Raw genomic sequence first — 57,177 nt, 5'->3', positions numbered from 1 at the left:
CCGACAAGGATCGAACGTAGGTCCCGGTCGCGGCATGGTCAAAGAATCTCTTGTGCCCGGTCGGTTCTGTTATCGATTAGAAACGCTCAACCGCGCGCAGTTTTCCGCGAAACACTCAAATGATCATTCGGAAAACCGCGCCAGACCAGGGAATCTTCCCGCGCGCGGTCGTCCACAAAGGATGAGAAAACCGAATTCCGCAGACTTCACGGTCCGGTAACGATGACTGGCTCGCCGTGCGAAAACAAGCAATTCGGGATCGCTCGAAAATGCGGCATTGTTAGTCAATTTCCAGCGCCGCCGCACCGCCGGGAGCCTGCCGCCGGCCACCGTGACCTGCGTCACAGCTGCCAGCAACCCCTGGTGATCGCCGCACTACACCCTCATCACGAGGATGTGGGTTACTCACCACCAAGCAGGCAGACCACGTCAAGCTCCGACACTGCTTCGGGCCGGCAGCGCGAAACCTATCCCTCGGCCAGCCCGTGCCGCTCGCGGACCAGTTCCACGATGCCCGCCATGATGTCGGTCAGCTCGTAATCCTTGGGCGTGAACACCCGCGCGATGCCGCGTTCGGTCAGCAGCGCCGCGTCGTCCGGCGGGATGATGCCGCCGACGATCACCGGGATGTCGCCCGCCCCGGCGGCGCGCAGGCCGTCGACCACCAGCGGCACGACCTCCAGATGCGACCCGGACAGCACGGACAGCCCGACCACGTGCACGCCCTCCTGCACCGCGGCCGCGACGATCTGGTCCGGGGTCAGCCGGATGCCCTGGTAGATCACCTCGAACCCGACGTCCCTGGCCCGCACCGCGACCTGTTCGGCGCCGTTGGAGTGCCCGTCCAGACCGGGTTTGCCGACGAGGATGCGCAGCCGCTCCCCCATTTCGGACTCGGTCCGGCGGACCAGTTCGCGGACGCGCTCCAGCGCCGGATCGCCCTGCCCGGCGGCCGACGCCGCGGAAACCCCGGTCGGCGCCCGGTATTCGCCGAACACCTCGCGCAACGCGCCCGCCCATTCGCCGGTCGTCACGCCCGCCCGCGCACAGTCCACAGTGGCCTCGAACAGATTGTCCGAAGTGGACGCTTTGGCTTTCAGCGCGGCGATCGCCTCAGCCACCGCGGCGTTGTCCCGCTCCTCGCGCCACTTCTCCACCGCGGCGACCGCGGCCTTCTCCACCGCCGGGTCGATCGTCTCGATCGCCTTCGCGCCCTCCGCCTGCAACGGCGACGGCTCAGTGGTCTCGAACTTGTTGACCCCCACCAGGATCCGCTCGCCGTTCTCCATCCCCCGCCGGTACTCCGCGAGCGACGAAACCAGCTGCGACTTCATGTAGCCGCTCTCGACCGCGGCCACCGCACCGCCGAGATCCTGGACCCGCGCGATCTCCTCGCGCGCCCCGGCGACGATCTCGTCCACTTTGGCCTGAATGACGTGCGAACCGTCGAAAATGTCCTCGTATTCCAGCAAATCCGTCTCGAACGCGAGCACCTGCTGCATCCGCAACGCCCACTGCTGGTCCCACGGCCGCGGCAACCCGAGCGCCTCGTTCCACGCGGGCAGCTGGATCGCCCGCGCCCGCGAACCGCGCGACAGCGACACCGCCAGCATCTCCAGCACGATCCGCTGGACGTTGTTCTCCGGCTGCGCTTCGGTGAGCCCGAGCGAGTTCACCTGCACGCCGTACCGCAGCCGGCGCGCCTTCGGGTTCTCGACGCCGTAGCGGTCGCGCGTCAGCTCGTCCCACAGCTGCGTGAACGCACGCATCTTGCACATCTCTTCGACGAACCGGACGCCCGCGTTGACGAAGAACGAGATCCGCGCGACGACCTTCTCCATGTCGGCCTGGTCGACCTGGCCGGAGTCGCGCACCGCGTCCAGCACGGCGATCGCGGTGCACAGCGCGTACGCGACCTCCTGCGTCGGCGTCGCGCCCGCTTCCTGCAGGTGGTAGCTGCAGATGTTGATCGGGTTCCACTTCGGCACGTGGTGCACGGTCCACGCGATCATGTCGGTGATCAGCCGGAGGCTCGGCCCGGGCGGGAAAATGTAGGTGCCGCGGGACAGGTACTCCTTGATGATGTCGTTCTGCGTGGTGCCGGTGAGCTTGGCCAGCACCTCGTCGACGTCGCGCCCCTCGGCTTCGGCCTGCTCGCGAGCCACCGAGACGTACAGCGCCAGCAGCCACATCGCGGGCGCGTTGATGGTCATCGAGGTGTTCGCCTCGGCGAGCGGGATGCCGTCGAAGAGCTGCCGCATGTCGCCGATGTGCGACACCGGCACGCCGACCTTGCCGACCTCGCCGCGCGCGAGCACGTGGTCCGGGTCGTAGCCGGTCTGCGTCGGCAGGTCGAAGGCGACCGACAGCCCGGTCTGCCCCTTGGCGAGATTGCGCCGGTACAGCTCGTTGGACGCGGCGGCGGACGAATGACCCGCATAGGTGCGCATCACCCAGGGCCGGTCGCGCTCGTGGTCGGTGGGGTACGGCACGGTGCACCTCTCTTCGCCGAGACGACCGCCCGAGTGTACCCGCCGGTAACTTAATCGGCGGAGTGGATTCGGCCACGCCCGGGTGACGTTCCGGGCCGGACGACCACCACCCCGCGGTCGAGGTCGACGGTACCCAGCGGCGGCGCTCCCTGCGCGTCTTCTTCGAGAGTCATCTCCGCCGAATCCCGGTGCTCCAACTCGTTGCGCTTGGTGCCGTAGAGGAACGCGGTGACCTCGTCGAGGTACGTCGAGGACAGCCGCGCCTTGAGCCGGGACGGCTTCCTCTTCCGCCGCAGCTCCCACCCGCCGACCATCAGCAGCACGATGGCGGCGATCGGCAGCGAGAGACCGAGCCAGGTCATCAACATGTCCTACCCAACGGCCGGAGTGCGCCGAGCGTTCCGGGCGATCAGGTCGGCGACCCGGGCGGCGTCTCGGACGGCCATCAGCTCCGGCAACATCGGATACCAGGCAGGCCGGGAGCGAAAACCCTGGTCGCGCAGGCACTCTCGGACGGTGGGGTGGAAGTCGATCGTCCCGGTGCCGTCGCCGTGGTCGCGCACTCGCGGCGGTCGGAGATCGGAGAGCTGGACCCAGCGGAATTCGATGCCGGGCGGCGAGTCCGACACGAAAATCAGCCTGCGGTCGGTGACGAGATAGGTCGTCACGGCGATGAAGCCGCGACGTTCTCGATTGCGCTCGTGCCCGCTGCCGAGAACCATGCTGAGCACGACACTCCAGCCGAGTATGACCCCGTAACTCAGGTTGAGAGTCGCGGTCAGCCCCGAAGCAGCGACGATCACGATCGCCACCACGACGTAGTAGTGGTAATCGCGATAGCGCCGCACATACCGCTGCGGCCGTCCGGACCAGAGAAGTTGTTCGTCTTCGGCCAATGGATACACGGCACCCTCCTCGCTCCCGAGAAGTGCACGCCGCCCGTTTCGCCGGGGTTGCCCGACTGGCCGGAATTATTCGGCACCGCAGACGAACGCGACAGGTGCTACCCCACGGCCGAGGCACGCCGGAAGATCAGGTCGGCGACCTGGGCGGCGTCTCGGACGGCCATCAGTTCCGGCAGGATCGGGTACCACACGGGCCGCGACCGGTAGCGCTGGTCGCGCAGCCACTCGCTGACCGTGGGGTGGAAGTCGATCGTCCCGGTGCCGTCACCGTGGTCGCGCACTCGCGGCGGTCGGAGAACCGCGAGCTGGACCCAGCGGACCTCGACACCGGGCGGCCACTGCGAAACGAAGATCAGCCTGCGGTCGGTAACCAGGTAAGTGGTCCCGGCGATGAAGCCGCGGCGCTCGCGGTTGCGTTCGACGGCAAAGCCGATCATCACGCCGGCGACGGCATTGCACCCGACCATGCCGCCGTAATCCAGGCCCGACGTCGCTGCGAGCGCCAAGCCGCCGACGATCACGATCGCCACCACGACGTAGTAGTGGTAATCGCGGTAGCGCCGCACATACCGCTGCGGCCGCCCGGACCAGAGCAACTGTTCGCCTTCGGCCAATGGATACACGGCACCCTCCTCGCTCCCGAGAAGTGCACGCCGCCCGTTTCGCCGGGGTTGCCCGACTGGCCGGAATTATTCGGTGCCGCAGACGAACGCGGCAGGTGCTACCCCACGGCCGGAGCACGCCCGGAGATCAGGTCGGCGACGTGCTCTGGATCGTCGATCGCGATCAGCTCGGGCACCATCGTCACGAGCGGCGACTCCGCCCGGAACTGCAGGTCGCGCATCCGAAGGCCCAGCGGAGCCCCGAATCCGACGGTGCCGGTGCCGTCGCCGTGGTCACGCACCCGCGGCTTCCCCAGGTCGGGAAGCAATACCCAGCGGAACTCGATGCCGCCCGGGCGGTCGGCGACGAAGACGACGCGGCGATCGGTCACCAGGTAAGTCAGGCCCCGGAGCAGCGCCTTCCGCCGCCGGTTCCGCTCGGAACCCAGCCCGAGCGTCATGCCGAACAAGACCGGCCACACTGCGAAGACGGCGGGATCCACGTCGAACCGCACGACAGCGATGACGCCGAGCGCGGCCATCGCTCCGAAGCCCACCGCCGTGACGACGTAAATGTGATAGTCCGCGTATCGGCGGGGAAACCGTTGAGGTCGCCCGGACCAGAGCAGTTGTTCGTCTTCCGCCAGTGGATACACGGCGCCCTCCTCGCTCCCGAAGAGGGAACGCCGTCCGGTTCGCCCGGGTTGCCTGACCGGACGGAAGCATTGTGACGGAAATCCGCGAGACGGCGGCCGATCCGGGATCTACCGTGGTCAGACGTGACGTGGAGCGGGTACGGCAGTTATCTGGTGATCGTGGTCCTCATCGTGCTGGCGCCGGGGCCGGACACGATGGTCATGCTGAAGAACGCGCTGTCCGGCGGAGCGCGGGGCGGTTTGCTGGCCACGGCGGGCATCTTCGCCGGCAACGCGGTGCAGGGCACCGCCGCGGCGCTCGGGCTCGGTGTCGTCATCGCTCGCTCGCAGCCGGTGTTCCTCACGCTCAAGTGGCTCGGCGCGGCATACCTCCTGTTCCTCGGCTTCCAGGCGCTGCGCGGCGCCTGGCGCGGCAACTACGACGCGGTCGCCGACACCCAGCGCAAGCGCGCCAGCGGCTTCCGGCGGTGGCGCGAGGGGTTCCTGTCGAACATCACGAATCCCAAGGTCCTGGTGCTCTACCTGTCGGTGCTGCCGCAGTTCCTCGACCCGGTGCGCACGACGACCTGGGACGCGCTGGTGCTCGCATACACGGTCGCCGTGCTGGGCACCATCTGGCTGCTGGTCCTGCTGTTCTTCGTGCACCGGGTCCGCGAGTGGCTCAACCGCCGCAAGGTCCGCCGCGCGCTGGACGGGGTGACCGGCACCGCGCTCGTCGGGTTCGGCGCGGCGCTGGCCCTCGAGTCCTGAGCCGGGTTCAGAGCACGTCGTCCAGCCAGTCGTAGATGCGGCCGTTCGCGAGCCGCATCGCGCCGATGTGGCAGTGCGCCTCCGCGCCTTCCTCCGAGGTGAAGTTCAGCAGCTTCTTCGGGCCGCTGATCCGGTCGTACAGCTGCTGCGGCTGACCGGTGAAGAACAAGTCCTCCGGAGCGTCGCAGATCAGCGCCGGGCACGTGATGCGCTCGGCTACGCCGTCGTCCAGGTGGTATTCGAGGTACTTCGCGAGGAACTCCCGGTCGGTCGCACCGCCCATCACGTAGCGGCCGTGGCTCAGCGCCCAGCGGACGGTCGGGTTCTGCTCCTTCGCGGCAGCCAGAACGGCGTCCAATTCGGCGTCCTCAGGAGCGTTGGCCCGGCGGATCGTCTCCGCACGGTCCCACGGCAACTGCTCCAGGAAGGCCGCACCGGCGTCGAAGAGCCCGTCCACCGCGACGACGGCCGACAGCCGCGGCTCGAACGCGGCGGCGCGCGGCGCGAGCATTCCGCCGAGACTCCAGCCGATCAGGGCGACCTTCTCCGGAACCACGTCCGGGAGCGCGAGGGCGTAGTCGAGCACCTGGCTGACGACGTGTTCCCAATCCGGGCGGAACTTCAGCCCGTCGCGATGGACGGCGCTGGGCTGGCCGGGGCCGTCGAAGGTCAGCACGTGGTAACCGCGTTCCTGGCCCGCTGTCGCGCCCATGAAATGCAGGTCCTCGGCGCTGCCGTCGAAACCGTTGTGCACCACCAGAAGCGGCTTCGGGCCGTCACCGGGAGCGCGGTAGAAGTAGCCGCGCAGGACGTGGCCGTCGTAGGGGATTTCGATCGGCTCGACGTGATCGATCGTCTCCACGGCACGCTGGAAAGACTCGACGTTGCGCTCGTAGGCGTAGTTGATCCGCGGGTCGTCCGGGTTGCCGTGCAAGAAAAACTCGGCGCGGCGGTAGTACGTCGAGGCGCGCAGGTACGCGTCTCGCGCGCTGATCGGGTGCATGGTGGCGGCTTCGGCGTAGAGCCGCTCGGCACCGGCGAGCCAAGCGTCGTGCCAGCTGTCGTAGTCACCGGACTTGATGTTCGACGCGATCGAGACGACCTCGCCGAAATCCGCGCCTCCGTAGGCGATCTGGCCCAGCGCGATCAGCGTTTCGAACCAGAATTGCGGGTCGTCCTCGAACAGCAGCGGCTTCATCGGATCTCCTCTTTCGCGAAGGTGCGGAAGTCACGGGCGGGTCGTCCGGTGACCCGCTCGACGGTGTCGGTCACGCGGTCCTCGGCGCCGCCGCGGATCGCCTCGTCCAGCAAGGCGAGCATTTCGGCGTACGACTCGGGCAGGCCGTCGCGGACCAGGAAGTGCTGGTACTCGCTGGTGGAAACCGGTGCGTGCACGACTGGATGGCCGAGCTGTTCGCCGACGATCTCGGCGGCCTCGCCGTAGCTGAGCGCGCGCGGGCCGGTGATGAGGTGGTCGGTGTTGTGCGGTTCCGAGTCGAGCAGCGCGCGAACGGCTACCGAGGCGATGTCGCCGGCATCGACGAAAGCGACCCGGGCGTCGCCGGTCGCGGTGACGATCCGGCCCGCGCGGGCGCTGTCGCCGACCGGGTGCCCGGGCAAGAAGTTCTGCATGAACCACGACGGGCGCAGCACCGCCCAGCCCGGCTGACGGCGGACCAGGCCGGGCAGCCCGCCCACCACCGGGGTGCGCTCGTCCACGGCGGACGAACTGAGCAGGACCACCCGGACGTCCGGCGCGTGCTTGAGGAACTCCTCGACGAGCGGTCGCGGATCGGCCGCGACCGGGGCGATCAGGTAGACCGCCGAGACCCCGTCGAGCGCCGGACCGTACGTCGCGGGTTCGTCCCAGTCGAACCGGATCTGGCCTGGCCGAACCGGATTCCGGGTCGCCGCGCGCGGCCGCACGCCGGCGGCTTCGAGACCGCGCACGACGCGGCTGCCGGTGGTGCCGGTCGAGCCGAGCACGAGAACGTCAGACACCCGGCACCCCGAGAACGTCGGCCACCGCGAGCGGGCTCCAGTAGTCGCGGTAGCGGCGGATGAGGCCGTCGCGGACGGTCAGCACCACGATGTAGCGCAAGCGGTACGGCTTCTGCGTGGCGACCGCGACGCCGGCCAGCTCGAACTCCGCGATCGAGACCTCCGGGTCGGTCGTCTGGTGCACGGTCTTGGCGGCGACCTCGCGGATGTCGAGCAGGTTCGGATAGTCGCGCAGGTAGTCGGCGAGGGCGGCGCGGCCTTCGAGGCGCTCGGGCCGCCCGGGCGCGGCGAACGGGAATTCGGCGACGGCGTCCTCGGCGAACAACTGCACGAACCCGGCCATGTCGTGCCGGATCAGCAGGTCGAGCGCGTGATCGATGAGTGGCATGAAGCTCTCCTCAGGAATGGACGAGACGGTATCGTCTCGACCACAACGTACACGGGACGGGACCGTCCCGTCCACCCGCTAGACTGACCGGCATGACGACCCGCCGGACGCCGACCGGAGCTGCCGTGCTGCAGCCCGAGGTCACCAACGCCATCACCGAGGCCGTGCTCGACGAACTCGCCGAGGTCGGTTTCGGGAGACTGTCGATGGAAGCGGTCGCGAAACGCGCGGGGGTCGGGAAAAGCGCGCTGTACCGGCGCTGGCCGTCGAAAGACGAAATGATCGGCGCGGTCGTCGCGGAATTCAGCGTGGCGCGCGCGGTGGACCCGGACACCGGGAGCCTGCGCGGCGACCTCCGGGCGACGCTGGACGCGCTCTACGAATGGATCACGCACCCGCGGTTCTCGCGAATCCTGCCCGGGCTGATCGCGGAAGCCAGCCGGAATCCGGAAATGGCCGCGTTCTCCCGGGAAGCGATCGGCGGCCCGCGCCGGGCGATCAGCCGAGCCGTGTTCACCCGGGCGATCGAGCGCGGCGAGATCCCGGCGAACACCGATGTGGAACTGGCTCAGGACATCGGCGCGGGAATCATCTACTGGCGGCTGATCGTGCGCGGGGTTCCGGCGGGGGAAGGGTATTTGGATCAGGTGACGGATCTGGTGGTGCGGGCGCTGAGCGCGTAGCGGGAAAATGCTCGTGAGCGGCTACGCCGGCGAGAACCGGCATAACCGCTCACGAGCAGTCGCTCAAGCCCGCTCCGGCTCCCCCGTCACACGCTCGATCCGCGCGCCCAGCCGGTTCAAATTCTCCACGAAATGCGGATACCCGCGGTCGATGTGGAAGACGTCCCACACCTCGGTCACGCCGTCCGCGCACAGCCCGGCCAACACGAGACCCGCCCCGGCGCGGATATCCGACGCCCACACCGGCGCGCTCGACAGCTTCTCCACGCCCCGGACCACCGCGTGGTGGCCGTCCGTGCGCGCGTCGCCGGACAGCCGGATCATTTCCTCGATGAAGCGGAACCTCGCCTCGTACACGTTTTCCGTGATCATCGACGTGCCCTCGGACACCGCCGACAGCGCGACCGCGAACGGCTGCAGGTCGGTGGCGAAACCGGGGTACGGCAGCGTCACCCAGTCGACCGCCTTCGGACGTTCCGGCTGGACGACGCGGAAACCCTTGTCGTCGAAGGTGGTCACCTCGGCGCCCGCCAGGCGCAGCTTGTCCAGGACCAGGTCGAGGTGGTGCGGGTTGACGCCGCGGACGGTCAGGTCGCCGCGGGTCATCGCGGCGGCGAAAGCCCAGGTCGCGCCGACGATGCGGTCGCCGATCACGCGGTGTTCGGTCGGGTGCAGCTGGTCCACGCCGTGCACGGTGAGCGTCGAGGTGCCCGCGCCCTCGATCTTCGCGCCCATCTCGGTCAGCATCGTGCAGATGTCGGCGATTTCCGGTTCGCGGGCGGCGTTGTCGATCACCGTCGTGCCCTCGGCCAGCACCGCCGCCATCAGGATGTTCTCGGTCGCGCCGACGCTCGGGAAGTCCAGCCAGATCTGGGTGCCCACCAGCGTTTCGGCCTTCGCCACGACGCAGCCGTGCTCGATGGTGCTCGTCGCGCCGAGTTTGCGCAGGCCGTTCTGGTGCATGTCCAGCGGACGCTGGCCGATCGCGTCGCCGCCGGGCAGCGCCACGACCGCCTGCTTCAGCCTGCCGACCAGCGGGCCCAGCACGCACACCGACGCGCGCAGTTTGCCCATCGCCGCCGAATCGGCGCGGTGCGACAGCTCGGCCGGCGTGGTGATGCGCGCCGTGTCGCCCTCGATCTCCACCTCGCAGCCGACGCTGCGCAGGACGTCGGCCATCAGCGGGACGTCCAGGATCTGCGGGCAGTTCGTGATGGTCGTGGTGCCCTCGGCCAGCAATGCCGCGGCCATCAGTTTCAGCACGCTGTTCTTGGCGCCGACCACGTCGACCTCGCCGACCAGCCGCGCTCCGCCATGCACGTCGAAGTGCTCGCTCATGGCCGCCAATCATGCCCTCTCGCCCAGTTTTGCCCGAACCCGGGCCGGTAGAGTCGGGCTCATGGTGGTTCGTATCAACCGGGTCTACACGAAGGTCGGCGACAACGGCACGACCGCGCTCGGCGACGGCTCCCGGGTGCCCAAGACCTCCGCCCGGCTGTCCGCCTACGCCGACACCGACGAGGCCAATTCCGTGCTCGGCCTGGCGATCGCGCTCGGCGGGCTTCCCGACGAGGTCGCCGGCGTGCTGCGCCGGATCCAGAACGACCTGTTCGACGTCGGCGCGGACCTGTGCCTGCCGATCCAGGAAGACCCGCCGTACGAGCCGCTGCGCATCACCGAGGCGTACCTGGAACGGCTCGAAGGCTGGTGCGACGAGTTCAACGAACGCCTGCCGAAGCTCACGTCGTTCATCCTCCCGGGCGGCACCCCGGGCGCGGCGTTCCTGCACCAGGCCCGCACGGTCTCCCGCCGCGCGGAACGGTCCGCCTGGGCGCTGATGGAGGCCGAGCCGGACACGTCCAACCCGATCGCGGCCAAGTACCTGAACCGGCTCTCGGACCTGCTGTTCATCCTCGCCCGGCTGGCCAATCCGGACGGCGACGTGCTGTGGCAGCCGGGCGGCTGAGCGCACCACATTGCTGTCGGCGCCGATCCGGGCGGACCTCCCGCCAGGGCCTCGAGCCGCAACGTCTGCCACCAGCACCCGAAAAGCACAAAACCGGGCCCGCCACCGCGTTTCCACGGTGGCGGGCCCGGCCGAAAAGTCACGAAGCCCGCGGCAGCCTTCGCCCCGGCGGAGCCGATTCGAGCCACGACAGGAACCCGGTCAGCGCACCCGGTCCCATCGCGATCTCGATCGCTTCCTGGGCCGAGGACTCGCAGCGCAGCACGGTCGAGCCCTCAGGCACCGCGTACGCCTCGGAACCGGACGGATCCCGCCGGTCCGCGATCTGCATGCTTTCGCGCTGGAACACGCGGTCCGGGCCGGTGCGCAGGCTCCAGACGCGGTACCAGACGAATTTCTCGCCCTCGTACCGGCCGAGCCCGAGATGCCAGCTCGAACGGGGACTGTCCGGGCTCCACCGCAGCGCCACGCTGACGCCGCCGCCGCGCCGCATCCGGATCCACCGCTGGCCGTACCAGCCGACCACGACGACAAGCACGATCAGGAGCACTAGCACCACGACAGCGATCTGCACGGCCGGCTCCTGCCCGTTCTCGTCCGGTCAGACCGACTGTCCGGTCGCGCGGAGCTGGGCGGTGGCCCTCGTCCGCTCGGCCTCGTCGCCGGTGCTGAGGGCTGCCTTCGCGGCCGCCACGTCGATTTCGTCGGACAGTTCGGCGCTCTCCGCGAGCACGCTCACCCCGGTCGCGGTGACGGACAGGAAGCCGCCGTGGACCGCGGCGGTCAGCACGTCGCCGTCCGTCGTGTTCACCTTCACCACGCCACCCTCGACGAGCTGGCCCAGCACCGGCTCGTGTCCGGGCATGATGCCGATCTCGCCCTCGGTGGTCTGCGCCACCACGAAGGTGGCGGTACCCGACCAGAGCCGGCGCTCGACGGCAACCAGCTCCACGGACATCTCAGCCACGTAGCACTCCTTCGCTCGGGGTGTCACCACCGAGTGTAATAGGTCTTGCTTCGGTTACGAGAACGGCGGGGGCCTGTGTCCACAGTGGACAGTGCCCCCGCCGGTCTCACGCACTCACTTGCCGGTGATCTCGCGATACTTCTTCTCGAGGTCCTCGAGACCGCCGATGCCCAGGAACGCCTGCTCCGGGTAGTGGTCGAAGTCGCCCTTGGTGATGCGGTCGAACGACTCGATGGTCTCGGCCAGCGGCACCGTGGAGCCCGGGATCTGCGTGAAGGCCTCGGCCACCAGCATGTTCTGGGACAGGAACCGCTCGATCCGGCGCGCCCGCTGCACGGTCAGCTTGTCCTCTTCGGAAAGCTCGTCCATGCCGAGGATCGCGATGATGTCCTGCAGCTCCTTGTACTTCTGCAGGATCCGGATGACCTCGGAGGCGACGCGGTAGTGGTCCTCGCCGACGATCGCCGGGTCGAGGATCGTCGACGTCGACGCCAGCGGGTCCACCGCCGGGAAGATGCCCTTCTGGAACACCGACCGGGAAAGCTCGGTGGTGGCGTCCAGGTGGGCGAACGTCGTCGCCGGGGCCGGGTCGGTGTAGTCGTCCGCGGGAACGTAGATCGCCTGCATCGAGGTGATCGACCGGCCCCGGGTCGAGGTGATCCGCTCCTGCAGCTGGCCCATCTCGTCCGCCAGCGTCGGCTGGTAGCCCACGGCCGAAGGCATGCGGCCCAGCAGGGTCGACACCTCGGAACCGGCCTGGGTGAACCGGAAGATGTTGTCGATGAACAGCAGCACGTCCTGGTTCTGGACGTCGCGGAAGTACTCCGCCATGGTCAGCGCGGACAGCGCGACGCGCATACGCGTGCCCGGCGGCTCGTCCATCTGGCCGAACACGAGGGCGGTGTCGTTGATGACGCCGTCCTCGGACATCTCCAGGAAGAGGTCGTTGCCCTCACGGGTGCGCTCGCCGACGCCGGCGAACACCGACGTACCGCCGAAGTTCCGGGCGACACGGGTGATCATTTCCTTGATCAGCACCGTCTTGCCCACGCCCGCGCCGCCGAACAGGCCGATCTTGCCGCCCTGCACGTACGGGGTCAGCAGGTCGACGACCTTGAGGCCGGTCTCCAGCATCTCCGTCTTGCCCTCGAGCTGGTCGAAGGCGGGCGGGTTGCGGTGGATGCCCCAGCGCTCGAGGTCCTCGCCGTAGCCGGGCTCGTCGAGGCACTCGCCGAGCGCGTTGTAGACGTGGCCCTTGACCTTGTCGCCCACCGGGACGGTGATCGGGCCGCCGGTGTCGGTGACCTCCGCGCCGCGGACGAGGCCGTCCTGCGGCTGCAGCGAAATCGTGCGCACGAGGTTGTCGCCGAGGTGGGCGGCCACCTCGAGCGTCACCGTCTTGCGCAGCTGCTCGAAGTCGATGTCGACCTTGAGCGCGTTGAACTGGTCGGGAACGGAACCGCGCGGGAACTCGACGTCGACGACCGGCCCGGTCACCGAGACGATGCGCCCCTTGGCGCGCGGGGCTTCAGTACTGGTCATCAGTCATCACTTCCTGCTGCGGTGAGCGCGTTCGCGCCACCGACGATTTCGGAGATCTCCTGGGTGATCTGCGCCTGCCGGGCCTGGTTCGCCTCCCGCGTCAGCGTGTTCACCAGGTCGTTCGCGTTGTCCGACGCGGCCTTCATCGCCGTCCGGCGGGCGGCCAGCTCGGACGCCGCGGACTCGAGCAGCGCCGAGTACAGCCGGGTGTTGATGTACTTCGGCAGCAGCGCGGCGAGCAGCTTGTCGGCACTCGGCTCGAACTCGTAGCTCGGCAACAGACCGGCCGGCTTCTCGTCCTCGCCGTCGGAGTACTCGACCTCGAGCGGCGCGACGCGCTTGGCGACCGGGCGCTGCGTCAGCATCGACACGAACTCGGTGTAGACGACGTGGATCTCGTCCACGCCGAGCGTGCCGTCCGGGTTGCCCGACGCGTCGTCCACGCCCGCGTTGAAGGACTGCACCAGCGTCTCGGCCGCCGCGACCGCGTCCGGGTAGGCGGGCTGGTCGGAGAAGCCCGTCCAGCTGCCCGCCACCGGGCGGTTGCGGAACCGGTAGTAGTTCAGGCCCTTGCTGCCGGTGGTGTAGACGTCGACCTCCTTGCCTTCCTTCTTCAGGAGGGCAAGGAGCTCTTCGGTCGCCCGCAGCACGTTCGAGTTGTAACCGCCGCACTGGCCCTTGTCACTGGTGACGACCAGGACGGCGGCGCGCTTCGGGTTCGGGCGCTCGACCAGCAGCGGATGGTCGAGGTTGGCCGCCGCGCCGGCCAGCGCCGAGAGCACCTTGGTGATCTCGTCCGCGTACGGCCGGGAAGCGGCGACCTTCGCGCGCGCCTTGGTGATGCGCGCGGTGGCGATGAGTTCCATCGCCTTGGTGATCTTGCCGATCGACTTCGTCGCCTTGATGCGCGAGCGAAGCTCCCGGAGTTGTGCGGCCATGGGCTACCAGCTCACTTCTTCGGGGCGGGCTTGTTGACCTTGACGGTCTCCTGCCCGACCTTCTCGGCGTCCATCGCGTCGGCGTTCGACTCGAGCGGCTTGCCCTCGGCGGTGGTGAACTCCTTCTTGAACTCGTTCACCGCCGCGATCAGGGTTTCGCGCGCCTCGGGCGAGAACTTGCCGGTCTCCCGGATCGAGACGAGGGCCTCGTTGTTCTTGCGGCGGGCCGAGTCGAGGAACTCCTGGTTGAACCGGCGCACGTCCTCGGTCGGGACCGTGTCGTAGTGGCCGTTCGTGCCCAGGAACACCGTGGCGACCTGCTCCTCGACCGGGATCGGCGAGTACTGCGGCTGCTTGAGCACCTCATACAGCCGGGCACCGCGCTCGAGCTGCGCCTTCGACGCGTCGTCGAGGTCCGAGGCGAAGGCGGCGAACGCCTCCAGCTCGCGGTACTGCGACAGGTCGATCCGGAGCGAGCCCGCGACGTCCTTCATCGCCTTGACCTGCGCGGCGCCACCCACGCGGGAGACCGAGATACCCACGTCGATGGCCGGGCGCTGACCGGCGTTGAAGAGGTCCGACTGGAAGAAGCACTGGCCGTCGGTGATCGAGATGACGTTGGTCGGGATGTAGGCCGACACGTCGTTCGCCTTGGTCTCGATGATCGGCAGGCCGGTCAGCGAGCCGGCGCCCAGCTCGTCCGACAGCTTCGCGCACCGCTCGAGGAGACGGGAGTGCAAGTAGAAGACGTCGCCGGGGAACGCCTCGCGGCCCGGCGGGCGGCGCAGCAGCAGCGAGATCGCGCGGTAGGCGTCGGCCTGCTTGGTCAGGTCGTCGAACACGATCAGGACGTGCTTGCCCTCGTACATCCAGTGCTGGCCGATGGCCGAGCCGGTGTAGGGGGCGATCCACTTGAAGCCGGCCGAGTCGGAAGCCGGGGCCGCGACGATGGTGGTGTACTCCATCGCGCCCGCGTCCTCGAGCGCCGACTTCACCGAGGCGATCGTGGAGCCCTTCTGGCCGACCGCGACGTAGATGCAGCGGACCTGCTTCTTCGGGTCGCCGGTCTCCCAGTTGGCCTTCTGGTTGATGATCGTGTCCACCGCGACCGCGGTCTTGCCGGTCTTGCGGTCGCCGATGATCAGCTGGCGCTGGCCGCGGCCGATCGGGGTCATCGCGTCGATCGCGGTGATGCCGGTCTGCAGCGGCTCGGACACCGGCTGGCGCTCGACCACCGAGGCGGCCTTCAGCTCCAGCGCGCGGCGGCCGGTGGTCTCGATCTCGCCGAGGCCGTCGATGGCCTGGCCGAGCGGGTTGACGACCCGGCCGAGGTAGCCGTCGCCGACCGGCACCGACAGGACCTGGCCGGTCCGCTTGACCTGCTGGCCTTCTTCGATGCTCTCGAAGTCGCCGAGGATCGCCGCACCGATGGAGCGCGCGTCCAGGTTCAGCGCCACGCCAAGGATGCCGCCCGGGAACTCGAGCAGCTCGTTGGCCATGGCCGAGGGCAGCCCTTCGATGTGGGCGATGCCGTCAGCGGCGTCGGCGACGACGCCGACCTCTTCGCGCTCCACCGAAGGGGCGTAACTCGAGACGTAGTTCTCGATCGCGTGGGCGATCTCGTCCGAGGAGATCGTCAGCTCCGCCATTTCGTTCCCGCTCTCGCTTCTCTTCTGTCCAGTGTGCAAAGTCTGTAGTGCCGCTCAGGCCCGGCTCAGCGTGCGGCGCACCGCCGCCAGCTGCCCGGACGTGCTGCCGTCGATGACCTCGTCCCCGACGCGGACGACGAGTCCGCCGCCGAGGTTCGGGTCGATCTCGACGTGCAGCGCGATCGGCCGCCCGTAGATGCCGTCGAGCTTGGTCCCGAGAAGGGCCCGCTGCTCGTCGGTGAGCGCGTTCGCCGAGGTCACGTACGCGACCGAGCGCTCGCGCCGCTCGGCGGCCAGCGCGACCAGCTTGTCGAGCACGTGGCCGATGCCGCGCCCCTTGGCGCGCTGCACGGCCTGCTCGACGAGGGTCTCGACGACCGCGTCGACCTTGTCCGCGAACAGCCCGCGGACCAGGGTCCGCTTCGCGTCGGCGGGAGCGGCCAGGTCGGACAGCGCCGCCTCGAGTTCCGGGGCGCCCGCGACGATCCGCGCGACCTGGAACAGCTGAGACTCGACGGTTTCGATGTTCCCGGCCTTTTCGGCGGCGGTGAGCAGCGCCGAACGGCCGACCGACTCGAGCCCGTCCACCAGCTCGCGGGGACTGGACCAGCGGCTGCCCGCCACGGTGTCGAGCACCTTCAGGGCCTGCTCGCTCAGCTTTCCGTCGAACAGGCGGCGGACCAGGCCCTGGCGGCTCTCCGGCGCGACCGAAGAATCGCCGACCGCGCGGCGCAGGCCGATTTCGCGGTCGAGGAGGTCGACGACCGAGAGCAGCTCTTCCCCGACCTTCGCGGGGTCGGTACCCGCTCCGGCCAGCACCTCGCCGAGCGCCCGCTCGGCGAGGTCGAGCGCTTCACGGCTCGCAGCATGCAGCGTCATCTCTGGTTACTTCCCCGCTCCGTTAGTAGCCCCGGCGGTGTCCAGCTCCGCGAGGAACCGGTCGACGGTGCCCCGGCGGCGCGCCTCGTCCTCGAGCGACTCGCCGACGATACGGCCGGCCAGCTCGACGGCGTTGCGGCCCATCTCGGCCCGCAGCTCGGCGACGATCTGCGCCTTCTGCGCCTGCAGCTGGGCGTGGCCCTGCGCCACGATCCGCTGGGATTCGGCCTCGGCCTGCTCCCGCAGCTCCGCCTTGATCTGCTCGGCTTCGAGCCGGGCGTCGTCGCGGATCTTCGCGGCCTCGGAACGGGCGTCCGCCAGCTGCGCCTTGTACTCCGACAGCGCCTTCTCGGCCTCTGCCTGAGCCTTCTCGGCCTTCTCGATCCCGCCTTCGATCTTCTGCGCCCGCTCCTCGTACGCCTTCTCGAAACGAGGGACGACGTACTTCTTGAGCAGGAAGAGCAGGATCAGGAAGGCGACGATGCCGAGGATCAGTTCCGAGATGTTCGGAACGATCGGGTTCTCTGATGCGAGCACCACTTGGGTCTTCAGCACAACGTCTCCTTAGCGAGAGCGGACGACTCAGGCGGAGGCGATGAAGTAGATGACGATACCGATCAGCGCCAGCACCTCGGTGAGCACGAAGGTGGCGTAACCGATGCCCTGCAGCTTGCTCTGGGCTTCCGGCTGACGCGCGGTGCCGTTGATCACCGCGGCGAAGATCAGGCCCACACCGATGCCGGGGCCGATCGCGCCCAGGCCGTAGCCGATCGCGGCGAGGCCCTTGTTGAGGTTGATGGTCTCGGCGGCGGCCTGGGCCAGAACGATGTTGCTCACGTGCGTTTCCCTTCACTTCGGTCCGCGCACTCACGCGGATCGGGGTCTGTAGGTGTTCTCAGTGCTCCGACGCCAGCGCGGCGCCGATGTACCCCGCGGACAGCAGGGCGAAGATGTACGCCTGGAGGACCTGGATGAAGGCCTCCAGGAACGTCAGGCCGATGGCGAAGAGCCATGCCACCAGCGACACCGGCTTCAGCGCGATGCTCGAGGTCTCGGTCAGCAGGAAGGTGCCGCCGAGGGTGAAGACCGCCAGGATCAGGTGCCCCGCGAACATGGCCGCGAAAACACGGATGGCGAGCGTGAGCGGGTTGAGGAAGAACTTCTCCGCGAACTCGATCAGCGCGTACAGCGGGAGCACCGGGCCGGGGACGCCGGCCGGCGCGAGTTCCTTCTTGAAGTACCCGCCGAGGCCGTGCTTCTTGATCCCGACGTAGTGGTAAACCGGGTAGACCACGAGCACCGACAACGCGATCGGGAACCCGAACCGCGCCATGGTGGGGAACTGCAGGAATGGGATGACCCCGTAGAGGTTGTTCAGCAGGATGAAGGTGAACAACGCGAAGATGACCGGAACGAAGCGCTTGAAGTCTTTCGAACCGATCTGCTCGCGGGCGATGTTGTTGCGCGCGAAGTCGTAGATGGACTCGGCCACGAACTGGCCTTTGCCCGGGACGACCTTCAGCTTGCGCGTCGCCAGCAGGAAGTACCCCGCGATGATGATCACCGAGAGCACCACCAGGAGCATCGGCTTCGTGACGAAGCCGAACAACGGCGGCAGCTCAAAGCTTTCGGCGCCAGGGGGCGCGAAGGTCGCACCCTCGGTCAGTACCAGCGCGGCCACTGGGCTCCTCCCGGTTCTCCCGGCCGGCGTTCACTCCGCCGGGGGAATCGTCACGATCTGGACTTAACGTACCCGATACGCATCGGGACGCCGGAGGCGGCGGGTACCCGCCGTGCGCGGAGCCGATCTGCCGGTCCGTGCACGAGGGAGGTCTCGCGTGAACACTGCCCTGCGGTCTACTTCGGACCAGCGTTGAGATGAGGCGGAACCATCCGGTCGCCACACTGCTGATCGCGGTTCGTCGTCGGGAGTGCGCGGCCGAGGCCGCCACCCATGACGCGGACCATACCAGCAGGTAGATCAGTGCCGTACAGGCGTACTCCTAACCCTCCGAATGGTCCAGGACCTAGGTCCCGAATCCGGCTGGGACCCTAGTCCCGAACCCGTCAATGCGAAGCGGGAATGATGGTCGGGATACGCGCTTTGCGGAATGCCGCGAACTCCGCGGCGGCGGCCACGAGAATGGCGACGATCATCGTGATCCCGAGCGAAAGCGGGTGCAGCACGGTGACGCCCTTGAGCAGAGTGAGCGCGAGGAACAGCAGGATGACCTTGGCCGCGTAACCGCCGAGAGCGATGAGCATCACGAGCGAGGGGTCCTGTCCGGCGGATACCTTCATCATGCCCAGCGTCGACAGCGAGGCGATCATCGCCAGCACGCCGCCGACCAGGGCTCCGAGGAAGCCGTGCAGTCCGTTGAGGACGGTGAAAAGCACAATGCAGACCAGGATGAACGGCGGGGTGAACAGCAGCGAGGCACGCGTCATCGAGCGAGCGAGCTGGCGCACCGGAGCGGCGTGCGGGTTCTCCGGAGCGGTGGCCTGAGCCGCTGCCTGGGACGTCTCGGGCGTCTCGGTGTCGCTCACTGCATTCGCTCCTCGTTCGGTTCGACCCGCCAGTATAGACCGCCCGCGACCTCAGACGCCGTGCCGGTGCCGGGAACGCAGCCGCGGCACGAGGGAAACCAGCACCGCGACCACCAATGCGGCACCAATGGCCCAGAACACAACCGGACTGTCGAAAATCGTGATAGAGACCGCGCCGAAAGACAGAATTCCGGCCCACAAATAGATCAACAGCACCGCGCGCCGTTGCGAATGGCCGATTTCCAGCAACCGGTGGTGCAGATGCATTTTGTCGGCGGCGAACGGGCTCTGCCCGCGCCGCGTGCGCCGGACGACGGCCATCACGAGGTCGAGCACCGGCACGAAAAGCACCGCCACGACGACCACCAGCGGGGACAGCAGGGCCAGCGCGTCCGAGGCGGAGAACCGCGTGTAGTTGACCCGTCCGCTCGCCGACGTGGTGGCCCCGGCGAGCATCAGCCCGATCATCATCGATCCGGAGTCGCCCATGAAAATTTTGGCCGGCTGGAAGTTGTACGGAAGGAAACCGAGGCAGGCCCCGGCGAGGGCGGCGGCGATGAGCGCGGGCGGGTACGAGCCGAAGTCACCGCCCGCGTTGTCGAGCAGGCCGAGCGAGAACACGCAGGTGGCCGTCGCGGCGATGAAGCCGAGGCCGCCGGCCAGCCCGTCGAGGCCGTCGACGAAGTTCATCGCGTTGACCATCACCACGACCATCACGACGGTCAGCAGCGCGCCCTGGTTCTTGTCCAGGACCAGCACCGAGCCGATCGAATCCCCGTTGCCGCCCCACGGCACCCAGAACGACACCCACTGCACGCCGAAGATGACGAGAATCCCGGCGCACATGACCTGTCCGGCGAGCTTCGTCCACGCGTCGAGTTCGAACCGGTCGTCCAGGATGCCGATGAGCGAGATGACGCCCGCCGCGAGCAGCACGCCGACCGCGTCGTAGGAGACGTCGAAACCGTGGCTGAGCGCGGGAAGCTGGTGCGCGAGACCCATCGCCGCGGCGATCCCGAGGTAGATGCCGACGCCGCCCATCCGCGGGATCGGCTTGACGTGCACGTCGCGCGCACGGGGATTGGCGATCGCACCGATCCGGATCGCCACCCGGCGCACGACGCCGGTCAGCAGATAGGTCACCGCGGTCGCGGTCAGCGCGACGAGCAGGTACTCCCGGATCGGGAGAAGTCCTTGGACTACAGGCATGACCGCGTCACGCCCGCCGGGAGGTCGGAGTCACCGCGCCACGCTACCGCGCCCGCGTGCGGTCGCGGTGAACGGCAGTCACTTGCCCGGCTCAGTCCAGCGTCTCCTCGGCCACGCCGAGCACCTCGGCGATGGCGGCCTTGGTGACCGCGCCCTCGCGCAGCACCACGGGCTTGTCTCCGGTGAGGTCCACGATGGACGACGCCACCGCTTCGCCGCTCGACCCGCCGTCGAGATACACCGACACCGAATCGCCGAGCTGCTCCCGCGCGTCCTCGACGGTCGAGGCAGGCGAACGCCCGGAGACGTTCGCGCTCGACACCGCCATCGGGCCGACGTCGCGCAGCAGTTCGAGCGCAACCGGGTGCAGCGGCATCCGCAGCATCACCGTGCCGCGGGAGTTGCCGAGATTCCACTGCAGACTCGGCGCGTGCGGCAGCACGATCGACAGATCGCCCGGCCAGAACGCCTCGATGAGCGCCCGCGCCTGCGGCGGAACACCGAGCACCAGACCGTCCACAGTGGACCAGGAACCGACGAGAACGCCGACCGGCATGTCCGGGCCGCGGTTCTTCGCCCGCAGCAACGCCTGGACGGCGCCGGAGTCGAACGCGTCGGCGCCGATGCCGTACACCGTGTCCGTCGGCAGGACGACCAGCCGGCTCGACCGCACGGCGGCAGCCGCCGCGGACAGGCCTTCGGCTCGGGACTCGCGCTTGCCGCAGTCGTAGACCGCACTCATGACGCGAAGCCTATCCCCCGGCGCGGAGGTTCCCAGAGCGCCCCGAGATGGGGTGCGCATCCGCTCCCACCGAGGTCCGTGAAGGGCTCCTCGAGGGAATCTCATTCCGCCGAGGAGCCCTTCACGGGCTTCCGCGCTGCGGAGAAAACCGCATTGGGGACATCTCGCCAGCGGCCGAGGGAACGGCGGCCCAGCGGGTCACCGATCAACTGCCGTAACTGGCCTGCTTCACCGCGAACACGTTCCGCTTCCCCTGCCCCTCCTGTAGGGACCACAGCAGATCCGCGTCCTTCGGATCCTCCCAGTACGAGATGCTCTCCCCGCTGCTCACCCAGGCGTGCGTGGCCGGGCCCGCGGTCGGGGTCCAGTAGTAGAACTGCTGCGCGGACGAGGGGTGGTGGTCCGGGAAAGAGCGGCCTCAGCCCAGCCGGCGGGCGGTGACGAACCGAGCGCGCCCGCTGTAATCGGGGTGGTCCTCGACGCCGGTCAGCACCCGCCGCGCGCGCACCAGGGCCGGGACCGCCGAACCGTGGGTGTCGTCGTGTTCGATCGCCAGCCCGCCGCCTGGGCGCAGCAGTCGCGCGCCGGCCGCGATCGCGTGCCGGATCACCGCCAGGCCGCTCTCCTCGGCGAAGACCGCGCGCGCCGGGTCGTGTTCGCCGACTTCCGGCGGGACCGGCGTGCCCTCCGGCACGTAGGGCGGGTTGCACAGCACCAGGTCCACGAGACCGTCGAGTTCGGCGAACATCGTCGGGTCGGCGATGTCGCCGGAGTAGAGCCGGATCGGCGTGTTGCCGGCCGCGCTGTGCACGTCGGCGTTGTGCCGGGCCCAGGCGAGCGCCTGCGGGTCGACGTCGACCGCGTAGACCACCGCGTCCGGACGCTCGTGCGCAATCGCCAGCGCCAGCGCGCCGGAGCCGGTGCACAGGTCGACCACCACCGGGTATTCGCGTCCCTGCAGGAACTTCACGCCCCATTCGAGCAGCAGTTCGGTCTCCGGCCGCGGGACGAACACGCCCGCGCCGACGTTGACCGTGATGTTGCCGAGCGCGGCCCAGCCGGTCAGGTACTGCAGCGGGATCCGTTTGGCGCGCTGCGCGACCAATTGCCCGATCGCGTCGATCACCGGCGGGTCGACCAGCGGCACCATCGGCAGCCTGCCCCGGTCGATGCCGAGCACGTGCGCGGCGATGAGATCCGCGTCCGACCGCGGCGATTCCACGCCCGCCTCGGTGAGGATCCGGGTGGCCTCCATGATGGCCAGGCGCAGCGGCTGCCGATTCACTGGTCGTCCTTCACTCGTCGAAACACCCCCCGGCGGGGGTGCTGCCCAGCGTATCGACCCCCGGCCGCGCGGGCCTCACGCCTGGCCGAGATACCCGGACAGGACTTCGCGCCGCTGGGCGAGATCCCCGATCCGGCGCTCCACCTCGGCCAGTTCCCCGCGCAGCCTGCGCACCAATTCGGGACACAGGTCGAGGTGCGCGGCGGGACCGCTCGCGCAGTCGAGCATCCCGGCGATCATCTCCGTGGTCAGGCCCGCGGCCAGCAGTTTCCGGATCTGCCGCACCCGGACGACGGCCTCCTCGCCGTACACCCGGTACCCGCTCGTGTTGCGCGCCGAGTCCAGCAGCCCCTGCTCGCCGTAGTACCGCAGCAGCCGCGGCGCGACGCCGGTGCGTTGCGCGAGTTCGCCGATCAGCATCCGATCTTCCCCTGCTTCTGGCCTTCACACTGGTGTCAATCCTTAACGTCGCGAACATGACTGAACATTTCGCGCCCCTCGTCCTCGGACAGGGCCCCGGCCTGCTGCTCGCCCACGGCGCGGGCGGCGGCGTGAAGGCCAACTTCGGCCCGCTCCTGGACGACCTCGCCCGCACGCACACCGTCGTCGGGGCCGACTATCCGGTCGCGGGCGGCACGCTCGACGAACTGGCCGACGGACTGGTCGCGACCGCCGTCGAAGCCGGGGTCGGGAAGTTCACCGTGCTCGGTTACTCGCTCGGCACGGCCGTCGCGGTCCGCGCGGCCACCCGGCATCCCGACCGCGTCACCGGGCTCATCCTCACCGCGGGTCTCGCCCGGCCGGACGCGCGGACGGAGCTGGCGCTGGACCTGTGGGCGCATCTGCTGGAGGGCGACCGCACCCTGCTCGCCAAGTACCTGCTGCTGGTCGCCGCCAGCGAACCGTTCCTCGCGGCGCTCACGCCCGACCAGCTCACCTCGGCGGTCTCCGAGTTGGCGGCGTCGGTGCCGGCGGGCACGGCGAAGCAGGTCGAACTGGTCCGTTCCGTCGACACCCGGGCGGAACTGGCATCGATCGCCGTGCCGACACTGGTGATCGCCACGACGCTGGACTCCCTCGTGCCGCCACGGCATTCGCGGGAACTGGCCGACGGGATTCCCGGCGCGGACCTGGTCGAGATCGAGTCCGGGCACGGCATCGCCGACGAAGCGCCGGAAGCCTGGCTCGCCGCGATCCGGAAGGCGCTGCGATGAGCCGCCAGGTTGTCTTGCCGAACGAGTCGCCCGACCTGACCCCGCGACGCCTCGCCGACCTGGCCCGTCTGGCCGAGGAGCTGGGGTACGAATCCGTCTGGCTGCCCGACCACGTGCTGCCGCCGGAGCCGTTCGGCGAGGTCTTCGGCGGCGTGTACGAGCCGCTGGCGACGCTCGCCTACCTGGCCGCGGGGACCGAACGCGTGCGGCTGGGCACGTCCGTGGTGATCGTTCCGCTGCGCGAGCCGCACCTGCTGGCGAAACAGGCCGCGACGATCGACCGGCTGTCCGGGCACCGGCTGGTCCTCGGCGTCGGGGCGGGGTGGAACGAGCCGGAGTTCGCGGAGATCGGCGCGGATTTCTCTCGCCGCGGCGCGACGCTGGACGAGACGCTCTCGCTGCTGGACCAGCTGTTCACCACCGGCCGGGGCCGGGACGGCGGGTATTTCGAGCCGCGGCCCCACGACCGGATCCCGATCCTGGTCGGCGGGAACTCGGCGGTCGCACTGCGCCGGGCGGTCCGGGCCGGGGACCAGTGGCTCAGCGCGGGCCTCTCGCCGGAGGCTTTCGCGGAACGGGCGGCGAAACTGGACCAGCTCGACCCGGAGCGGCGCGTGCGGCGGATCGCCCGCCAGCAGTTCGACGAGAAGACCGCCGTCGAGACCTACCGTGCGTATCGGGAGGCGGGCGCGGACGCGGTGGCGGTGCACTTCGGAGGGGACGAGGGCTACGAGGAGCGGATGGCCGCGTTCGCGGCGGCGACCGAGTGAAGTCTCGTGAGCGGCGATCCCGGCGAGAACCGCGATCGCCGCTCACGACGCCCGGCACCCCAAGGCCGTGCCGCGGACCCCCTCTAGACTCGCCCGGTGAAGTCCAGGGATCTCCGCTTCGGCCTCGGGGTATTCGTCGCCTCGCTCGGACTGTTGCTGCTGCGGTTCCTGGTGCCGCGCCCGATCGGCATGGCCGACAACGGCGACGGCTGGCGGTTGCTGTGCCAGCTCGGCGGGCGGCAGCTGGACCGGCCGTCGGAAGGGTTCGTCCGGTTCAGTTACGGGTCCGCGCCGCCGTGCGACTCCGCGTACGTCTCGAGCCAGGCCTGGCTCGACTGGGCGGCGGGCAAAATCGGCGCGCTGTTCGGTGCGTCCGGCGTGCTGAACCTGCTGGTGCTCGGCGTGCTCACCTGCGTGCTGGTCGCCGGCGCTATCACGGTCACCGTGCTCGGCCTCGACCTGAACCGGCGAAACCGGCTGATCGCCACGGTGTTGCTGCTGCTCGTGATGGGCGACTCGGCGTTCTTCGGCTATTTCGCGTCGGTGCTCAGCGAAGGCGCGGCGTTCCTCGGCATCCTGCTGATCTGCGGCGGCCTGTTCCTGGTGCACCGTCCCGGAAAACCGCGCTGGGCCGGAGCCGCGGTGACTGTCCTCGGCGGACTCGTCGGGATCAACGCCAAATCGCAAACCCTGTTGCTCATCCCGCTTTTCGCGCTCGCGCTGCTGCTGACCCGCCCGTCCGGCGCGCGCGGACGGAAACGCTGGGCGCTGCCGCTGGCCGTGCTCGCGATCGTGGGCGCGGGCACCTTGGCGATCCAGTCCCAGGGCGACCCGGCCAACGCGGAATACCGCGAGGCCAACATGTACCACGCGATCTTCGACTCCATTGTGGACGGAAAGCACGACACGAAGGCCGACCTCGCCGCGCTCGGGCTGCCGGAGTCGTTCGAGCAGTACGTCGGCACCGGGTGGTGGGGCGAGCGCGCGGCCTGGCACGACCCGCTTTACCCGCGGTACAAGGACAAAATCAGCCGCCGCAACGTGCTGCACTACTACGCGACGCACCCGGGCCGGACGGCGGAAATCCTGCAGCAGGGCGGTGTCGACGCCCTCACCGCACGCCCGGAAAACCTCGGCAGCTTCGGCGAACTGTCCGGACAGCCGCGACTCTCCAAGGAGTACCGGGTGCCGGTGTTCTCCGGGCTGGCCGCACTGGTCGCGCCGCTCGGACTGTTCGTGCTGGTGCCGGTCTGGGTGCTCATCGGCTGGGCCGGGGTGCGTGCGTTCCGCCGAAACCGGCGCGAGTACGGGATTGTCGCGTTCCTGCTGGTGTTCTTCGCGGCGGGGCAGCTGGGGCTGTCCGCGCTGGGCGAAGGCATCGAAGGCGTGAAACACCAATTGCTGACGCTGTTCCCGACCGTGCTGGCCGTGGTGTTCGCGGTCCTCAGCCTGCTTCCCCGCGCGGAAACCGCACCGGAACAGACCGAGGACGAGGACCCGGCGGAGGAAGAAATCCCCGCCGCGGTCTGAGAATCAGCCCGCCTGCGCGGCGAGCCGCTCCTCCCGGTCGGCCGCGGCCAGCGCGTCCAGCACGCCGTCCAGGTCGCCGTCGAGCACCTGGTCCAGGTTGTACGCCTTGTAGTTCACCCGGTGATCGGAAATCCGGTTCTCCGGGAAGTTGTACGTCCGCACGCGCTCCGAACGGTCGACGGTCCGCACCTGCGACCGGCGGGCGTCCGACGCCTTCGCCGCCGCCTCTTCCTCGGCGATCGCCTGCAGCCGGGCCTGCAGCACCTGCAGCGCCCGCGCGCGGTTCTGGATCTGCGACTTCTCGTTCTGGCACGACACGACGATGCCGGTCGGCAGGTGCGTGATCCGTACCGCGGAGTCGGTGGTGTTGACGCTCTGCCCACCGGGACCGGACGACCGGAACACGTCGATGCGCAGGTCGTTCGGGTCGATTTCGACCTCGACCTCTTCCGGTTCCGGGTAGATCAGCACGCCGGACGCGGACGTGTGGATGCGGCCCTGCGATTCGGTCGCGGGCACGCGCTGCACGCGGTGCACGCCGCCCTCGAACTTCAGCCGCGCCCAGACGCCTTCGACGTCCGCGGACTTGCTCTTGAGCGACAGCGTGACGTCCTTGTAGCCGCCGAGGTCCGACTCCGTCGCGTCGAGCACCTCGGCCTTCCAGTTGTGCCGTTCGGCGTAGCGCAGGTACATCCGCAGCAGGTCGCCGGCGAAGAGCGCGGATTCCTCGCCGCCCTCTCCGGATTTGATCTCCATCACGACGTCCGAGCCGTCGTACGGGTCGCGCGGCAGCAGCAGTTCGGTGAGTTTCGCTTCGAGCTGCGGGATTTTCGCCGCCAGCTCCTCGGCCTCGGCGGCGAACGTCGCGTCCTCGGCTGAGAGCTCCTTGGCCGCGGACAGATCGTCGCGGGCCTCGTCCAGTTCGCGCACCGCGCGCACGACCGGGCTCAGCTCGGCGTAGCGGCGGCCCAGTTTGCGGGCCCGGGCCTGGTCGGCGTGCACCGACGGGTCGGCGAGCTCCTGTTCCAGCCGCGCGTGCTCGTCGAGCAGCCCCTTGAGCGAACTCGAATCCACTTCGCCGTCTTCCTCTCGCGAACAGGCCCGGACAGAACAACGGCGCCCACCCGGGCATGCGGGTGGGCGCCGTCGGACAAGCTACTTGGCGTCGGTCTTCTGCTGACGCTTGCCGTAGCGCTTCTCGAACCGGGCAACCCGGCCACCGGTGTCCATGATCTTCTGCTTGCCGGTGTAGAAGGGGTGGCAGTTCGAGCAGATCTCGACGTGGATCTGACCCGACTCCTTCGTGCTGCGGGTGACGAAGTTGTTCCCGCAGTTGCACGTGACGGTCGTGGTCACGTATTCGGGGTGAATACCGCTCTTCATGGTGTCCTCTCTCGTTGGCCCCGGGTCCCCGGTATGGGGTGAACCGGTGCCGGACTTCAGCGGGTCATTCTGCCAGACGTGCTGGCACGGACTGCAACACACCCCGGTGACCAGGTATTCCGCCCCCGGTCGCGACGGTGGGTAGTGAAGGCCGTTCGCATTGTACGGATTTTGTACCCGCTGGCGTGAAGCTGGCCGAGTTCGTGAATCGCTCACTTACTGGAGGTCCGGACATGCGCACGACCGACCTGCTCACCCGGCTCGCGAAGCCGGCCGCGGCACTGGCACTAGTGGCGTCCGCCGCGGTCTTCGCGCCCGCCGCGAACGCCGCCGACGGGATCACGGCGGCGGACGTGAACCCCGCCGCGGGCACGTTCTCCGAGCTGTCCGAGACCAACCTGACCGGTGCCGGCGACGGCACCCCGGCCGGCGCGGTCGCCTGGTACAAGGCGCACGCCGGAAGCACCGGATGGGAGCACTACTGCGAGAAGGCCGCGGAGAATTCCTACGGCGTCAGCGGGGTGTGGGCGTCCGCCAACGCGCACTGGGACGGGGCCAGCCCGAAGCACACGAGCGGCAAGCCGCCTGCTGGTTCCTTCGTGTACTGGAACATCAGCGCCTACGGCCACGTCGGAATCGCCGACGGCAACGGCGGTTTCTACGCCACCAGCGTCGGCGGCAAGATCGGCCACGGCAGCTCCACGAGCTACTTCAACAACTACCGCGGCTGGACTCCCGCCGCTGTCCCCCGCCGCTGAAACTTTCTGCCGCGCCACCTCCCCGGCGCGGCAGAAAGCATCCGGCCCGCCCCCGAAGCAACGGGGGCGGGCCGGATGCGTGGAAAGGAGACTCAGTCTTCGTCTCCGCCGCCGAGGGCGGTCTTCGAGACCTGCATCAGGAACTCGATGTTGGTCTTCGTCTTGCGGAGCCGGGAGATCAGCAGATCGATGGCCTGCTGGGAGTCCAGCGCGTGCAGCACGCGGTGCAGCTTGTGCGTGACGGCCAGCTCGTCCGGCGAGAGCAGCAGCTCTTCCTTGCGGGTGCCGGACGGGTTGACGTCCACCGCAGGGAACACGCGGCGCTCGGAGATCTTGCGGTCGAGCTTGAGCTCCGCGTTGCCGGTGCCCTTGAACTCCTCGAAGATCACCGTGTCCATCGTGGACCCGGTCTCCACCATCGCGGTCGCGAAGATGGTGAGCGAGCCGCCGTTCTCGATGTTGCGCGCGGCGCCGAGGAAACGCTTCGGCGGGTACAGCGCGGTCGAGTCGACACCACCGGACAGGATCCGGCCGGACGCGGGCGCGGCCAGGTTGTAGGCACGGCCCAGACGGGTGATCGAGTCGAGCAGGACGACCACGTCGTGGCCCATTTCGACCAGGCGCTTGGCCCGTTCGATGGACAGCTCGGCGACCGAGGTGTGGTCGGACGGCGGGCGGTCGAAGGTGGAGGCGATGACCTCGCCCTTCACCGACCGCTGCATGTCGGTGACCTCTTCCGGACGCTCGTCGACCAGCACGACCATGAGGTGGGCCTCGGGGTTGTTGGTCGTGATCGCGTTCGCGATGTCCTGCATGATCGTGGTCTTGCCCGCCTTCGGCGGGGACACGATCAGCGCGCGCTGGCCCTTGCCGACCGGCATGATCAGGTCGATCACGCGGGTCGTGAGCTTGTGCGGCTCGGTCTCGAGGCGCAGCCGCTCGTTCGGGTACAGCGGCGTCAGCTTGGTGAAGTCGGGACGGCGCTTGGCCTCGTCCGGCTCCAGGCCGTTGATCGAGTCGACGCGCACCAGCGGGTTGAACTTCTGCCGCTGCTGCTCGCCCTCGCGCGGCTGGCGCACGACACCGGTGATCGCGTCGCCGCGGCGCAGGCCGAACTTGCGGACCAGCGACAGCGACACGTACACGTCGTTCGGCCCGGCCAGGTAGCCCGAGGTGCGCACGAACGCGTAGTTGTCGAGCACGTCCAGGATGCCGGCGACCGGCAGCAGGACGTCGTCCTCGCGGATCTCGGTGTCCGGCGCGCCGCCCTCGGCGCGGCCGCCCCCGCTGCCCCGGCGGCGGCGATCGCGGAAGCGGCGCCCGCGGCGGCCGCCTTCCTCGTCGTCGTCCTGAGGCCGGTTGTCCCGATTGTCCTGCTGGTTCCGCTGCCGGTTGTCCTGCCGGTCCTGGCGGTTGTCCTGCCGGTTGTCCTGGCCGCCGCGGTTGTCGCGGTTGCCGTCGCGGTTGTCGCGGCCGTTGTTGTCCCGGTTGTCGCGGTTGCCGTCGCGATTGTTGTCGCGGTTGCCGCCCTGGCGGTCGCCGCGCTGGTCGCGCTGGTCTCGCTGGTCACCGCCCCGGTTCGCGCCGCCGCGACGGCGGCGGTTGCGGCCGCCTTCCTCGGACTGGCCGTCGGACTGGCCCTCGGAACGGTCGTGCCGCTCCGGGCGCTCCTGCGCGGCGGGCTTCCCGTCCTGCGCGGTCTCCGCCTTCGGAGCCTCGGACTGGGGAGCCTCCGCCTTGACCGGCTCGGCCTTCGGCTCCGCCTGGGGAGCCTCGGTCTTGGCCGCGTCCGCCTTGGGAGCCTCGGACTTGGCGCGGCGGGCGGGCTTCTCGGCCTTCTCGGCCTTGACCGGCTCGCCGACGCCGTCGAGCGGCAGCGTCTCGGCCGCGGCGGTGCGCTTCTTGCTCTTGCCCTGGCGCTCGCGGATCGCGGCGATCAGGTCCCCCTTGCGCATGCCGGTGGTCTCGCCCACACCCAGTTCTCCGGCCAGCTGGCGGAGCTCGGCGATGACCATTCCGGACAGGCCCCCGGCGCGACGCTTCGGAGCGGCCGCGGCCCCATTGGTCTCAGCGGCCGCGGCGGGGGTCTCCACGTCGCCGCTCAACAGATCGGTGTTGCTCACACATGTCCTTCCTGACCGATCCACGTTCCAGGTGGATCAGCGGACTGCCGCCGGTAGCGAGACGGCTTCTGCCTCCGATGCGGACGGCTCGCGCCCAGCCGTGCGAGACACAGCGAAGCGCCGCCAGCACAGGGTGTTTGCCCCCTCCGGACGGAGAAAGCGGAATTCGGCACCGCCGGAACCGGAAACCCGCCTGCGTCCCTCCGCCTCCCGCGTGCCAGGCGGTGCGGAATCGGCGGATCGACGAAGGATGCGGACCGGAGCCGCCGCTAAGGGCGAACAGGCCCGGCATCGGGTGCGGAAACGCACGGTGATCGAACGCCCCCGAGGGTAGACCGCGCCCTGTCCGGGTGCAACAACCACCCCCCGCGTGGCGCACGCTGCCGTCCAGCCTGTGACCAGGTCGTCACCTGGCCACCACCTGCACGCCATCGCGATCCACGGGCAATTCGGAGACGTCGAACCCTTCAACGTCCACGCCCGGCGGGAGTATTCCCGTGAGCGTGAGAGCGAGCACAGTCGGCCCTGCTCCGGAGATGGTGGCGGGCACTCCGCGGGCACGCAGCGTGCGCACGAGTCCGGTGCTCGCCGGGTACGCCTCGGCGCGGTAATCCTGGTGCAGCCGGTCCTCGGTGGCGGCCATCAGCAGTTCCGGCCGTTCGGTGACGGCCAGCACGGCGAGCGCCGCCCGTCCCGCGCTGTGCGCCGCGTCGGCGTGCGGCACCTGCGACGGCAGCAGGCCGCGGGTCGCATGGGTGGACGACTTCTCCGCCGGCACCGCGACCACCGGCCGGATCGCCGGGTTCGGCTCCACGCGTTCGGCGCGGAACCGGCCGTCCTCGGACCACGCCACCACGAGCCCGCCGAACAGGCTCGCCGCCGCGTTGTCCGCGTGGCCCTCGAACTCGGCCGCGAGCTGGAGCGCGTCGCCGTCGAGCGGACGCTCCGCCAGCGCGTAGCCCAGCGCCACGCCGGTCACCACCGCGGCGGCCGACGACCCGAGGCCGCGCGCGTGCGGAATGCTGTTGTGGCACCGGAGATGCAGCCCGGGCGGCCGCACGTCCAAGTGTTCGCAGGCCCGCCGGAGCGCGCGGACCACGAGGTGGGATTCGTCGGTCGGCACGTCCTCGACGCCGCCGGCCCCCGCGTCGAGCACCTCGATTTTCAGGCCGCCCTCGGTGACCCGCAGGTCGACCACGTCGTAGCGGGCCAGCGCGAGCCCGAGCGCGTCGAAACCCGGGCCGAGGTTCGCCGTCGACGCCGGGACCGTCGCGCGGAACCCGGGCAACGCCGTCATCGCAGGTCCAGCGCCGCCGCGACGGCCGTCGGGTCAACCGCGAGCGGTTCCACCTCGACGTTGCCTTCCAGCGCCGTCGCCGGGTCCTTCAGACCGTGCCCGGTGACCGTGCAGACCACCTTCGCGCCCTTCGGCAGCCGACCGTCCGCCGCGGTGGCCAGCAGGCCCGCCACGCTCGTCGCGGACGCGGGCTCCACGAACACGCCCTCGCGACGGGCCAGCAGCCGGTACGCCTCAAGGATCTTCTCGTCGGTGATCGCCTCGAACAGGCCGTCCGACTCGTCGCGCGCGGAGACCGCGCCCGCCCACGAAGCGGGGCTGCCGATGCGGATCGCGGTCGCGATGGTGTCCGGGTCGGAAACCGGTTCGCCGTGCACCAGCGGAGCGGCGCCGGCGGCCTGGAACCCGAACATGCGCGGGGTGTTCTTCACCACACCGTCCGCCGCGTACTCCGAATAGCCCTTCCAGTACGCGGTGATGTTGCCGGCGTTGCCGACCGGCAGGCAGTGCACGTCCGGGGCCTCGCCGAGCACGTCGCAGATCTCGAACGCCGCGGTCTTCTGTCCGGCGATGCGCACCGGGTTGACCGAGTTGACCAGCGTGACCGGGTAGTCCGCCGCGGTCTTGCGGGCGAGTTCGAGGCAATCGTCGAAGTTGCCGTCGACCTGCAGGATCCGCGCGCCGTGCAGCACCGCCTGGGCGAGCTTGCCCATCGCGATCTTGCCTTGCGGCACCAGCACCGCGCAGGTGAGCCCGGCCCGCGCGGCGTACGCGGCGGCCGAGGCCGAGGTGTTGCCGGTGGACGCGCAGATCACCGCTTGCAGGCCGCTGGCCAGCGCGTGCGTGATCGCCACGGTCATCCCGCGGTCCTTGAACGAGCCGGTCGGGTTCGCGCCCTCGACCTTCAGGTACACCTCGGCGCCGGTCAGCTCCGACAGGTGCGCGGCGGGCAGCAGCGGGGTGTTGCCCTCGCCGAGCGTGACCACGCGCGCCCCGTCGGGGACCGGAACCCGGTCGCGGTACGCCTCAATGATCCCCGGCCAGGAACTCATGCTGCCGCCTCGTTTCGGAGTTTCACCATGCTAACCAGCGAGCCCGCGGCAGGGATGTCCATGGTTCGGTTGCCCGCGGCGCTCACGCGTCTTCGCCTTCCACCCGCATCACGCTGACCACGTCGTGCACCACGTCGAGTTTCGCGATTTCGTCCACAGTGGACTGCAAAGCCGCGTCGGGCGCGAGATGGGTGACCACGACGAGGCTCGCCGTGTCGTTCGCGTCGCGCTGGCGCACCGCGGCGATGCTCACGCCGTGCGCGGCGAATGCTTGCGCCACCTGGGCGAGCACCCCCGCGCGGTCCGCGACGTCGAGGCTGACGTGGTAGCGAGTCGGCGTCTGGCCCATCGGCCGCACCGGCAGCGCGGCGTGCGCCGATTCGCGCGGGCCGCGGCCGCCGAGCACCTGGTTGCGCGCCACCGCGACGAGATCGCCGAGCACCGCGCTGGCCGTCGGCGCGCCGCCGGCGCCCTGGCCGTAGAACATCAACTCGCCGGCCGCGTCCGCTTCGACGTAGACGGCGTTGAACGCGCCGCCGACGCCGGCCAGCTGGTGGCTGCGCGGAATCATCACCGGATGGACGCGGGCGGACACCGATTCCGTGCCGTCGTCCGCCGTCACGCGTTCGCAGATCGCCAGCAGCTTCACCGTGCGGCCGAGCGTGCGCGCGGCGGCCAGATCCGACGCCGTGACGTCGGCGATGCCTTCGCGGTGCACGTCTTTCGCGGTGACCCGGGAGTGGAACGCCAGCGAGGCAAGGATCGCGGCCTTCGACGCGGCGTCGTAACCGTCGACGTCCGCCGTCGGGTCCGCTTCCGCGTAGCCGAGCCGGCTCGCTTCGTCGAGCGTTTCGGCGTAGCCCGCGCCGGTGGCGTCCATCGCGGAGAGGATGTAGTTGGTGGTGCCGTTGACGATCCCCATCACGCGGGTGATCCGGTCGCCCGCCAGCGATTCGCGCAACGGGCGCAGCAGCGGGATGGCCCCGGCGACGGCGGCCTCGAAGTAGAGGTCCGCACCGCTGGCGTCGGACGCCTCGAACAGCTCGGCCGAATATTCGGCGAGCAGCGCCTTGTTGGCCGTGACCACGGATTTGCCCGCGTTCAGCGCGGTGAGCAGCCAGCTGCGCACCGGGTCGATCCCGCCGACCAGTTCGACCACCACGTCGACGTCGTCGCGGGCCACGAGCGCCGCGGCGTCGTCGGTCAGCAGTTCGGCCGGCAGTTCCGGGTGCTTGTCCGGACGCCGCACCGCGATGCCGACCAGTTCCACCGGCGCGCCCGCGCGGGCCGCCAGCTCGCCGGCCTGTTCGGTGAGCAGCCGGGCGACCTCGCTGCCGACCGTGCCGCAGCCCAGCATCGCGACCCGGATGGGCGCGCGGTCCGCGGGAGACAGGCTTTTCGGAGACACAGGGGACACTTCTCAAACCTCCAGGCGCAGCATGTCGTCCGTCGTCTCCCTGCGCAGCAGCAGCCGGGCGGCGCCGTTGCGCACGGCGACCACCGCGGGCCGCGGCAGCCGGTTGTAACCACTGGCCATCGCGTAGCAGTAGGCGCCGGTCGCCGCGACGGCCAGCAGGTCGCCGGGAGCCAGCGTGTCTGGCAGCCAGCAGTCTCGGACGACGATGTCGCCGGACTCACAGTGTTTTCCCACCACGCGAGACAACGACGGGGTCACCGGCTCGTCGCCGTCGGCGGCGGACCGCGAGACCACCCGGCAGTCGTACACCGCGTCGTAGAGCGCCGTGCGGATGTTGTCGCTCATGCCGCCGTCGACGCTGACGTACCGGCGGGCGGTCTCGTCCCCGAGCGCGACGTCCTTGATCGTGCCCACCTCGTACAGGGTGAACGTGCCCGGACCCGCGATCGCGCGGCCGGGTTCGCCCGCGATGCGCGGCACCGGCAGCTCGGCGTACGCGCATTCCTTGCGGACGATCTCGCGGATCTGCGTGATCATCTGCGAGGGCGGCGGCGGGTTGTCCTTTTCGGTGTACGCGATGCCGAAACCGCCGCCGAGGTCGACGACGTTCATCTGGTCCAGCAGCTCCGGGCCGTGCTCCTTGGCCAGGTCCGCGAGCAGTCCGACGACGCGGCGCGCGGCGACCTCGAACCCGTCGGCGTCGAAGATCTGCGAACCGATGTGGCTGTGCAGGCCGACCAGTTTCAGCGACGGCGCGTTCAGCACCCGGCGCACCGCCTCGGCGGCGTCGCCGGAAGCCAGCGAGAAACCGAACTTCTGGTCCTCGTGCGCGGTCGCGATGAACTCGTGGGTGTGCGCCTCGACGCCGACCGTCACCCGGACGAGGACCTTCTGCTCGACCTCGTGCGCGGCGGCGATTTCGGCGAGCCGGGCGATCTCGTAGTACGAGTCGACCACCACGGTGCCGACGCCGGCCTCGACGGCCGCGTCCAGTTCGGCGACGGATTTGTTGTTGCCGTGGAACGTAATCCGCTCCACCGGGAAGTTCGCGCGCTGCGCGACGGCCAGTTCGCCGCCGCTGCAGACGTCGAGGCTCAGCCCCTGTTCGGCTACCCACCGGGCGACCTCGACGGACAGGAACGCCTTCGACGCGTAGTGCACGAGCGCCGGGTCGTCGAACGCCTCGGCGTAGTCGGCGCAGCGGGACTTGAAGTCCGCCTCGTCGACCACGAACAGCGGCGTGCCGTACGTCTGGGCGAGGTCGCGCACGTCGACCCCGGCGATCCGGACGACGCCGTCCGCGGCGCGATAAACGTTGCGCGGCCACACTTTCGCGGGCAACTGGTCGAGTTCGCCGGCACTCGCGGGCGGGAACCCGGAAGCGTCGGCATGGGGGTAGACGTCGGCGTGGCGGGGGCCCGCGGGGTGCGCCATTTCTTACATCCGTTCCGGAGCGGAGACACCGAGCAGCGACAGGCCGTTCGCCAGCACCTGGCGCGCGGCTTCGCACAGAGCGAGCCGGGCGTACGTGAGGGGGGTGGCCTCCTCGTCGCCCTGCGGGAGGACCCGGCCCACGGTGTAGAACTTGTGGTACGCGCCGGCCAGTTCCTCGAGGTAGCGGGCCACGCGATGCGGTTCGCGCATCTCCGCCGCCCGCCGCACCACCGCCGGGAATTCGCCGATGGTGCGGATCAGGTCGCCTTCAGCAGGCAGGGTGAGCAGTCCGAAATCGACGTCCGCCCCGGACCCGTCGACCTTCAGGCCGAGGTCCGCCGCGCCGCGCCGCAGCGACGACAGCCGGGCGTGCGCGTACTGCACGTAGTAGACCGGGTTGTCGTTGGAATGCTTGCGCAGCAAGTCCAAATCGATGTCCAAAGAGGAATCGACGGAGTAGCGGATCAGCTCGTAGCGGGCCGGGTCGACGCCGACCGCCTCCACGAGGTCCTCGAGCGTGATCACGGTGCCCGCGCGCTTGGACATCCGCACCGGCTTGCCGTCGCTGACCAGGTTCACCATCTGGCCGATCAGCACCTCGACCGTGGCCGGGTCGTCGCCGAACGCCGCGGCGGCCGCCTTGAGCCGCGCGATGTAGCCGTGGTGGTCCGCGCCGAGCATGTAGATGCACAGGTCGAAACCGCGGTTGCGCTTGTCCTTGAAGTAGGCGAGGTCGCCCGCGATGTAGGCCGGGTTGCCGTCCTTCTTGAGGACGACGCGGTCCTTGTCGTCGCCGTACTCGCTGGATTTGAGCCACCAGGCGCCGTCGGCGAAGTAGAGATTGCCGGAGTCCTTGAGCTGCTGCACCGCCGCGTCGACCGCGCCCGACTCGTGCAGCGAGTTCTCGTGGAAGTAGACGTCGAAATCGGTGCCGAACTCGTGCAGGCTCTGCTTGATCTGGCTGAACATCAGCTCGATGCCGATGCGCCGGAAGGTCTCGTGCCGCTCGTCCTCGGGCAGGCTCAGCGCGCTCGGCTCGGCCTTGATCACCTCGGCCGCGATGTCGCTGATGTACCCGCCGGAGTAGCCGTCCTCCGGGGCGGGCTCGCCCTTCGCGGCGGCGATCAGCGAGCGCACGAAGCGGTCGATCTGCGCGCCGGCGTCGTTGAAGTAGTACTCGCGGGTGACGTCCGCGCCCTGCGCGCCGAGCACCCGGCCCAGCGCGTCGCCGACCGCGGCCCAGCGCGTGCCGCCGAGGTGGATCGGGCCGGTCGGGTTCGCGGAGACGAACTCCAGGTTGATCCGGCGCCCGGCCAGCGCGTCGCCGCGGCCGTACTCCGCGCCCGCGGCCAGCACCTGGCGCACGAGCTCGCCCTGCGCGTCCGCGGCGAGCCGGAAGTTCAGGAAGCCCGGTCCGGCGACCTCGGCCGCGGCCACGCCGTCCGCGCCGGCGACGACCTCGGCGAGCGCCTCGGCGAACTCGCGCGGCTTCAGCCCGGCCTTCTTCGCCACCTGCAGCGCGAGGTTGGTCGCGTAGTCTCCGTGGTCCGGGTTGCGCGGGCGTTCGATGGTCACGGTCTCCGGCAGCACGGCGGCGTCGACGCCCCGTGCGGCGAGGACCTGCACGGCGGAGCTGCGGACCAGATCGGCGAGAGCGGCGGGAGTCACTCGCCGAATTCTAGGTGCGCTTCGGCCGCGCGCTTCCGGCGGTACGCGCTGGCGAGACGGCGGGCACACCGGAGGCGGATGTTCCGCTCGCCGGGGCGCCTCGCGGGTGTTCACGGTGATCGCACGCCCGGTCTCTACACTGGGCTACCGGCAGGGTCCGTCCGGATCCCTTCCCCGCTCTCACGAGGAGATCTCGGCAATCATGGCCAACGGGACCACCAGGAAGAAGGGCTCGTCCGCCTCCGCGGTGAAGGCGGCGAAGAACCGCTCGGTCGTCGCGGGCAAGCGTACGCCCTGGGGCACCATCATCGGCGTCGTCGTGGTGGTGGCCCTGCTGGCCGGCGTCATCGTCTACTACCTGCAGGCGTCCGCGCCCAAGCGCGACCAGGCGTCCCGGGACGCGGCCGCCGCCGCCTTCGCGCCGAGCGCGAGCAACCCGGACCCGTCGAAGAAGATCCCCGGCGTCGTGATCAAGCAGTACACCGGTTCGGTGCACATCCTGCCCACCGAACGGGTGGCCTACGACCAGAGCCCGCCGTTCGGCGGCCCGCACGACGGCTACTGGGCCACCTGCACCGGCGTCGTGTACCCGACCGCGGTGCGCAACGAGAACATGGTGCACTCGCTCGAGCACGGCACGGTGTGGATCGCCTACAACCCGGACCTCGTCAAGGGCGACCAGATCGCGCTGCTCGAAGCGCGCGTCAAGGGCAAGCCGTACACGATGATGTCGCCCTACCCGGGCCTGGACAAGCCGATCTCGCTGCAGTCGTGGGGCCACCAGCTGAAGCTGGACAGCGCCAGCGACCCGCGCATCGACCAGTTCATCGCCGCGCTGCGGACCAACCCGAACGGCGTGTACCCGGAGATCGGCGCCTCGTGCGACGCGCTCGGCAAGGGCATGTTCGACCCGAGTGACCCGCCGAAGTTCGACCCGAGCAAGCCGGGCAAGGACGCGAAGCCGATGGACTACAAGGGCAGCACCGGGGCGCAGAACGAGCAGGGCGGCATGCCGGGGACCCCGCCCGCCGGGCAGTGACCGTGAGCCGCTCCGAAAACCGCGCCGACGGGACGGACGGCGTCGAGACCGCCCGTTCCGCCGACGCCGAGACCGCCGAGGAGTCCGCCGCGGCGGAACGGCCCGGCTGGTCCCGGTGGGTGGTCATCGGCGGGACGCTGATCGCGGTGCTGCTGGTCGGGGCCGCGATCGGGGTCTTCGCGACGCGGCTCACCGACGGCGGCGACGCGGCGCCCGCGACGCCGGGCGCGGGGTCGGTCGAGGTCGGGTTCGCCCAGGACATGTCGGTGCACCACCTACAGGCGGTCACCATGGCCGGCTGGGCGCGCGACCACTCCGCCGACCCGGAGATCCGCCAGCTCGCGTTCGACATCGAGCGCACGCAGACCGAGCAGGTCGGGCGGATGAAGGGCTGGCTCATGCTGTGGGACCAGCCGGAGCAGGCGACCGGCGCGTACATGAGCTGGATGACCGAACCGATGGGCCACGCGGGCATGCAGATGCCGACCAGCAGCCCGGCGGGCGGCGCGCCGATGCCCGGCATGGCCACCGACGCGGAACTCGCGAAGCTGCGCACGCTGTCCGGCCGTGCGCTGGACGTCGACTTCCTGCAGCTGATGCTGCGCCACCACCAGGGCGGCGTGGCGATGGCCGAGTACGCCCAGGACCACACGAACGTCGACGCGGTGAAGGCGTTGTGCCGCAGCATGCTGGTGTCCCAGGGCGCGGAAATGGACCAGATGAAGAGCATGCTCAAGGCGCGGGACGCGCAGCCGCTGCCCGCCCCCTGATCGATGCTCCCCGACAAGCTCGTGAGCGCCTAGCCGCTCACGAGCTTGTGTATTTCGGCCGCGCCAGTTCCTTGATGTCGCCCAGCGTCCCCCACTCGTCGCGGCCCAGCCGGGACAGCGGCCGCAGCCGGTCGATCATCGGGTGGTCGCCATCGAGGACGTCCTCGTTGACCGCGAGGTGCACGACCCGGCCGAACACCACCGTCGAACGCCCGAAACCGACCGTGCTGTGCAGTTCGCATTCGAAGGCCACCGGCGATTCCGCGACCCGCGGCGGGCGGACCTTCAGGCTCGGCTCGCGGGTCAGCCCGGCCTCGTCGAATTCGCTCAGCTCCGGCGGGAAATCCGCGCCGGTGGCGTTGATCTGCTCGAACAGCGGCTCGGGCGCGAGATTGACCACGAACTCACGGGTCGCCTCGACGTTGCGCAGGGTGTCTTTCCGCCCGACCGAGGTGAACTGCAGCACTGCGGGCGCGGCCGAGGCGACGGTGAAGAACGAATGCGGCGCGAGGTTGTCCACCCCGTCGCGGGAAACGCTCGAAACCCAAGCGATGGGCCGCGGCACGACGGTGGCGGTCAATAGCCGGTAGAACGCGTTCGGGGCCAACTCTGCGGGGTCGAAGTCCTTGCGCATAGCCCCCGGTCTACCAGGACAGCTCCGCGCACCGACGGGCGCATTGCGGTCCCTCGACCTGAAGCGTCGCGTGTTTGATCTCGTAGCGGACGGACAGCAGGTCTTGCGCCTTGGTGAGCACGGTGGACTGCTCGGCATCGGCCTTCACCGTCAGATGCGCCGATGCGACCTCCATGCCTGAGGTCAGCGTCCAGACGTGCAGGTCGTGCACATCCGCGACCCCTGGCAGCGCGGCGAGTTCGGTGCTGATCTCGCCGACGTCCACGCCGGCGGGCGCGTGCTGGAAGAGGATCCGCAGCGCGCGGCGGGCGAGCGTCCAGGTGCGCGGCAGCACGAAGAGGCCGATCGCGACACCGATGATCGGGTCGGCGTAGCGCCAGCCGGTGGTGAGCGTGATCGCGCCGCTGAGCAGCACGCCGACCGAACCGATCAGATCAGCCAGCACTTCGAGGTACGCGCCGCGGACGTTCAGGCTCTCCTTCGCGCCCGAGCGCAGCACCAGGAACGACACGATGTTGGCCAGGAGACCCGCGGCGGCGGCGAGCAGCACCGGCAGGCCGGGCACCTCCGGCGGGTCGGTGATCCGGCCGATCGCCTCGACCGCCACGTACCCGGCGACGCCGAACAACAGCACCGCATTGGCAAGCGCGGCAAGGACTTCCGCCCGGTACATGCCGAACGTACGGCTGGGCGTCGGCCCGCTGCGGCGCGCGAGCACGATCGCGGCGAGCGCCATTCCGACGCCGAGAACGTCGGTGAACATGTGCGCGGCGTCGGAGATGAGCGCGAGCGAGCCGGTGGCGAAGCCCACCGCGAACTCCAGCACCATGAACCCCGCACCGACCGCGAGAGCGATCAACAGTGCGCGGACGTAGCGGCCGGACGCGCTCGCCGGAGCGGCGGTGTGCCCGTGGCCGTGTCCCATCGCTCGCCTCCCCATCGCAGTGTCGAGAGGAATATATAGTCACATGCGCATATGTGCAAAGCAGGCTAGCCTAACTTCACTCTAACGCCTGGTGAAGCGTTTCTCCCAGACCCGTTCCGCGAGGTGGGATGATCAGCGCACGAGCCGGAAGAACCCGCGGATCTGCTCGACGAGCGACGCCGGTTGTTCCATCGCGGCGAAGTGCCCGCCGCGAGGCAACCGCTCGAACCAGCGCAGATCGGTGTACTTCAGCTCCGCCTGCCGCCGCGACGGGCGGACGAGGTCGCGCGGGTAGACCGAGATGCCGGACGGCGCCGTGACGAGGTCGCCGAAGCTGCGGTAGCTCTCCCAGTAGAGCCGCGCGGACGACGTCGCGGACGCGGTGAACCAGTACGCCGAGATCGCGTCGAGAAGCTGCTGCCGCGTGACCGCGTCCTCCGGGCTCCCGTTGTTGTCGGTCCAGGCCCAGAACTTCTCTGCGATCCACGCCGCTTGCCCCGCCGGCGAGTCGGTCAGGCCGTAGCCGAGGGTTTGCGGACGCGTGCCCTGCTGCCCCGAGTAGCCCTGGCCGGTGCGCCGGAACTCCGCGGCCGCTTGCGCGCCTTCGCGTTCCTCGTCGGTCTCGTCTTCGAAGTCGCCTCGCGGCGCGGCCGCCATGTTGACGTGCACGCCCGCGACCCGTTCCCGCGCGACCTCGCCGAGCGCCCCCGAAACGGCCGAACCCCAGTCGCCGCCCTGCGCGCCGTAGCGGTCGTAGCCGAGCGAGACCATCAGCTGATCCCAAGCCGTCGCGATTTTCCGGACGCCCCAACCGGTCTCGCTCGGTTTGTCGCTCCAGCCATACCCCGGCAGCGAAGGCGCGACGACGTGAAACGCGTCCGCCGGGTCGCCGCCGTGCGCCCGCGGATCGGTCAGCGGGCCGAGGATGTCGAGGAATTCGAGCACCGAACCAGGCCAGCCATGCGTGATCACCAGCGGGAACGCGTTCGGCTCGGGCGAGCGGAGGTGCACGAAGTGAATCCCGAGGCCGTCGATCTCCTGCCGGAACTGCGGGAAGACATTGAGCCGCTCGGCGAACCCGAAGTCGTAATCCTCGGCCCAGCTGCGGCACAGCTCCCGCGCGTAAGCGAGAGGCACCCCTTGCGACCAGTCCGCGACGGTCTCCGCCTCCGGCCACCGGGTGCGCCGCAACCGCGCCCGCACGTCGTCGATGTCCTCTTCAGCCACCCTGACCTGGAACGGCTCGGCGCGCACCGCCGCCTCCCTCCGCGTCGATGATCCGACGCTACCGCGTTAAGCACCCTCCTGTGCACAGCCGGAACGGGGCATGCGCTAGGCTCTGTTCAGTCGCGCAAGCGAGCCCTCGTAGCTCAGGGGATAGAGCACTGCCCTCCGGAGGCAGGTGTCGCAGGTTCGAATCCTGCCGAGGGCACCACAAGGATGGGAACGGGAGAGATGTCAGACATGACATCCTCCTCTTTCTCGTGTTTACGCTGGTCAATGCGCTTGCTGCGGTCAAACGGTAAGATGACGGCACCGCGAGCAGCCTGCCGCACCGCTGAGACTGCGGGTCCTACGAGCGTGGCTGTGCACTTGATCTGGTTGGCGCGCTTCTGGTAGCGCACCTCAAGCCGGAGGGCTTCGAAGAGTCGCCGTGCGACGTCCTCGGGCAACTCCTCGACCCGAACCTCGCCCACGGGCAGAGCGTCAAGCAGGTCAGGGTTGACCGCCTGCTGATTCTCCTCCTCGATCTGGGCGAGCTGGACTTCGAGCTGAGATTTGCGTTCGTGAAGCTCACTGCGCTCGTCGTTGATCTCGCCGACAAGTTCCTTGGTCGGCTTTTCGAACAGCGCGAAACTGCGGACGACGTTCTTGATCATGCGAACGGTGTCGTTGATCTCGCGGCGCAGTGCGTCGATGCGCTGCTCTCGTTCCCGCTGCGCGGCAGCGCCGAGTTCGCGAGCGGCATCCCCCAGCAGGCTGCGGCGGTAGGTGCCGAAGATGTGGGCGGACAGGAACTCGTTGAGCTTGTCGACGATGGCGTCTTCGCGGATCCAGAAGCTTCCCGCGGCGGGGTGCCCCTCGGGGACGTACCCCTTCTTCGGGGCGCAGACGTAGTAGGCGTGGCCTCGGCGGGTCTTGCCGTTCATGCGGCGGCCGCAGTCGCCGCAGAACAGGTAGGTGCGCAGCAGGTAGCTGCGCTTGGTCTGGGGATGTTTGACGTTGGTGTTGTTGCCGGTGCTGCGGGAGCCGAAGCGGTGGCCGCTGACGTCCTGGGCTTGCAGCCAGTCCTCCAGGGTGACGAGAGCTTCGTGGACGGGTTTCGTGGTCCAGATCCATTCCCCGATGGGGTTGGCGCGGTTTCCTCGGGACTTGCGTCCGCTGCGGTTCCACACCATGTGCCCGGTGTACTTGGGATTGGTGAGGATGTCGCGCACGTTCGAGTAGGTCCAGCGGCCGACGGCACGTTTCGGGTCGACGGGGACGGGCGGCGGGTAGCTGGAGGGGTCGAGGTTGAGGCGGTCCGCGATGGCTTGGTAGCCGAGCCGTTCGGTGATTCGCCAGTGGTATGCCTTGCGCACCGCGGGCGCCTGGGCTGGGTCGACGTCGAGGAAGGTTTTCTTGGCGCCCTTGGCGCGCTTGGCGGGAACCGGGTGCGGTACGTGACGCGCACGGTAGCCGTAGCAGGCTTTGCCGATGTTGTACCCGGCTTCGGTGTGGGTAGCGTAGCCGTCCCAGGACTTCTCCAGCATGTCTACGACGTAAAACTCGGAGATGCTCTGCTTGACCCGCCGGGTCAACAGTTGCGTGGCAGTCTTGGGTTTTCGACCGTCCACTGTGGTCAGTTGAAAGGGCTCGTCTGCGGCAAGCAGGCGCACTCCGGCGCGCTCCAAGCGATGTTCGATGGTGGTGCCGTAGTACATGTGCCGGGCGGTGCGCTCGATCGACTCGCAGATGACATAGTCGAACCGCCGATCAGGCCGTTCGGCCTCGGCGAGCAGATCCTGGATACCCCCGTCACGCGGGATCGGGATGTCGAACTGTTCGTGCGCGCGGCCGCTTCCACGAGCGTCGAGATCCATGCGCCCGGACTCGACGTCGTAGAAATGCGCGACGATGAGGCCGCCTTCGGGAAGCGAGCGTTGCGACGACCCCAACTGGCGCGGCAAGGAGAGGGTCGGGTCCTGCATGTCCCGTGTGGACACACGGCCCAGCCATGCGAAGCGAAGAACCGTCGGCTGCGAGGAGGTGCACATCGGTTCGCAGCCCGCCGCTTTGCCGTAACGACTCCGTACGGGTCCTACGCTGCGTTGTCCAGCCCACCGACGGACCTGTTCCGGGCCTGCCATTCCGTCACCTCCCACAACACTCGTGCTTGTTCCGCGGCCAGCCGCTGAGCCTCGATTCCTTCCACAGCCCGGATTTCCGCGACCAGTTCCGGTGGTTCGTCAGGAGCCAGACGTCCGGTGGCGTCGTCGCGGCGCTCGTATTCCCCGGCCAACGTCCACACCCCCTTGTCCGCCCATATACGGGTTTTCGATCGTGAAATAGCCGGAGCCCTGGACGCGGCGGCGAATCAGCGCGGTGAGCGCACGCGCCTGCGGCAGCATCTCCAAGACCGGGTCCCAGGGCTCGGTCGCGTAAATGATCGGGACACAGTGCTGCGCGGCGAGGCGTTCGCGAGCCAGAATCTCGAACGGATCGCGCGACAGCCGCTCCGCCTTCTCGCAGACGATCAGGTCGTAGCCCGGTTCCGGAGTGGACAAAGTCGCAGCCAGCTCGCGCCACCCGCCCTCGCGTCGGGGCAGTCCCGCATCGTGCAGCATCACCGGGTCGACGTCGGCGGGCAGGTCGTAGAAGCAGTGGGTGATCACCACGCGAGGACGAAACGTCTGCTCGCACAACTGGTACTGCTGACGCAGGAGGCGCAGGGCGATCGTGTCGGTCCTGTTCTTGCGTCCGTAGAACGCCGCCCTGATCGGCTCGGACACGGCGCCGATCCCCTCGGTGGCCGTAGTCGCTGCTGGGGCGGACATGGGAATCGTGCCTCCTGGTCTCCTCGTCCCGCGCCACGCGCAAGCGCCTGTCGCTCAGCGCAAACCAGCTGGCCAGAGGGTCCAGCTGGGATGCTGCGGGCCTGGGATCGTAGCGTCGATCGGCGAAAAGCGGAGGCCCCGGACGAGTGGGCCTCGCCTGTCGTCCACGTCACACCGGCACGGGTGTCACGCTGCGCGCGGAGCCGGTTCCGTGGCCGGGTGGGTGCCGCGGGCTCGTGCTTGCTGGCGGGGGTCGTGGACGCGCCAGGCGGCGAGGCGGCAGTAGTCGCGGCTGGCATCCAGCGAGATGGCTCGCCGGCCGTGCACGGCGGCGGCTAACGCGGTGGTTCCGGTGCCGCCAAAGGGATCGAGCACCACACCGGGAACGCCGGCCGCGTTCGTGTCGGCGCAATCGCAGGCGTCGGCGAACTCGGTGGCGCGCGACAGCAGGAATTCGCGGGCGTAGCCGCCCAGTGCGGCGCGTGCCTCGGCGACGAGCTGCCCACCGGGGTGCTCGTGCCCGCCCGGACGGCCCTGGGTGTCGACGGCGCGGGGCGTGTCGTTGAGTCCCGCGGCTCGCAGCGCGGACAGGTGGGCCTCGGTCAGGCCGTGCTCGCGCACCAGTTCCAGCGCCCGCCGCGTCTGGGGCCGGGAGGTGTCCAGGCCGTAAGCGATCGGGACTCGGCGGCGGCCGTGCCCGCACGCAGTACAGACGCGTCGTGGTGACCACCCGAGGACGAGTCGCCGAGGCCATTCCACCGGAAACGACGCATGGTGCGCGATCCCGAGGTGCGGGGGCACCCGCAGGGGTTGCGGTGCGATCTCCCAGACCGATCCGGGCAGGCGGCCGTGCGGGTGCGACATCTGGCGTCGTTTCAGGGTCTGCTGTTTTGCGCCCGGGTAGTACCGACCGTCGCGTGCCGCGCGGCCAGGATGGGATCGGTGCGGTGCCACACGAACGAGACTCGGCGCGGAATGCAGAAGTCTGATGGTGTCGATAGCGCTGTAGTAGCGCGGGTTGAGCGTGAGGTGGAACCAGGTTTCGTGGCTGCGGCGGACCCGGTCGCGCACGGCCTCGGGCAGTCCGTGTGGTTTGGACCAGATGATCTCGGCGCGCAAGATCAACCCGAGTTCGTCGACGCAGCGCAGGGCGTAGCGCCAGGGCAAGCCGATCAGCGACTTCGCCGGAACACTGCGGCTGTGTGGGTCGCCGCCGTCCGGGACCTGCCCGGCACCGCGGGTTCCGTTCAGGGAGCGGCCTTTGCCGTTGTTGTAGCTGGAGTACTTGTCACCGAGGTTGACGAAGATTGACCCGGACGGTTGGAGGACGCGGATCATCTCGCGGGTACAGGCGATCAGGTTCTCGAGATAGGCACCCGGGGTGTCTTCGGCACCGAGCTGTCCGCGGTAGACGGCGTCGCCATCGCGGTAGGTCCGCAGCCCGAAGTAGGGCGGGCTGGTGACCACCAGATCGACACTGGCGTCCGGGACCGGAAGGGCGCGGGCGTCGCCGTGGATGATTTCCGGTTGAACAAAGGCGGTGTCGTCGGTCATTGCGGCCGTCCTGTGTCCGGGTCGACTGCGGTGATGCGTCGGAGTGCGAGCTCGTGGTAGGCGGGGTTGGTGTCGATGCCGGTGAAACGTCGGCCGAGTTCGCGGGCGGCGACGGCGGTGGTGCCGCTGCCGCTGAACGGGTCGAGGACGTGACCGCCGGGCGGGCATCCCGCCGCGATGCAGCGCCGCGGGATCTCGGCCGGCGACGGAGCGGGATGCCCGATACGGGTGCGGTCCGGCGGGATGGTCCACACGTTGCCGGGGTTGCGACCACGCTGTCCGTCGGCGGGTGTGCGGGGCCAGGTTCCGCGGGCGGTGTTCGGTTTGGTGCCCCGGTGGTGGGCGCGCCGGGACAGAGCCCGGTCGCCGGTGTAGGGCTGCCGGATCGCATCGAGGTCGAAGTAGTAGTCCGGCTGCGTGACGAACAGGAAGAGCATCTCGTGCCGAGTCGCGAGACGGTCGGAGATCGATGTGGGCGTGGCGTGGGGCTTGTGCCAGACGATCGCCGACCGCAAGATCCACCCGTCGTTCTGCAGAGCGAAGGCCAGCCGCCATGGCATGCCGAGCAGATTCTTGTGCGGCACGTCCGCTCGCGGCCGGTAGTGCGATTGCCCTGTATGCCCAGGGGTCGTGCACCAATAGCCGTCGGAATTGGTGGAGTAGCTGTCACCAAGATTGACCCACACGGTGGCCCGCGGAGTCAGCACCCGCCGGGCCGCGGCGAACACTGCGCGCACGGTCTCGACGTAGTCGTCCGCAGTTGGTTCCAGCCCGATCTGCGGATGCTCACGCCGCGCCCCGCAATCCCGGCACCTCTGCTGCACTGAACCCCGGCTGCCGAGGCCTGCGGACCGGTGTCGGCAGCCGGGCCGGCCACCGGTCCAAGTGTCGGGTGCGTAGTCGCGCAGCCGCCAGTAGGGCGGGCTGGTGACCAGACAGTCGATCGAATCCTCGGGCAGGTTCTGGATTCCGGCTTCGGCGTCGGCGGTCACCAGCGTGACGGCGTCGTCCTCAGGGGAGCGTGCGGCGAAGGTGGTCATGCCGCCCTCCCGGTGTTCTGTGCGGTGAGACCAAGGCGGCGCAGGCCGATCTCGTGGAACTCCGGGTTGAGGTCGATGCCGACGTAGGAGCGGCCGAGCTGGCGTGCGGCCAGTCCGGTGGTGGCGGCACCGCTGAACGGGTCGAGCACTACACCGCCGGCTGGGCATCCGGCCGCGATGCAGCGCAGTGGGATGTCGACCGGGAACGCGGCGAAGTGCGCCTCCCGCAACGGGCGGGTGGTGATCGACCAGACGTCACCCGGATTCTTGCCCCGAGCATGCGCGGCGGTGTGCCGCGCGCCGGTCGGGCGCATCGCGTCCCCGTGCGCTTTCGCGGAAAACGGCTCGGTATCCCGGTATTTGCCGTACACGCTGTGTCCGCGGCGGCGCGCGGTCGCGCCGATCCCGCTGTGGCGGCCCTTGTTCGCGCCGCCGATCACACTGCCCGACGTGAGGGCTTCCGGGCATGCGAGCGGTTCGCGGATCGGGTCGAGGTCGAAGAAATACTTCTGCTGTTTGGTCAACAGGAACAGCATCTCGTACCGGTTCGACAACCGGTCACGCACGGATTCGGGCATGGCATTGGGTTTGTGCCACACGATCGCATTGCGCAGAATCCAGCCGTCAGCCTGCAGCGCGAACGCCACCCGCCACGGCATCCCGACCAGGTTCTTCCGCGGCAGCGACCGCGTGCGCGCCACCCCGGCCCGGCGCACCGACTCCCGCAGCGGCGCCGCCGCGCTGCGACCGGACAGGGTGCTCGCCCGCATCGCGTCCCCGGTGCGGCCGGGCGGTTCGGCGGAGTACGAGTCGCCCAGATTCAGCCACACCGTGCCGGTGTCGGACAGGACCCGGCGCAGCTGCCTGAAGACCTGCCGCAGCCGGTCGACGTAGTCCTGCGGGGTCGCCTCCAGGCCGTGCTGGTCGTCCTCGCGACGGGCACCGCACCGGCGGCAGCGCTGCGGCTCGCCGCCGCGATGCGCCGCCGACGCGGGATAGGCGAGACCGGGGTGTTTGGACTGGGGAATGTTGCCGCCGCGTCCGGACCCGGCAAGGTGCGCGCAACCGGGATCGCCGCCGACCCAGGTTCCGGTCCCGTAGTCGCGCAGCCCCCAGTACGGCGGACTGGTGACCACGCAGTCCACCGATTTCTCCGCCAGGCCGGCGAGGGTCGCGGTGGCGTCGCCGGTGCAGAACGTGACGGTGTCATCGCGGTAGTGGACGGTGTCCATGAGATTCGCTCCTTCGGCACGTTGGGTTGAAATCGCGAGCCGCAGTACGTCGGATCGCGTCGCTGCGCCACAGGCGGGTTGCCGGCGGGTGCTGGGCGACGCGGCGCGCACTCAGGCGGCGGCCGAATCGGGCCGTGTTCCGCGCCCGTGGCCGCGTGGTGGGGGCGCGGGCAGCGCGGGGAGGGACTGGTTCAGGGCCGGATCGGCGGCGTCGGGATCGGCCCGGAGCACCAGCGCGGTGTGGTGCGCGGGCAGCGCGACCGGATGCCCGAGAACGCGTTCCGCTCGGGCGGCGGCTCGTCGCTGGGCCAGCGACGCGCGGGTGTACGTGCGGCCTCGTCGCACTGCGGCGGTCAACGCCACGCACCGCGCGACCGGCGCCAGCCCGGCCGCGCCGGCGACCGCCGCGATCCGGCCGGGCACGTCGAGCAGGTCGTGCCGCACGGGGTGGCGCTGCGGGGCGCTGGTGACGACCACGTGCCCGCCCGGACGCAGCAGCGGCCGGTATTGCGCAAGCAGTCCGTGCAACCTCTCCAGTGCACCATCGATGTCGCCGACCGGACCGGGTCGCAGGGTTGTCAGGAGGAGAGCGATCCGTCCGGTCAACCCGGCCGTGACTGCGGCGGCGGCCGTTCCGGGGCGTCGGTCGAGGACGAGGACCATCCCGTCTACGAACACGCCCCGCGCCTTCGTGGCGGTCACGTTGGCGCGCGCCAGGCGCCACCACCGGCGCTGCCCGGTCAACCCGATCGCGTGCCGCCCGGTCCGGAGCGCTTCGACGATCGTGGTGCCCGCGCCGCAGTCGGGATCGAGCACGACATCGCCGGGCCGGGTCAGCGCCGCGACGGCGTAGCGGGCGATCGCCGGGGCCATCAGGCCGGGGTCGGCACCGGTGGCGTCGTGGTAGCCGCCCTCGGTCAGCTGGGCCGTCAAGCTGTCAGTCCCCGTCGGCCACACCGACGCCACAATCGGGCCTTCGGACCGCTCCCCCGACGCGCGGGGGAGCTGCCTGTCGGCGCTCTTAGACATCCGAGGTCTCCTTCCCCTCGATGCCACGGTCGTCCGTCGCGTCCGGCGACAGCCGCCCGAGCAGAACGAGGTCGTGGTGCACCGAGCGCAGCGGCGGCGCTGCGGCGTCGGCCGCGCGCGGCGAGAAGTCCGGCACGGAGTCCTCGGCGCACATCCGGTCGGGGCGGTCCGGCAGGTTCGGCACAGGCGTGGCGAGCACGGCGATGTGATCGTGACACCGCAATCCGCGACTACCCAGTGTGTTCAGCAAGGTCGCTAGCGGATCACGCAGCTGGCCATCGCGGGAATCACTGTGCGTGACGACAGCAACGAGGCCGCGCGGGGTGAGCAGGGCGTCCCAGTCGGCGCGCGCGAGCCAGTCGGTGGCGCGCGGGTCGAGCGAGGTGATGATCAGGTCGAAACCGCCGCGCGGTCGGTCTCCGTCGCGACGCGGAGGGCGTGGGGAGTCTGGGTGCGGGTCGGCCAGCGGGTGCAGATCGAGCCGACCGAGTCGGGGTCGCGACCCCGACTCAACTCCGGAACGGCGGGGCGAGTCGGTGTGCTCGCCCGGGCAGTCGGGGGCGAGTACCGCTGTCGCAGTGTCGGTGCTGCGTCCGAGCCGGGCGACGGTCCAGACCGCCTCGGCGAGACCGGCGTAGGGGGCGGCGTCGCGGGCACCGCCGACCGCGTGCCGAAGGGTGCGTGGGGACGGTGGCGGGGTGAGGAGAAGGACGCGGTCGCCGGGGCGGGTGTAGGTCGTGACGAGGGTGACGATCGTGCGTCCGAGCCAGCCGGGAAGCAGCGCGGTGCCGGGCAGCATCTCCGCGTCGGCGAACGGCCAGAAGGCCGCCGGACGTGGCCGGCGGGCAGCCGCGACAGCGGGCAGGCGCTCCGGTGCGCGGTGCCGTCCGTGACGGGTACGCGCCGCGCTCGCCGTGCGGTGATGCGGCGTGTGATGGCGGCGGCTTCCGGGCTCAGGGTGCGGTGTTGGAGTCATCGGCGGCCTTCCTCGCAGTGTGATCGGCGCGGTCTGCCAAGTCACCCCAAGAGGCGGGTTTTGAGGCCGCTTTTCGACACCGCACTTCCAGGTTTTTGACAAACTCCCGAAGCTCTGAACCGCACGCAGCGAGAAGAGAGTCCGAATACGTCGACACTCCCGGACGTTCGGAACTATTCGGGTCCAACACAGTGCGGGGTCGATCTGCTGTCGAACCATCCCGACTTGAGCCAAGAAGAATTTCCGATCCGAATCAAAGTCGCCCGACCGAGTCGTCGTGCACCCTCCTCTACGAACAGTCGCTTGCCTACTAAGGATCGCTTAAACGCCAGCTCGCCAGCTACTAAGACGATCGAGGACGCCGCCAGGGTGCGCCGCCAGCAAGAGGTCTTCGAGTCCTTCGAGGCTTCGGTTTTAGTAGCCGAATTTGCCTGCCAACAAGATCATCCTTGTTCTTTTCTTGCCCCTTTCTTGTCGCCGCCCTGGCGTCCTGACGGAGCTGATTCACCAACTCCAGTCAGGAGCGCATCAAATGACGAACGACGAGACTGCTTCTGCGCTTATCCGCCCTGATCGCGGGGGACACGAATGGTTGCCATTGGACACCGCGCGCGACGCCTTCGGGTGGCTGGTCACCGGGCCGAAGCCGATGGCCGTGCAGGGGGCCCGGTTCGCCGGGTTGCCGCGGCGCCCGGTGCCGCTGGACGAACTGCGGGACCGGGTGATGAGCAAGCAGTGCCCGCCCCGCACGCGCGACGACGTGTGGGCGCACCTGGTGCTGCGTTCCCGCACGCACGGGGGTGCCTGGACGGTGGCGTGCGTCGGGATGGCGCTGCCGTCGCTGGCCGCGAGCGCGCGATGGCTGGCGGCGCGGTATCGCGGCGATCGCGCGGACGCCCACGCGGCGGTGCTCGCCGGGTTTGTCCACGCGCTGTCGACCGTCGATCTGGCCGACCCGGCCATCGCGGTCCGGCTGCACTTCGCCGCCCGCCGCGCCGGGCAGGAAGCATTGGAGGAGTCGCTCGACGCTCCGATGCCGGCGGGCTCGGGCTACCGCTCCGCGGCACCGCGCCCGCCGTACGGACATCCCGACTTGGTGCTCGCGCGGGCGGTCGGCGAGCAGATTCTCACCCCCGCCGAAGCGGAACTGATCTCGGCGACACGGCTCGGCGACACCTCGGTGACCGACTGGGCGCACCGTCATGGCGCTGCGCTGAAGACCGCGTTCAAGGCCCGTGATCGAGCCGAAGACCGACTCGTCGCGTGGCTGCGCGATCAGGTCGCCGGCGCTGGCCCCGAAGACCCTGTCGCCGACGCAGCTGTCGCCGCTCTCGTCGTCGATCCACCGGACGCTCCCGCCGAGGAAAACCCAGGTGTGTCACGTGCTGTGAGCGGTCGTCTGCGCAACGGCCGACCGGCTTCTTCCAGGAAATCGTCACGGGCGGTGTCGAAAAACGACCCGAAATCCGGCCTCTTGGGGCGCGGGGAGACCTCACCCGGCTCTCCGCGTACCGCCGAGCACGAGCCGACTTCGGAGGTGCGCCGATGCGCGTGACACCCCATCCCCAGACTCAGCACACCCCCGCGCCGTCGTGCTTCCTCGCGTCGAGCACGACCGACCGGAAACGATCCCGCCCCGGCGTCGTCAGCCACTCGCGGCCGACGGCACACACGGATACCACACGCACCTGTCATCGGATCTCTCGGTCGCGGCCAGTGCGCCACGCGGCGATCTACGCGGTACTCGGCGCGGTCCTGCTCAGCTCGCTCGCCGCGGATGCGGCGCAGGCTTCCACACAGGTGCTCGCGATCGCGAGCAGCGTCGGGCAGGTCTTCGACAACATCCGCAACTGGCTCATCGGCATCCTCGCTGGGCTGGCGACGGTGTTCCTCACCATCGGCGGCGTCCGGTACCTGATGGCCGGGGGCGACCCCGGCGAAGTCGAGAAGGCCAAGCAGTCGTTCAAGTCGGCGGGCTGGGGCTACGGGTTGGCTGCGCTGGCACCGCTAGTGGTGGAAACCCTGCGCGGGATTGTCGGGGCCTGAGGCTATGACCGCGACCCGACGCTCCCGCGTGCCCGAGCCCGATCGCGGCGAGCCCGGCACCGGCTCGCGCCCGTTGGACCCGGTGCGCCGGGAGCGGGTCCTGCTCGCCCCGCCGACCCCGCAGCGCACCGGACGTGGTTCCCGGCGGCGGGTCTGGCTGCTGGCGCTGGGCCTGACCATGCTGCTCGGCGGTGCGCTGGCTGTCAGTGCGTGGGCCGCGCCCGGCGCACCCCGGCAGCCGAGCACGCAGCCCGCGGCGCAGCAACCGCCGCCGTTGCCGCTGCCGCCCAACCCCAGCGACACGTGTGCCCCGAACTCGCCGGACCCGGCGTGCCGCTTTCCGACCGGCTCGCCGCGCCCGTCGGTCCCGGCGACGCCACTGCCTCCGATCACCGAACTGCCGCCACCCACGAGCTGCTTCCCCGGCCAGATCGGCTGCACACCCGGCAGCCCGACCGCCGCGCCGAGCACGACTGCGAACCCGCCGTGCACGGGCGAGGACTGCATTCCGCAGCCCACCCCGCCGCCGAGCACGAGCCCGCGGCCGGGCGGTCCCAGTACGGGAAACGGCGATCCGGACTGCGGGCTGACCAACATCACCGGCTGCATCGCCAAGGCGATCAACGGCGTGTTCAAGGATCTGGTCACCGCCGCGCTGTCGCCGATCCTGGACTTGCTCGGCCACACCGTGCTGACCACGCCGACGCTGGACCAGCTTCCCGGTATCGGCGAACTGTGGGACAACTCGTGGCAGATCGTGCTGGCCTGCTACGGGATGCTGATCCTGGTCGCCGGGATCGTCGTGATGTCCCACGAGACGGTGCAGAGCCGGTACTCGATCAAAGAGATCGGCCCGCGGATCCCGATCGGGTTCCTCGCCTCCGCGCTGTCGCTGTTCTTCGCCGAGAAGCTCATCCGGCTGGCGAACGCGCTGTCCGCCGCAGTCCTTGGCGACGGGGTGGACCCGCCCTCGCTGGGATCCACGCTCAAGGACGCGGTCGATGGCGCGGTCTCCGGCGGGTTCTTCATGATTCTGCTGGCGCTGGTGCTGGTGGTCGTCGGGATCGCCCTGCTGGCTGTCTACGCAGTGCGTGTCGTCATCACGCTGATCCTGATCGCCACCGGGCCGCTGTTTCTGATGTGTCACGGCTTGCCCCACACCGACGGCATCGCCCGGTGGTGGTGGAAGGCGACCGGGGCGACGCTGGCGATCCAGGTCGCGCAGTCGCTCGTGCTGATCGGCGCCGTGCGGACCTTCCTGACCGGCGGGGTGCATCTGTTCGGCTCGACGCTGTCCGCGCTCGGCATGCTCATCGCCGCGATCGCCTTGTTCTACGTCCTCTTCAAGATTCCGTTCTGGTTCCTCTCGGCCGCCAGGATCGGCAACGGCCGCTCTCTCCTCGGAAGTCTCGTCAAGACCTACATCGCAGCGAAAACATTCGGGATGGTCGCCGGGAAGTCCGGCCGCTTCGGCAAGGCCAGCACGGCCGCCGGCGGCAAGGGACACAGGGGCGGCGGTGGCCGGGGCGGTGCTGCTGCCGATCCGCCGTGGCCCCCTCATCCGCGGAGCCCGCGGACACCGGAGGCGGTCAACAAGCGGATGCAGGCGGCCTACGACGCCGAGCGCGCCCGTGCTGCCCAGCAGCCGCGCCCGCCCTCGCAGCGACCGGAGTTTCTGCAGCCCGGTCCGCAGGAGACCATCCACGACCCGGCCGTCACCTCGGCCAGTCAAGGACCCACCATGCCCGAATTCAGTTCCGCACCCAAGCCCGGCATCCCAGCCCCGCCGCCCGCCGGGCGGCACCGCAGGCGGGCTCCGACGGCGCCCCGGTTCCAAGCTCCTGGTGCACCGCGCCGAGCCGGTGGTGCCGCGACTCCGGCTCGGCCGGTCGCGACGGCCGCGGTTCCTCCGTACTTGCGGTTCCAGCCGCCGACGCCGGAACCGCCCCACGTGTCCCGTCCGGCCACGCCCGCGACTGCGCCGCCCGCCGCGCCGGTGTTCCGGACCGCGCACCCGCAGCCGCGCCTCGGCGACGCCCGCCCGCGCACGCCGTCCGTGCCGCCGGTGACGTTCCGGGCGCCGACCACGCCACCAGCTCCGCCGAAAGCCCCGCCCCGTGGAGGTGAGAAGTCATGACCCAGCCCGTGCGCATCCCCTCCGATGTCGATCGCGAGGATCGCGTCCTGGCCAACCTCACCGCCCGGCAGCTGGCGATCCTCGCCGTGACCGGGATCGTGCTCTACGGTGCCTGGACGCTGACCCGCGGTGTGGTGCCGCTGCCGATCTTCCTGATCGCCGCTGTTCCTCTCGGTGTCACGGCCGCGGTCCTGGCGCTGGGTCAGCGCGACGGCATGAGCCTCGACCGGCTCATGCTCGCCGCCCTCCGCCAGCGGCTGCAACCCCGCCGCCGCGTCGCCGCCCCCGAAGGGGTCCGGCCCGCACCCGAGTGGCTGACCAGCACCATCACCGCGACCGATGTGGCGGGCAGGTCGGAGGTGTCTCCGGCGGCGCTGCGGCTGCCCGCGGAAGGAGTCACCGAGGCCGGGGTCGTCGACCTCGGCCCCGACGGGGTCGCGATGGTCGCAGTGGCCAGCACCGTCAACTTCGCCCTCCGCACACCCGGCGAGCAAGAGGCCCTGGTCGCCAGCTTCGGCCGGTATCTGCACTCGATCTCCGCGCCGGTGCAAATGCTCATCCGGGCCGAACGGCTGGACCTGAGCCAGCAGATCAGCGACCTGCGCGAGGCCGCCCCCGGATTGCCGCATCCGATGCTCGAAGCCGCCGCGGCCGAGCACGCGACCTACCTCGACCAGTTGCGCCGCTCCACCGATCTGCTGCGCCGCCAGGTACTGCTGGTGCTGCGCGAGCCGATCCGCGCCACGGGGCCGACCGACGGGCTCGGCGGCGCGTCCCCGCTCGCCGCACTGCGGGCACGACGCGCCCGCAGCCGGGACGGCGAGGTCACCGAGACCGCGCGGCACTCGGCGGAAACCCGGCTCGTGCGGAGGCTGGGCGAAGCCACCGAACTGCTCTCCCCAGCCGGGATCACGATCACGCCCCTGGAGGCCGGGCAGGCCACCGCCGTGCTGGCCACCGCGTGCAACCCAGACAGCCTGATCCCGCCCTCGGCAGGCCTGGCCGGCGCAGACGAAGTCATCACCACCGCCGCCCCGGACCCCGACGACCAGCCACCAGTCCATCACCGAAGCACGACCAGCCGGGGCGGGCGCGACAGCGCACCGGAGCCGACGGTCCTGGACGAATGGGAGGGCGGGGACCTATGAGCAGGAAGTTCGGCCGTGCCCGAGGCCGCGGGACGCAGCACGCGAATGCACCGTTGGGCAGGGCCAGTGCGTTCACGCCGGATTCGCTGTCAGTCGCACCCCGGCACCTGGAGATCGGCGGCGAATGGGTCGCCAGTTTCGCAGTCACCGGCTACCCGCGCGAAGTACACGCCGGATGGCTGCAACCGCTGCTGTCCTACCCCGGCCGCGTCGACGTGTCGCTGCACATCGAGCCGATCGACCCGGTCACCGCCGCCCACCGGCTCAAGCGCCAGCTGTCCAAGTTGGAATCGGGGCGGCGACACACCAGCGAGAAGGGGCGGTTGCTGGACCCGATGGTCGAGGCCGCCACCGAGGACGCCTACGACCTCTCGGCCCGGGTCGCCCGCGGCGAAGGCAAGCTGTATCGGCTCGGGCTGTATCTGACCGTGCACGCCACCAGCGAGGACGATCTCGGCGAGCAGGTCGCCGCAGTGCGAGCGCTCGCCGCGTCCCTGTTGATGAACGCGCAGCCGACCACCTACCGGTCGCTGCAGGGCTGGGTGTCCACCCTGCCGCTCGCGCTCGATCTCATCGGCATGCGCCGCACCTTCGACACCAGTGCGCTGGCCGCCGCGTTTCCCTTCACCAGCCCCGATCTGCCGCCCGCTGACCCGACCAGTGTCGCTGCACCGGCCGGTGTGCTGTACGGGTTCAACGTCGGATCGCAGGGTTTGGTGCACTGGGACCGTTTTTCCGCGGACAACTACAACGCCGTAGTGCTCGGGCGCTCCGGCGCGGGCAAGTCCTACCTGGTGAAGCTGGAAACCCTGCGCAGCCTCTACCGCGGCGTCGAGGTCGCGATCATCGACCCGGAGGACGAGTACCGACGACTCGGCGAGGCCATCGGCGGCACCTACATCCACCTCGGCGACGCCGACGTCCGCATCAACCCGTTCGACCTTCCGATCGCCATCAGGCCGGACGGTCGCCGCACCGCCCCCAAAGACGCCCTCACGCGCCGGGCGCTGTTCGGCCACACCGTCATCGGAGTGCTGCTCGGCACCGAACTATCCGCGCAGCAACGAGCCGTGCTCGACCGGGCGATCATGGCCACCTACCAGCAAGCCGGGATCACCAGCGACCCGCGGACCTGGGGCAGGCAGGCACCGCTGCTGGCGGATCTCGCCGCGGTCCTCACCGCCACCGGCGATCCGATCGCCACGGATCTCGGCTCCAGATTGCACCCGTTCGTCGAGGGCGCGTTCTCCACGATGTTCTCCGGGCCGACCACCACGCGGCCCGAGGGCCACCTGACCGTGTTCAGCCTGCGTGACCTGCCCGACGAACTCCGGCCGATCGGCACCCTGCTCACGCTGGACACGGTGTGGCGGCGGGTGTCCAACCCGGCCATCCGGCGGCCGAGGCTGATCACCGTCGACGAAGCGTGGCTGCTCATGCAAGACCCTGCCGGCGCGCGTTTTCTGCACCGGATGGCCAAAGCAGCCCGGAAACACTGGGCGGGCTTGACGATCGCGACCCAAGACGTCGGCGACGTCCTCGGGACAGACCTGGGCAAGGCGATCATCGCTAACGCGGCGACGCAGATTCTGCTACGTCAAGCGCCGCAGGCGATCGAGGAGATCGTGGAGACCTTTAACCTGTCCGAGGGTGAGAAGCAGTTCCTGATTTCCGCGGACAAGGGACAAGGTCTGCTCTCGACCGGGACGCAGCGAGTCGCGTTCCAGTCGCTGGCTTCGCCGCAGGAAAACGCGCTCATCACA

The 57,177-nt window shown here is 69.7% G+C and carries 55 protein-coding genes, 1 tRNA gene and 1 pseudogene; 15 read left to right on the top strand and 42 right to left on the bottom strand.

What is annotated here, in order from left to right; translation table 11 throughout:
* Positions 1–467 precede the first annotated feature (467 nt).
* The 5 genes from H5411_RS22620 to H5411_RS22600 form a co-directional block, all read right to left on the bottom strand.
* Positions 468–2,492 carry a protein meaA gene (locus H5411_RS22620; protein WP_183124948.1) on the bottom strand — a complete coding sequence of 675 codons (2,025 nt, stop codon included), beginning with the start codon at positions 2,490–2,492 and terminating at the stop codon, positions 468–470.
* A gap of 50 nt (positions 2,493–2,542) precedes the next feature.
* Complete coding sequence (locus H5411_RS22615; protein WP_312878544.1) at positions 2,543–2,854, bottom strand: DUF6191 domain-containing protein; 312 nt, start codon at positions 2,852–2,854, stop codon at positions 2,543–2,545.
* A 9-nt stretch (positions 2,855–2,863) separates the two neighbouring features.
* Positions 2,864–3,397: a hypothetical protein gene (locus tag H5411_RS22610; protein WP_101438068.1), complete on the bottom strand. Its 534-nt coding sequence runs from the start codon at positions 3,395–3,397 to the stop codon at positions 2,864–2,866.
* A gap of 98 nt (positions 3,398–3,495) precedes the next feature.
* Complete coding sequence (locus H5411_RS22605; RefSeq protein ID WP_183124947.1) at positions 3,496–4,020, bottom strand: hypothetical protein; 525 nt, start codon at positions 4,018–4,020, stop codon at positions 3,496–3,498.
* A gap of 98 nt (positions 4,021–4,118) precedes the next feature.
* Positions 4,119–4,655, bottom strand: a complete 537-nt coding sequence (locus tag H5411_RS22600; protein ID WP_183124946.1) for a hypothetical protein — start codon at positions 4,653–4,655, stop codon at positions 4,119–4,121.
* Between the two features lie 123 nt (positions 4,656–4,778).
* Between H5411_RS22600 and H5411_RS22595 the strand changes: the two genes are divergently transcribed.
* Positions 4,779–5,405: a LysE family translocator gene (locus H5411_RS22595; protein WP_183124945.1), complete on the top strand. Its 627-nt coding sequence runs from the start codon at positions 4,779–4,781 to the stop codon at positions 5,403–5,405.
* A 7-nt stretch (positions 5,406–5,412) separates the two neighbouring features.
* On the opposite strand, the gene H5411_RS22590 is transcribed toward H5411_RS22595, so the two are convergent.
* From H5411_RS22590 to H5411_RS22580, 3 genes are read right to left on the bottom strand one after another with little or no spacing between them, the layout of a single operon-like run.
* Positions 5,413–6,603 (bottom strand): alpha/beta hydrolase family protein, encoded by a 1,191-nt coding sequence (locus H5411_RS22590; protein ID WP_183124944.1) that lies wholly within the window; start codon positions 6,601–6,603, stop codon positions 5,413–5,415.
* Entirely contained in the window at positions 6,600–7,406 is an 807-nt protein-coding gene (locus tag H5411_RS22585) for a Rossmann-fold NAD(P)-binding domain-containing protein (protein WP_101438063.1), read from the bottom strand. The genes H5411_RS22590 and H5411_RS22585 overlap by 4 nt, the downstream gene beginning before the upstream one ends.
* On the bottom strand, positions 7,399–7,794 hold the full coding sequence (locus tag H5411_RS22580; protein ID WP_101438062.1) for a nuclear transport factor 2 family protein: 396 nt from the start codon (positions 7,792–7,794) through the stop codon (positions 7,399–7,401). Before H5411_RS22580 ends, H5411_RS22585 begins: the two co-directional genes overlap by 8 nt.
* 92 nt (positions 7,795–7,886) lie before the next feature.
* Here H5411_RS22580 and H5411_RS22575 point away from each other — a divergent pair, with 92 nt between their 5' ends.
* Positions 7,887–8,477, top strand: a complete 591-nt coding sequence (locus tag H5411_RS22575) for a TetR/AcrR family transcriptional regulator (RefSeq protein WP_183124943.1) — start codon at positions 7,887–7,889, stop codon at positions 8,475–8,477.
* A 63-nt stretch (positions 8,478–8,540) separates the two neighbouring features.
* Here H5411_RS22575 and murA read toward each other — a convergent pair whose 3' ends face one another.
* On the bottom strand, positions 8,541–9,815 hold the full coding sequence (gene murA / locus H5411_RS22570) for a UDP-N-acetylglucosamine 1-carboxyvinyltransferase (RefSeq protein WP_101438060.1): 1,275 nt from the start codon (positions 9,813–9,815) through the stop codon (positions 8,541–8,543).
* Between the two features lie 61 nt (positions 9,816–9,876).
* On the opposite strand from murA, the gene H5411_RS22565 reads away from it, so the two are divergent.
* Positions 9,877–10,443 (top strand): cob(I)yrinic acid a,c-diamide adenosyltransferase, encoded by a 567-nt coding sequence (locus H5411_RS22565; protein ID WP_101438059.1) that lies wholly within the window; start codon positions 9,877–9,879, stop codon positions 10,441–10,443.
* A gap of 139 nt (positions 10,444–10,582) precedes the next feature.
* On the opposite strand, the gene H5411_RS22560 is transcribed toward H5411_RS22565, so the two are convergent.
* The 15 genes from H5411_RS22560 to H5411_RS22495 form a co-directional block, all read right to left on the bottom strand.
* Positions 10,583–11,017 (bottom strand): DUF2550 domain-containing protein, encoded by a 435-nt coding sequence (locus tag H5411_RS22560; RefSeq protein ID WP_101438058.1) that lies wholly within the window; start codon positions 11,015–11,017, stop codon positions 10,583–10,585.
* Between the two features lie 27 nt (positions 11,018–11,044).
* On the bottom strand, positions 11,045–11,410 hold the full coding sequence (locus tag H5411_RS22555) for a F0F1 ATP synthase subunit epsilon (RefSeq protein ID WP_183124942.1): 366 nt from the start codon (positions 11,408–11,410) through the stop codon (positions 11,045–11,047).
* 114 nt (positions 11,411–11,524) lie between these two features.
* Positions 11,525–12,952, bottom strand: coding sequence for a F0F1 ATP synthase subunit beta (gene atpD, locus H5411_RS22550; RefSeq protein WP_101438056.1), 1,428 nt, complete (start codon positions 12,950–12,952; stop codon positions 11,525–11,527).
* The gene (locus H5411_RS22545) at positions 12,952–13,890 is read right to left on the bottom strand and encodes a F0F1 ATP synthase subunit gamma (protein WP_101438055.1); all 939 of its coding nucleotides are present in this window, start codon (positions 13,888–13,890) and stop codon (positions 12,952–12,954) included. Before H5411_RS22545 ends, atpD begins: the two co-directional genes overlap by 1 nt.
* An 11-nt stretch (positions 13,891–13,901) precedes the next feature.
* Positions 13,902–15,539 (bottom strand): F0F1 ATP synthase subunit alpha, encoded by a 1,638-nt coding sequence (gene atpA, locus H5411_RS22540; RefSeq protein WP_101438054.1) that lies wholly within the window; start codon positions 15,537–15,539, stop codon positions 13,902–13,904.
* A 54-nt stretch (positions 15,540–15,593) separates the two neighbouring features.
* The gene (locus H5411_RS22535; protein WP_183124941.1) at positions 15,594–16,418 is read right to left on the bottom strand and encodes a F0F1 ATP synthase subunit delta; all 825 of its coding nucleotides are present in this window, start codon (positions 16,416–16,418) and stop codon (positions 15,594–15,596) included.
* A gap of 6 nt (positions 16,419–16,424) precedes the next feature.
* Positions 16,425–16,973, bottom strand: coding sequence for a F0F1 ATP synthase subunit B (locus H5411_RS22530; protein WP_101438052.1), 549 nt, complete (start codon positions 16,971–16,973; stop codon positions 16,425–16,427).
* A gap of 27 nt (positions 16,974–17,000) precedes the next feature.
* On the bottom strand, positions 17,001–17,255 hold the full coding sequence (locus H5411_RS22525) for an ATP synthase subunit c family protein (protein WP_009082593.1): 255 nt from the start codon (positions 17,253–17,255) through the stop codon (positions 17,001–17,003).
* Positions 17,256–17,313: 58 nt separating this feature from the next.
* On the bottom strand, positions 17,314–18,099 hold the full coding sequence (gene atpB / locus H5411_RS22520) for a F0F1 ATP synthase subunit A (RefSeq protein ID WP_101438051.1): 786 nt from the start codon (positions 18,097–18,099) through the stop codon (positions 17,314–17,316).
* A gap of 386 nt (positions 18,100–18,485) precedes the next feature.
* Positions 18,486–18,965: a hypothetical protein gene (locus H5411_RS22515; RefSeq protein WP_183124940.1), complete on the bottom strand. Its 480-nt coding sequence runs from the start codon at positions 18,963–18,965 to the stop codon at positions 18,486–18,488.
* A 51-nt stretch (positions 18,966–19,016) separates the two neighbouring features.
* Positions 19,017–20,174, bottom strand: a complete 1,158-nt coding sequence (locus tag H5411_RS22510; protein WP_009082598.1) for a glycosyltransferase family 4 protein — start codon at positions 20,172–20,174, stop codon at positions 19,017–19,019.
* Between the two features lie 91 nt (positions 20,175–20,265).
* Positions 20,266–20,916, bottom strand: coding sequence for an L-threonylcarbamoyladenylate synthase (locus H5411_RS22505; RefSeq protein ID WP_101438049.1), 651 nt, complete (start codon positions 20,914–20,916; stop codon positions 20,266–20,268).
* 205 nt (positions 20,917–21,121) lie between these two features.
* Positions 21,122–21,247: a hypothetical protein gene (locus H5411_RS48520; protein WP_279630022.1), complete on the bottom strand. Its 126-nt coding sequence runs from the start codon at positions 21,245–21,247 to the stop codon at positions 21,122–21,124.
* Between the two features lie 87 nt (positions 21,248–21,334).
* The gene (prmC, locus tag H5411_RS22500; RefSeq protein WP_101438048.1) at positions 21,335–22,201 is read right to left on the bottom strand and encodes a peptide chain release factor N(5)-glutamine methyltransferase; all 867 of its coding nucleotides are present in this window, start codon (positions 22,199–22,201) and stop codon (positions 21,335–21,337) included.
* Positions 22,202–22,276: 75 nt separating this feature from the next.
* Complete coding sequence (locus tag H5411_RS22495; RefSeq protein ID WP_101438047.1) at positions 22,277–22,621, bottom strand: MerR family transcriptional regulator; 345 nt, start codon at positions 22,619–22,621, stop codon at positions 22,277–22,279.
* Positions 22,622–22,677: 56 nt separating this feature from the next.
* Here H5411_RS22495 and H5411_RS22490 point away from each other — a divergent pair, with 56 nt between their 5' ends.
* From H5411_RS22490 to wsfD, 3 genes are all read left to right on the top strand, one after another.
* A complete protein-coding gene (locus H5411_RS22490; RefSeq protein ID WP_183124939.1) occupies positions 22,678–23,415 on the top strand; it encodes an alpha/beta fold hydrolase in 738 nt (245 codons plus the stop codon).
* Complete coding sequence (locus tag H5411_RS22485; protein WP_183124938.1) at positions 23,412–24,185, top strand: TIGR03619 family F420-dependent LLM class oxidoreductase; 774 nt, start codon at positions 23,412–23,414, stop codon at positions 24,183–24,185. The genes H5411_RS22490 and H5411_RS22485 overlap by 4 nt, the downstream gene beginning before the upstream one ends.
* A gap of 96 nt (positions 24,186–24,281) precedes the next feature.
* Complete coding sequence (gene wsfD, locus H5411_RS22480; protein ID WP_183124937.1) at positions 24,282–25,715, top strand: glycan biosynthesis hexose transferase WsfD; 1,434 nt, start codon at positions 24,282–24,284, stop codon at positions 25,713–25,715.
* Positions 25,716–25,718: 3 nt separating this feature from the next.
* On the opposite strand, the gene prfA is transcribed toward wsfD, so the two are convergent.
* Both prfA and rpmE read right to left on the bottom strand, forming a co-directional pair.
* Positions 25,719–26,789, bottom strand: a complete 1,071-nt coding sequence (prfA, locus tag H5411_RS22475) for a peptide chain release factor 1 (protein WP_101438043.1) — start codon at positions 26,787–26,789, stop codon at positions 25,719–25,721.
* An 81-nt stretch (positions 26,790–26,870) separates the two neighbouring features.
* Positions 26,871–27,098 (bottom strand): 50S ribosomal protein L31, encoded by a 228-nt coding sequence (gene rpmE / locus H5411_RS22470; RefSeq protein ID WP_043832086.1) that lies wholly within the window; start codon positions 27,096–27,098, stop codon positions 26,871–26,873.
* A 233-nt stretch (positions 27,099–27,331) separates the two neighbouring features.
* On the opposite strand from rpmE, the gene H5411_RS22465 reads away from it, so the two are divergent.
* Positions 27,332–27,856: a CHAP domain-containing protein gene (locus H5411_RS22465; RefSeq protein ID WP_183124936.1), complete on the top strand. Its 525-nt coding sequence runs from the start codon at positions 27,332–27,334 to the stop codon at positions 27,854–27,856.
* Between the two features lie 92 nt (positions 27,857–27,948).
* Here H5411_RS22465 and rho read toward each other — a convergent pair whose 3' ends face one another.
* The 6 genes from rho to argS all read right to left on the bottom strand — a co-directional run bounded on the left by rho (position 27,949) and on the right by argS (position 36,847).
* Positions 27,949–29,979 (bottom strand): transcription termination factor Rho, encoded by a 2,031-nt coding sequence (rho, locus tag H5411_RS22460; RefSeq protein ID WP_183124935.1) that lies wholly within the window; start codon positions 29,977–29,979, stop codon positions 27,949–27,951.
* Positions 29,980–30,385: 406 nt separating this feature from the next.
* Entirely contained in the window at positions 30,386–31,276 is an 891-nt protein-coding gene (gene thrB, locus H5411_RS22455; protein ID WP_167442020.1) for a homoserine kinase, read from the bottom strand.
* A complete protein-coding gene (gene thrC / locus H5411_RS22450) occupies positions 31,273–32,328 on the bottom strand; it encodes a threonine synthase (RefSeq protein WP_183124934.1) in 1,056 nt (351 codons plus the stop codon). Before thrC ends, thrB begins: the two co-directional genes overlap by 4 nt.
* An 82-nt stretch (positions 32,329–32,410) precedes the next feature.
* Positions 32,411–33,736: a homoserine dehydrogenase gene (locus tag H5411_RS22445; RefSeq protein ID WP_279630051.1), complete on the bottom strand. Its 1,326-nt coding sequence runs from the start codon at positions 33,734–33,736 to the stop codon at positions 32,411–32,413.
* A gap of 12 nt (positions 33,737–33,748) precedes the next feature.
* Positions 33,749–35,179, bottom strand: coding sequence for a diaminopimelate decarboxylase (lysA, locus tag H5411_RS22440; protein ID WP_101438038.1), 1,431 nt, complete (start codon positions 35,177–35,179; stop codon positions 33,749–33,751).
* A gap of 3 nt (positions 35,180–35,182) precedes the next feature.
* Positions 35,183–36,847 (bottom strand): arginine--tRNA ligase, encoded by a 1,665-nt coding sequence (gene argS / locus H5411_RS22435; protein WP_101438037.1) that lies wholly within the window; start codon positions 36,845–36,847, stop codon positions 35,183–35,185.
* A gap of 202 nt (positions 36,848–37,049) precedes the next feature.
* Here argS and H5411_RS22430 point away from each other — a divergent pair, with 202 nt between their 5' ends.
* Positions 37,050–37,886 carry a DUF3105 domain-containing protein gene (locus H5411_RS22430; protein WP_101438036.1) on the top strand — a complete coding sequence of 279 codons (837 nt, stop codon included), beginning with the start codon at positions 37,050–37,052 and terminating at the stop codon, positions 37,884–37,886.
* Between the two features lie 119 nt (positions 37,887–38,005).
* On the top strand, positions 38,006–38,656 hold the full coding sequence (locus H5411_RS22425) for a DUF305 domain-containing protein (RefSeq protein ID WP_244194951.1): 651 nt from the start codon (positions 38,006–38,008) through the stop codon (positions 38,654–38,656).
* A gap of 37 nt (positions 38,657–38,693) precedes the next feature.
* On the opposite strand, the gene H5411_RS22420 is transcribed toward H5411_RS22425, so the two are convergent.
* The 3 genes from H5411_RS22420 to H5411_RS22410 all read right to left on the bottom strand — a co-directional run bounded on the left by H5411_RS22420 (position 38,694) and on the right by H5411_RS22410 (position 41,469).
* The gene (locus tag H5411_RS22420) at positions 38,694–39,290 is read right to left on the bottom strand and encodes a flavin reductase family protein (protein WP_101438035.1); all 597 of its coding nucleotides are present in this window, start codon (positions 39,288–39,290) and stop codon (positions 38,694–38,696) included.
* Positions 39,291–39,300: 10 nt separating this feature from the next.
* Positions 39,301–40,215, bottom strand: a complete 915-nt coding sequence (locus H5411_RS22415) for a cation diffusion facilitator family transporter (RefSeq protein WP_183124933.1) — start codon at positions 40,213–40,215, stop codon at positions 39,301–39,303.
* Positions 40,216–40,347: 132 nt separating this feature from the next.
* Positions 40,348–41,469 (bottom strand): epoxide hydrolase family protein, encoded by a 1,122-nt coding sequence (locus H5411_RS22410; protein WP_101438033.1) that lies wholly within the window; start codon positions 41,467–41,469, stop codon positions 40,348–40,350.
* Between the two features lie 105 nt (positions 41,470–41,574).
* On the opposite strand from H5411_RS22410, the gene H5411_RS22405 reads away from it, so the two are divergent.
* Positions 41,575–41,650, top strand: a tRNA-Arg gene (locus H5411_RS22405).
* Positions 41,651–42,353: 703 nt separating this feature from the next.
* On the opposite strand, the pseudogene H5411_RS49355 reads toward H5411_RS22405, so the two are convergent.
* From H5411_RS49355 to H5411_RS22365, 7 genes and pseudogenes are all read right to left on the bottom strand, one after another.
* Positions 42,354–42,968, bottom strand: a pseudogene (locus H5411_RS49355) (recombinase family protein); the annotation flags it as partial.
* A 696-nt stretch (positions 42,969–43,664) separates the two neighbouring features.
* On the bottom strand, positions 43,665–44,252 hold the full coding sequence (locus H5411_RS22390; protein WP_037364589.1) for a hypothetical protein: 588 nt from the start codon (positions 44,250–44,252) through the stop codon (positions 43,665–43,667).
* 186 nt (positions 44,253–44,438) lie between these two features.
* Positions 44,439–45,806: a DNA-methyltransferase gene (locus H5411_RS47715; RefSeq protein WP_037364587.1), complete on the bottom strand. Its 1,368-nt coding sequence runs from the start codon at positions 45,804–45,806 to the stop codon at positions 44,439–44,441.
* Positions 45,803–46,846 carry a DNA-methyltransferase gene (locus H5411_RS22380; protein ID WP_051166188.1) on the bottom strand — a complete coding sequence of 348 codons (1,044 nt, stop codon included), beginning with the start codon at positions 46,844–46,846 and terminating at the stop codon, positions 45,803–45,805. Before H5411_RS22380 ends, H5411_RS47715 begins: the two co-directional genes overlap by 4 nt.
* On the bottom strand, positions 46,843–48,078 hold the full coding sequence (locus H5411_RS22375) for a DNA-methyltransferase (protein ID WP_051166187.1): 1,236 nt from the start codon (positions 48,076–48,078) through the stop codon (positions 46,843–46,845). The genes H5411_RS22380 and H5411_RS22375 overlap by 4 nt, the downstream gene beginning before the upstream one ends.
* 111 nt (positions 48,079–48,189) lie before the next feature.
* Entirely contained in the window at positions 48,190–49,107 is a 918-nt protein-coding gene (locus tag H5411_RS22370) for a DNA methyltransferase (protein ID WP_183124932.1), read from the bottom strand.
* Positions 49,100–50,083 (bottom strand): hypothetical protein, encoded by a 984-nt coding sequence (locus H5411_RS22365; RefSeq protein ID WP_143271441.1) that lies wholly within the window; start codon positions 50,081–50,083, stop codon positions 49,100–49,102. The genes H5411_RS22370 and H5411_RS22365 overlap by 8 nt, the downstream gene beginning before the upstream one ends.
* A gap of 532 nt (positions 50,084–50,615) precedes the next feature.
* Between H5411_RS22365 and H5411_RS22360 the strand changes: the two genes are divergently transcribed.
* From H5411_RS22360 to H5411_RS22340, 5 genes are all read left to right on the top strand, one after another.
* On the top strand, positions 50,616–51,638 hold the full coding sequence (locus tag H5411_RS22360) for a hypothetical protein (RefSeq protein ID WP_037364578.1): 1,023 nt from the start codon (positions 50,616–50,618) through the stop codon (positions 51,636–51,638).
* Between the two features lie 161 nt (positions 51,639–51,799).
* The gene (locus H5411_RS22355; RefSeq protein ID WP_238604466.1) at positions 51,800–52,129 is read left to right on the top strand and encodes a pilin; all 330 of its coding nucleotides are present in this window, start codon (positions 51,800–51,802) and stop codon (positions 52,127–52,129) included.
* Between the two features lie 4 nt (positions 52,130–52,133).
* Positions 52,134–54,266, top strand: coding sequence for a TrbL/VirB6 family protein (locus H5411_RS22350; protein WP_101438031.1), 2,133 nt, complete (start codon positions 52,134–52,136; stop codon positions 54,264–54,266).
* Positions 54,263–55,414, top strand: a complete 1,152-nt coding sequence (locus tag H5411_RS22345) for a PrgI family protein (RefSeq protein WP_101438030.1) — start codon at positions 54,263–54,265, stop codon at positions 55,412–55,414. The genes H5411_RS22350 and H5411_RS22345 overlap by 4 nt, the downstream gene beginning before the upstream one ends.
* On the top strand, positions 55,411–57,177 hold a 1,767-nt coding region (locus tag H5411_RS22340; RefSeq protein WP_183124931.1), incomplete at its 3' end, for a VirB4 family type IV secretion system protein. The genes H5411_RS22345 and H5411_RS22340, both read left to right, overlap by 4 nt.

Source organism: Amycolatopsis echigonensis (assembly GCF_014174495.1).
GTDB lineage: Bacteria > Actinomycetota > Actinomycetes > Mycobacteriales > Pseudonocardiaceae > Amycolatopsis > Amycolatopsis echigonensis.
The sequence above is the reverse complement of the archived record's forward strand: the minus strand, read 5'-3'. Positions and strand labels throughout refer to the sequence as shown.

Coding starts and splice junctions, on each gene's coding strand:
- H5411_RS22615 (WP_312878544.1), bottom strand. CDS start 2,854: ATGACCTGGCTCGGTCTCTCGCTGCCGATCGCCGCCATCGTGCTGCTG.
- H5411_RS22590 (WP_183124944.1), bottom strand. CDS start 6,603: ATGAAGCCGCTGCTGTTCGAGGACGACCCGCAATTCTGGTTCGAAACG.
- H5411_RS22580 (WP_101438062.1), bottom strand. CDS start 7,794: ATGCCACTCATCGATCACGCGCTCGACCTGCTGATCCGGCACGACATG.
- H5411_RS22575 (WP_183124943.1), top strand. CDS start 7,887: ATGACGACCCGCCGGACGCCGACCGGAGCTGCCGTGCTGCAGCCCGAG.
- murA (WP_101438060.1), bottom strand. CDS start 9,815: ATGAGCGAGCACTTCGACGTGCATGGCGGAGCGCGGCTGGTCGGCGAG.
- H5411_RS22565 (WP_101438059.1), top strand. CDS start 9,877: ATGGTGGTTCGTATCAACCGGGTCTACACGAAGGTCGGCGACAACGGC.
- atpD (WP_101438056.1), bottom strand. CDS start 12,952: ATGACCAGTACTGAAGCCCCGCGCGCCAAGGGGCGCATCGTCTCGGTG.
- H5411_RS22545 (WP_101438055.1), bottom strand. CDS start 13,890: ATGGCCGCACAACTCCGGGAGCTTCGCTCGCGCATCAAGGCGACGAAG.
- atpA (WP_101438054.1), bottom strand. CDS start 15,539: ATGGCGGAGCTGACGATCTCCTCGGACGAGATCGCCCACGCGATCGAG.
- H5411_RS22535 (WP_183124941.1), bottom strand. CDS start 16,418: ATGACGCTGCATGCTGCGAGCCGTGAAGCGCTCGACCTCGCCGAGCGG.
- H5411_RS22510 (WP_009082598.1), bottom strand. CDS start 20,174: ATGCCTGTAGTCCAAGGACTTCTCCCGATCCGGGAGTACCTGCTCGTC.
- H5411_RS22505 (WP_101438049.1), bottom strand. CDS start 20,916: ATGAGTGCGGTCTACGACTGCGGCAAGCGCGAGTCCCGAGCCGAAGGC.
- H5411_RS22495 (WP_101438047.1), bottom strand. CDS start 22,621: ATGCTGATCGGCGAACTCGCGCAACGCACCGGCGTCGCGCCGCGGCTG.
- H5411_RS22490 (WP_183124939.1), top strand. CDS start 22,678: ATGACTGAACATTTCGCGCCCCTCGTCCTCGGACAGGGCCCCGGCCTG.
- H5411_RS22485 (WP_183124938.1), top strand. CDS start 23,412: ATGAGCCGCCAGGTTGTCTTGCCGAACGAGTCGCCCGACCTGACCCCG.
- rpmE (WP_043832086.1), bottom strand. CDS start 27,098: ATGAAGAGCGGTATTCACCCCGAATACGTGACCACGACCGTCACGTGC.
- H5411_RS22465 (WP_183124936.1), top strand. CDS start 27,332: ATGCGCACGACCGACCTGCTCACCCGGCTCGCGAAGCCGGCCGCGGCA.
- thrB (WP_167442020.1), bottom strand. CDS start 31,276: ATGACGGCGTTGCCCGGGTTCCGCGCGACGGTCCCGGCGTCGACGGCG.
- thrC (WP_183124934.1), bottom strand. CDS start 32,328: ATGAGTTCCTGGCCGGGGATCATTGAGGCGTACCGCGACCGGGTTCCG.
- lysA (WP_101438038.1), bottom strand. CDS start 35,179: ATGGCGCACCCCGCGGGCCCCCGCCACGCCGACGTCTACCCCCATGCC.
- H5411_RS22430 (WP_101438036.1), top strand. CDS start 37,050: ATGGCCAACGGGACCACCAGGAAGAAGGGCTCGTCCGCCTCCGCGGTG.
- H5411_RS22420 (WP_101438035.1), bottom strand. CDS start 39,290: ATGCGCAAGGACTTCGACCCCGCAGAGTTGGCCCCGAACGCGTTCTAC.
- H5411_RS22415 (WP_183124933.1), bottom strand. CDS start 40,215: ATGGGACACGGCCACGGGCACACCGCCGCTCCGGCGAGCGCGTCCGGC.
- H5411_RS22390 (WP_037364589.1), bottom strand. CDS start 44,252: ATGTCCGCCCCAGCAGCGACTACGGCCACCGAGGGGATCGGCGCCGTG.
- H5411_RS47715 (WP_037364587.1), bottom strand. CDS start 45,806: ATGACCGACGACACCGCCTTTGTTCAACCGGAAATCATCCACGGCGAC.
- H5411_RS22380 (WP_051166188.1), bottom strand. CDS start 46,846: ATGACCACCTTCGCCGCACGCTCCCCTGAGGACGACGCCGTCACGCTG.
- H5411_RS22375 (WP_051166187.1), bottom strand. CDS start 48,078: ATGGACACCGTCCACTACCGCGATGACACCGTCACGTTCTGCACCGGC.
- H5411_RS22370 (WP_183124932.1), bottom strand. CDS start 49,107: ATGTCTAAGAGCGCCGACAGGCAGCTCCCCCGCGCGTCGGGGGAGCGG.
- H5411_RS22365 (WP_143271441.1), bottom strand. CDS start 50,083: ATGACTCCAACACCGCACCCTGAGCCCGGAAGCCGCCGCCATCACACG.
- H5411_RS22360 (WP_037364578.1), top strand. CDS start 50,616: ATGACGAACGACGAGACTGCTTCTGCGCTTATCCGCCCTGATCGCGGG.
- H5411_RS22350 (WP_101438031.1), top strand. CDS start 52,134: ATGACCGCGACCCGACGCTCCCGCGTGCCCGAGCCCGATCGCGGCGAG.
- H5411_RS22345 (WP_101438030.1), top strand. CDS start 54,263: ATGACCCAGCCCGTGCGCATCCCCTCCGATGTCGATCGCGAGGATCGC.